The sequence below is a fragment of the Neorhizobium sp. 05N33 genome, from assembly GCF_056397445.1.
Genome location: NZ_JBFTNK010000002.1, coordinates 1 through 55,605, shown reverse-complemented (window position 1 = coordinate 55,605; position 55,605 = coordinate 1). Strand labels below are relative to the sequence as shown.

Annotated in this window: 55 protein-coding genes and 2 pseudogenes; 38 read left to right on the top strand and 19 right to left on the bottom strand. The window is 62.4% G+C overall.

Annotation, left to right across the window (positions count from 1 at the left end; genetic code table 11):
• The first annotated feature begins 47 nt into the window (after window positions 1-47).
• Both ileS and AC1DLT_RS04520 read left to right on the top strand, forming a co-directional pair.
• Window positions 48-3,026: an isoleucine--tRNA ligase gene (ileS, locus tag AC1DLT_RS04525; RefSeq protein ID WP_477486026.1), complete on the top strand. Its 2,979-nt coding sequence runs from the start codon at window positions 48-50 to the stop codon at window positions 3,024-3,026.
• A 134-nt stretch (window positions 3,027-3,160) separates the two neighbouring features.
• Window positions 3,161-3,790, top strand: coding sequence for a hypothetical protein (locus AC1DLT_RS04520; RefSeq protein ID WP_477486025.1), 630 nt, complete (start codon window positions 3,161-3,163; stop codon window positions 3,788-3,790).
• 7 nt (window positions 3,791-3,797) lie between these two features.
• Here the strand turns inward: AC1DLT_RS04520 and AC1DLT_RS04515 are convergent, their stop codons facing one another.
• On the bottom strand, window positions 3,798-4,253 hold the full coding sequence (locus tag AC1DLT_RS04515) for a nucleoside deaminase (protein WP_038540295.1): 456 nt from the start codon (window positions 4,251-4,253) through the stop codon (window positions 3,798-3,800).
• 147 nt (window positions 4,254-4,400) lie between these two features.
• Here AC1DLT_RS04515 and AC1DLT_RS04510 point away from each other — a divergent pair, with 147 nt between their 5' ends.
• The 3 genes from AC1DLT_RS04510 to AC1DLT_RS04500 are packed head-to-tail and all read left to right on the top strand — an operon-like array spanning window position 4,401 to window position 8,073.
• Complete coding sequence (locus AC1DLT_RS04510) at window positions 4,401-6,614, top strand: pseudouridine synthase (RefSeq protein ID WP_477486024.1); 2,214 nt, start codon at window positions 4,401-4,403, stop codon at window positions 6,612-6,614.
• A 6-nt stretch (window positions 6,615-6,620) separates the two neighbouring features.
• Window positions 6,621-7,181, top strand: a complete 561-nt coding sequence (rsmD, locus tag AC1DLT_RS04505; protein WP_038540301.1) for a 16S rRNA (guanine(966)-N(2))-methyltransferase RsmD — start codon at window positions 6,621-6,623, stop codon at window positions 7,179-7,181.
• Window positions 7,182-7,191: 10 nt separating this feature from the next.
• Window positions 7,192-8,073, top strand: a complete 882-nt coding sequence (locus AC1DLT_RS04500; RefSeq protein WP_038540304.1) for a patatin-like phospholipase family protein — start codon at window positions 7,192-7,194, stop codon at window positions 8,071-8,073.
• Window positions 8,074-8,085: 12 nt separating this feature from the next.
• Here AC1DLT_RS04500 and AC1DLT_RS04495 read toward each other — a convergent pair whose 3' ends face one another.
• Window positions 8,086-8,691: an NAD(P)H-dependent oxidoreductase gene (locus AC1DLT_RS04495; protein ID WP_038540307.1), complete on the bottom strand. Its 606-nt coding sequence runs from the start codon at window positions 8,689-8,691 to the stop codon at window positions 8,086-8,088.
• 79 nt (window positions 8,692-8,770) lie between these two features.
• On the opposite strand from AC1DLT_RS04495, the gene AC1DLT_RS04490 reads away from it, so the two are divergent.
• On the top strand, window positions 8,771-9,391 hold the full coding sequence (locus AC1DLT_RS04490; RefSeq protein ID WP_477486023.1) for a TetR/AcrR family transcriptional regulator: 621 nt from the start codon (window positions 8,771-8,773) through the stop codon (window positions 9,389-9,391).
• Here AC1DLT_RS04490 and AC1DLT_RS04485 read toward each other — a convergent pair.
• Window positions 9,388-11,199: a monovalent cation:proton antiporter-2 (CPA2) family protein gene (locus AC1DLT_RS04485; RefSeq protein WP_477486022.1), complete on the bottom strand. Its 1,812-nt coding sequence runs from the start codon at window positions 11,197-11,199 to the stop codon at window positions 9,388-9,390. The genes AC1DLT_RS04490 and AC1DLT_RS04485 overlap by 4 nt on opposite strands.
• Before the next feature lie 104 nt (window positions 11,200-11,303).
• On the opposite strand from AC1DLT_RS04485, the gene AC1DLT_RS04480 reads away from it, so the two are divergent.
• The 6 genes from AC1DLT_RS04480 to lpxK all read left to right on the top strand — a co-directional run bounded on the left by AC1DLT_RS04480 (window position 11,304) and on the right by lpxK (window position 17,114).
• On the top strand, window positions 11,304-12,650 hold the full coding sequence (locus AC1DLT_RS04480) for a TldD/PmbA family protein (protein WP_477486021.1): 1,347 nt from the start codon (window positions 11,304-11,306) through the stop codon (window positions 12,648-12,650).
• A 5-nt stretch (window positions 12,651-12,655) separates the two neighbouring features.
• Complete coding sequence (locus tag AC1DLT_RS04475; protein ID WP_477486020.1) at window positions 12,656-13,459, top strand: 3'(2'),5'-bisphosphate nucleotidase CysQ; 804 nt, start codon at window positions 12,656-12,658, stop codon at window positions 13,457-13,459.
• A gap of 61 nt (window positions 13,460-13,520) precedes the next feature.
• Window positions 13,521-13,763 (top strand): DUF4170 domain-containing protein, encoded by a 243-nt coding sequence (locus tag AC1DLT_RS04470; protein ID WP_007756862.1) that lies wholly within the window; start codon window positions 13,521-13,523, stop codon window positions 13,761-13,763.
• A 169-nt stretch (window positions 13,764-13,932) separates the two neighbouring features.
• Window positions 13,933-15,252 (top strand): lipid IV(A) 3-deoxy-D-manno-octulosonic acid transferase, encoded by a 1,320-nt coding sequence (gene waaA / locus AC1DLT_RS04465; RefSeq protein WP_038584121.1) that lies wholly within the window; start codon window positions 13,933-13,935, stop codon window positions 15,250-15,252.
• Window positions 15,249-15,977 (top strand): HAD family hydrolase, encoded by a 729-nt coding sequence (locus AC1DLT_RS04460; protein ID WP_477483848.1) that lies wholly within the window; start codon window positions 15,249-15,251, stop codon window positions 15,975-15,977. The genes waaA and AC1DLT_RS04460 overlap by 4 nt, the downstream gene beginning before the upstream one ends.
• Window positions 15,978-16,067: 90 nt before the next feature.
• Entirely contained in the window at window positions 16,068-17,114 is a 1,047-nt protein-coding gene (lpxK, locus tag AC1DLT_RS04455; protein WP_477486019.1) for a tetraacyldisaccharide 4'-kinase, read from the top strand.
• On the opposite strand, the gene AC1DLT_RS04450 is transcribed toward lpxK, so the two are convergent.
• Entirely contained in the window at window positions 17,111-17,344 is a 234-nt protein-coding gene (locus tag AC1DLT_RS04450; protein WP_038540327.1) for a DUF2093 domain-containing protein, read from the bottom strand. The two genes, lpxK and AC1DLT_RS04450, sit on opposite strands and share 4 nt — an antisense overlap.
• A 66-nt stretch (window positions 17,345-17,410) precedes the next feature.
• Window positions 17,411-19,225 carry a DNA mismatch repair endonuclease MutL gene (mutL, locus tag AC1DLT_RS04445; protein ID WP_477486018.1) on the bottom strand — a complete coding sequence of 605 codons (1,815 nt, stop codon included), beginning with the start codon at window positions 19,223-19,225 and terminating at the stop codon, window positions 17,411-17,413.
• A gap of 362 nt (window positions 19,226-19,587) precedes the next feature.
• On the opposite strand from mutL, the gene AC1DLT_RS04440 reads away from it, so the two are divergent.
• Window positions 19,588-21,255: a response regulator gene (locus tag AC1DLT_RS04440; protein WP_477486017.1), complete on the top strand. Its 1,668-nt coding sequence runs from the start codon at window positions 19,588-19,590 to the stop codon at window positions 21,253-21,255.
• A 100-nt stretch (window positions 21,256-21,355) separates the two neighbouring features.
• The gene (locus tag AC1DLT_RS04435; protein ID WP_038540336.1) at window positions 21,356-22,711 is read left to right on the top strand and encodes a putative bifunctional diguanylate cyclase/phosphodiesterase; all 1,356 of its coding nucleotides are present in this window, start codon (window positions 21,356-21,358) and stop codon (window positions 22,709-22,711) included.
• A 116-nt stretch (window positions 22,712-22,827) separates the two neighbouring features.
• Here the strand turns inward: AC1DLT_RS04435 and AC1DLT_RS04430 are convergent, their stop codons facing one another.
• Both AC1DLT_RS04430 and AC1DLT_RS04425 read right to left on the bottom strand, forming a co-directional pair.
• Entirely contained in the window at window positions 22,828-23,445 is a 618-nt protein-coding gene (locus AC1DLT_RS04430; protein WP_038540339.1) for a PRC-barrel domain-containing protein, read from the bottom strand.
• Window positions 23,446-23,637: 192 nt separating this feature from the next.
• Window positions 23,638-24,519 (bottom strand): SMP-30/gluconolactonase/LRE family protein, encoded by an 882-nt coding sequence (locus AC1DLT_RS04425; protein WP_038540342.1) that lies wholly within the window; start codon window positions 24,517-24,519, stop codon window positions 23,638-23,640.
• Window positions 24,520-24,931: 412 nt separating this feature from the next.
• Here AC1DLT_RS04425 and AC1DLT_RS04420 point away from each other — a divergent pair, with 412 nt between their 5' ends.
• Window positions 24,932-25,663 carry a helix-turn-helix transcriptional regulator gene (locus AC1DLT_RS04420; protein ID WP_051899651.1) on the top strand — a complete coding sequence of 244 codons (732 nt, stop codon included), beginning with the start codon at window positions 24,932-24,934 and terminating at the stop codon, window positions 25,661-25,663.
• Here the strand turns inward: AC1DLT_RS04420 and AC1DLT_RS04415 are convergent.
• Entirely contained in the window at window positions 25,656-25,820 is a 165-nt protein-coding gene (locus tag AC1DLT_RS04415; RefSeq protein ID WP_477486016.1) for a hypothetical protein, read from the bottom strand. The genes AC1DLT_RS04420 and AC1DLT_RS04415 overlap by 8 nt on opposite strands.
• 217 nt (window positions 25,821-26,037) lie before the next feature.
• On the opposite strand from AC1DLT_RS04415, the gene apbC reads away from it, so the two are divergent.
• The 9 genes from apbC to AC1DLT_RS04370 all read left to right on the top strand — a co-directional run bounded on the left by apbC (window position 26,038) and on the right by AC1DLT_RS04370 (window position 34,653).
• Complete coding sequence (apbC, locus tag AC1DLT_RS04410) at window positions 26,038-27,225, top strand: iron-sulfur cluster carrier protein ApbC (protein WP_477486015.1); 1,188 nt, start codon at window positions 26,038-26,040, stop codon at window positions 27,223-27,225.
• A 298-nt stretch (window positions 27,226-27,523) separates the two neighbouring features.
• On the top strand, window positions 27,524-28,495 hold the full coding sequence (locus tag AC1DLT_RS04405) for a magnesium transporter CorA family protein (protein WP_151041137.1): 972 nt from the start codon (window positions 27,524-27,526) through the stop codon (window positions 28,493-28,495).
• Window positions 28,496-28,507: 12 nt separating this feature from the next.
• Window positions 28,508-30,409 (top strand): potassium transporter Kup, encoded by a 1,902-nt coding sequence (locus AC1DLT_RS04400; protein ID WP_247138661.1) that lies wholly within the window; start codon window positions 28,508-28,510, stop codon window positions 30,407-30,409.
• A gap of 169 nt (window positions 30,410-30,578) precedes the next feature.
• On the top strand, window positions 30,579-31,733 hold the full coding sequence (locus AC1DLT_RS04395; protein ID WP_247138659.1) for a cell wall hydrolase: 1,155 nt from the start codon (window positions 30,579-30,581) through the stop codon (window positions 31,731-31,733).
• A gap of 268 nt (window positions 31,734-32,001) precedes the next feature.
• Window positions 32,002-32,367: an AtpZ/AtpI family protein gene (locus tag AC1DLT_RS04390; protein WP_477486014.1), complete on the top strand. Its 366-nt coding sequence runs from the start codon at window positions 32,002-32,004 to the stop codon at window positions 32,365-32,367.
• 61 nt (window positions 32,368-32,428) lie between these two features.
• On the top strand, window positions 32,429-33,181 hold the full coding sequence (locus AC1DLT_RS04385; RefSeq protein WP_038540360.1) for a F0F1 ATP synthase subunit A: 753 nt from the start codon (window positions 32,429-32,431) through the stop codon (window positions 33,179-33,181).
• A 68-nt stretch (window positions 33,182-33,249) separates the two neighbouring features.
• Entirely contained in the window at window positions 33,250-33,477 is a 228-nt protein-coding gene (locus tag AC1DLT_RS04380; protein WP_007774919.1) for a F0F1 ATP synthase subunit C, read from the top strand.
• Between the two features lie 86 nt (window positions 33,478-33,563).
• Entirely contained in the window at window positions 33,564-34,163 is a 600-nt protein-coding gene (locus AC1DLT_RS04375; RefSeq protein ID WP_080719266.1) for a F0F1 ATP synthase subunit B, read from the top strand.
• Window positions 34,164-34,167: 4 nt separating this feature from the next.
• Complete coding sequence (locus AC1DLT_RS04370) at window positions 34,168-34,653, top strand: F0F1 ATP synthase subunit B (RefSeq protein WP_038584139.1); 486 nt, start codon at window positions 34,168-34,170, stop codon at window positions 34,651-34,653.
• An 87-nt stretch (window positions 34,654-34,740) separates the two neighbouring features.
• Here AC1DLT_RS04370 and AC1DLT_RS04365 read toward each other — a convergent pair whose 3' ends face one another.
• The gene (locus tag AC1DLT_RS04365) at window positions 34,741-35,409 is read right to left on the bottom strand and encodes a ribonuclease HII (protein ID WP_477486013.1); all 669 of its coding nucleotides are present in this window, start codon (window positions 35,407-35,409) and stop codon (window positions 34,741-34,743) included.
• Window positions 35,410-35,578: 169 nt separating this feature from the next.
• A complete protein-coding gene (locus AC1DLT_RS04360) occupies window positions 35,579-36,736 on the bottom strand; it encodes a PA0069 family radical SAM protein (RefSeq protein ID WP_477486012.1) in 1,158 nt (385 codons plus the stop codon).
• A gap of 132 nt (window positions 36,737-36,868) precedes the next feature.
• Here AC1DLT_RS04360 and AC1DLT_RS04355 point away from each other — a divergent pair, with 132 nt between their 5' ends.
• Complete coding sequence (locus tag AC1DLT_RS04355) at window positions 36,869-37,387, top strand: glycosyl transferase (RefSeq protein ID WP_477486483.1); 519 nt, start codon at window positions 36,869-36,871, stop codon at window positions 37,385-37,387.
• A 3-nt stretch (window positions 37,388-37,390) separates the two neighbouring features.
• On the opposite strand, the gene moaB is transcribed toward AC1DLT_RS04355, so the two are convergent.
• The 4 genes from moaB to AC1DLT_RS04335 form a co-directional block, all read right to left on the bottom strand.
• The gene (gene moaB / locus AC1DLT_RS04350) at window positions 37,391-37,939 is read right to left on the bottom strand and encodes a molybdenum cofactor biosynthesis protein B (RefSeq protein ID WP_477486011.1); all 549 of its coding nucleotides are present in this window, start codon (window positions 37,937-37,939) and stop codon (window positions 37,391-37,393) included.
• Window positions 37,936-38,865, bottom strand: coding sequence for a 4-(cytidine 5'-diphospho)-2-C-methyl-D-erythritol kinase (locus tag AC1DLT_RS04345; protein ID WP_477483861.1), 930 nt, complete (start codon window positions 38,863-38,865; stop codon window positions 37,936-37,938). The genes moaB and AC1DLT_RS04345 overlap by 4 nt, the downstream gene beginning before the upstream one ends.
• 5 nt (window positions 38,866-38,870) lie before the next feature.
• The gene (locus AC1DLT_RS04340; RefSeq protein WP_477486010.1) at window positions 38,871-40,706 is read right to left on the bottom strand and encodes a tetratricopeptide repeat protein; all 1,836 of its coding nucleotides are present in this window, start codon (window positions 40,704-40,706) and stop codon (window positions 38,871-38,873) included.
• 163 nt (window positions 40,707-40,869) lie between these two features.
• A complete protein-coding gene (locus AC1DLT_RS04335; RefSeq protein ID WP_247138132.1) occupies window positions 40,870-41,886 on the bottom strand; it encodes a polyprenyl synthetase family protein in 1,017 nt (338 codons plus the stop codon).
• Between the two features lie 106 nt (window positions 41,887-41,992).
• On the opposite strand from AC1DLT_RS04335, the gene AC1DLT_RS04330 reads away from it, so the two are divergent.
• Both AC1DLT_RS04330 and AC1DLT_RS04325 read left to right on the top strand, forming a co-directional pair.
• Window positions 41,993-42,214: a putative signal transducing protein gene (locus tag AC1DLT_RS04330; protein ID WP_038584150.1), complete on the top strand. Its 222-nt coding sequence runs from the start codon at window positions 41,993-41,995 to the stop codon at window positions 42,212-42,214.
• A 324-nt stretch (window positions 42,215-42,538) separates the two neighbouring features.
• Window positions 42,539-43,339: a tRNA1(Val) (adenine(37)-N6)-methyltransferase gene (locus AC1DLT_RS04325; RefSeq protein WP_477486009.1), complete on the top strand. Its 801-nt coding sequence runs from the start codon at window positions 42,539-42,541 to the stop codon at window positions 43,337-43,339.
• Here the strand turns inward: AC1DLT_RS04325 and AC1DLT_RS04320 are convergent.
• A complete protein-coding gene (locus tag AC1DLT_RS04320) occupies window positions 43,308-44,648 on the bottom strand; it encodes an Nramp family divalent metal transporter (protein WP_477486008.1) in 1,341 nt (446 codons plus the stop codon). The genes AC1DLT_RS04325 and AC1DLT_RS04320 overlap by 32 nt on opposite strands.
• A gap of 167 nt (window positions 44,649-44,815) precedes the next feature.
• On the opposite strand from AC1DLT_RS04320, the gene AC1DLT_RS04315 reads away from it, so the two are divergent.
• The 3 genes from AC1DLT_RS04315 to AC1DLT_RS04305 are packed head-to-tail and all read left to right on the top strand — an operon-like array spanning window position 44,816 to window position 46,059.
• Complete coding sequence (locus AC1DLT_RS04315) at window positions 44,816-45,682, top strand: S49 family peptidase (protein ID WP_038540399.1); 867 nt, start codon at window positions 44,816-44,818, stop codon at window positions 45,680-45,682.
• 27 nt (window positions 45,683-45,709) lie between these two features.
• Window positions 45,710-45,901, top strand: coding sequence for a hypothetical protein (locus tag AC1DLT_RS04310; protein ID WP_247138128.1), 192 nt, complete (start codon window positions 45,710-45,712; stop codon window positions 45,899-45,901).
• Between the two features lie 5 nt (window positions 45,902-45,906).
• Complete coding sequence (locus AC1DLT_RS04305) at window positions 45,907-46,059, top strand: hypothetical protein (protein ID WP_247034483.1); 153 nt, start codon at window positions 45,907-45,909, stop codon at window positions 46,057-46,059.
• Here AC1DLT_RS04305 and AC1DLT_RS04300 read toward each other — a convergent pair.
• Both AC1DLT_RS04300 and AC1DLT_RS04295 read right to left on the bottom strand, forming a co-directional pair.
• Complete coding sequence (locus AC1DLT_RS04300; RefSeq protein ID WP_477486007.1) at window positions 46,056-46,373, bottom strand: type II toxin-antitoxin system RelE/ParE family toxin; 318 nt, start codon at window positions 46,371-46,373, stop codon at window positions 46,056-46,058. The two genes, AC1DLT_RS04305 and AC1DLT_RS04300, sit on opposite strands and share 4 nt — an antisense overlap.
• Entirely contained in the window at window positions 46,373-46,657 is a 285-nt protein-coding gene (locus AC1DLT_RS04295) for a hypothetical protein (protein WP_247034481.1), read from the bottom strand. The genes AC1DLT_RS04300 and AC1DLT_RS04295 overlap by 1 nt, the downstream gene beginning before the upstream one ends.
• 146 nt (window positions 46,658-46,803) lie before the next feature.
• On the opposite strand from AC1DLT_RS04295, the gene AC1DLT_RS04290 reads away from it, so the two are divergent.
• A complete protein-coding gene (locus AC1DLT_RS04290; RefSeq protein WP_037084957.1) occupies window positions 46,804-47,757 on the top strand; it encodes a glycine--tRNA ligase subunit alpha in 954 nt (317 codons plus the stop codon).
• A gap of 30 nt (window positions 47,758-47,787) precedes the next feature.
• Here AC1DLT_RS04290 and AC1DLT_RS04285 read toward each other — a convergent pair whose 3' ends face one another.
• Entirely contained in the window at window positions 47,788-47,985 is a 198-nt protein-coding gene (locus AC1DLT_RS04285) for a hypothetical protein (protein ID WP_038584162.1), read from the bottom strand.
• Window positions 47,986-48,185: 200 nt separating this feature from the next.
• Between AC1DLT_RS04285 and AC1DLT_RS04280 the strand changes: the two genes are divergently transcribed.
• The 7 genes and pseudogenes from AC1DLT_RS04280 (at window position 48,186) to AC1DLT_RS04250 (ending at window position 55,216) form a co-directional block, all read left to right on the top strand.
• Complete coding sequence (locus AC1DLT_RS04280) at window positions 48,186-48,737, top strand: LemA family protein (RefSeq protein WP_477486006.1); 552 nt, start codon at window positions 48,186-48,188, stop codon at window positions 48,735-48,737.
• 87 nt (window positions 48,738-48,824) lie between these two features.
• Complete coding sequence (gene aroA / locus AC1DLT_RS04275) at window positions 48,825-50,099, top strand: 3-phosphoshikimate 1-carboxyvinyltransferase (protein ID WP_477486482.1); 1,275 nt, start codon at window positions 48,825-48,827, stop codon at window positions 50,097-50,099.
• A gap of 33 nt (window positions 50,100-50,132) precedes the next feature.
• A complete protein-coding gene (locus AC1DLT_RS04270) occupies window positions 50,133-52,061 on the top strand; it encodes a DUF2207 domain-containing protein (protein WP_477486005.1) in 1,929 nt (642 codons plus the stop codon).
• Window positions 52,062-52,095: 34 nt separating this feature from the next.
• Window positions 52,096-52,212, top strand: a pseudogene (locus AC1DLT_RS04265) (type II toxin-antitoxin system RelE/ParE family toxin); the annotation flags it as partial.
• Window positions 52,213-52,223: 11 nt separating this feature from the next.
• A complete protein-coding gene (locus AC1DLT_RS04260; RefSeq protein ID WP_477486004.1) occupies window positions 52,224-52,520 on the top strand; it encodes a HigA family addiction module antitoxin in 297 nt (98 codons plus the stop codon).
• 92 nt (window positions 52,521-52,612) lie between these two features.
• Window positions 52,613-54,829 carry a glycine--tRNA ligase subunit beta gene (gene glyS / locus AC1DLT_RS04255; RefSeq protein WP_477486003.1) on the top strand — a complete coding sequence of 739 codons (2,217 nt, stop codon included), beginning with the start codon at window positions 52,613-52,615 and terminating at the stop codon, window positions 54,827-54,829.
• A gap of 72 nt (window positions 54,830-54,901) precedes the next feature.
• Window positions 54,902-55,216 carry a helix-turn-helix domain-containing transcriptional regulator gene (locus tag AC1DLT_RS04250; RefSeq protein ID WP_477486002.1) on the top strand — a complete coding sequence of 105 codons (315 nt, stop codon included), beginning with the start codon at window positions 54,902-54,904 and terminating at the stop codon, window positions 55,214-55,216.
• A gap of 86 nt (window positions 55,217-55,302) precedes the next feature.
• Here the strand turns inward: AC1DLT_RS04250 and AC1DLT_RS04245 are convergent.
• Window positions 55,303-55,605: pseudogene (locus tag AC1DLT_RS04245) on the bottom strand (methyl-accepting chemotaxis protein); the annotation flags it as partial.

The window sequence follows — 55,605 nt, the reverse complement described above, 5'->3', positions numbered from 1 at the left end:
ATTTTCATCGAGATGCGCCCCGTCGCGGCGCCAGGACGATTGCTCCCATGACCGATACCGCCGAAAAGCTCGACTATTCGAAAACCCTCTATCTGCCCGAAACCGATTTCCCGATGCGCGCCGGCCTGCCGCAGAAGGAACCGGAACTGGTTGCCCGCTGGCAGCAGATGGACCTCTACAAGCAGCTGCGCGCCTCCGCCGCGGGCCGGACAAAATTCGTGCTGCATGACGGCCCGCCCTATGCCAACGGCAATATCCATATCGGACACGCGCTGAACAAGATCCTGAAGGACGTCATCACCCGCTCGTTCCAGATGCGTGGGTATGACTCGAACTACGTTCCGGGCTGGGATTGCCACGGCCTGCCGATCGAATGGAAGATCGAGGAAGCCTACCGCGCCAAGGGCAAGAACAAGGACGAGGTTCCGATCAACGAATTTCGCCGCGAATGCCGCGAATTCGCCGCCGGCTGGATCAAGGTCCAGGGGGAAGAATTCAGGCGCCTCGGAATCGTCGGCGATTTCGAAAACCCGTACCTGACGATGAACTTTCACGCCGAGAGCCGCATCGCCGGCGAACTGCTGAAGATCGCGCAGAGCGGCCAGCTTTATCGCGGCTCGAAGCCGATCATGTGGTCGGTCGTCGAGCGCACCGCGCTGGCTGAGGCTGAGGTTGAGTACCACGATTACGAGAGCGACACGATCTGGGTGAAGTTCCCGGTCGTGAGAAGGCACGGTACCACGGGACTGCATGGAGTTGATCCAGCAGTAGGTTCCGGACATATCGCGGCTACGGCAATCGAATTTGCAAAGCAGTTTGATGAATTGCTAGGCGCCCACGTGGTCATCTGGACCACCACGCCCTGGACCATCCCCGGCAACCGGGCGATCTCCTATTCGCCAAAGATCTCCTATGGCCTCTACGAGGTGACCGAAGCCGCCAACGATTTCGGCCCGCGCCCCGGCGAAAAGCTGATCTTTGCTGACAAGCTGGCGGAAGAGAGCTTCGCCAAGGCCAAGCTCCAGTTCAAGCGCCTGCGCGATATCTCCGCCGATGAGCTTGGCGCCATCGTTGCTGCCCATCCCTTCAAGGGCCTCGGCGGCGGCTACGACTTCGCCGTCCCGCTCCTCGCTGGCGATCACGTCACTGATGATGCCGGCACCGGTTTCGTCCACACCGCCCCCGGCCACGGCCGTGAGGACTTTGACGCCTGGACATCCGCCGCTCGCGATCTCGAAGCCCGCGGCATCTCGTCGAAAATCCCCTTCACGGTCGACGATGGCGGTTTCTACACCGCCGACGCCCCCGGTTTCGAGGGCGCTCGCGTCATGGACGACAATGGCAAGAAGGGTGATGCCAACGATCGCGTCATCAAGGCGCTGATCGAGCGCAACGCGCTGTTCGCCCGCGGCCGGATGAAGCACCAGTATCCGCATTCCTGGCGGTCGAAGAAGCCGATCATCTTCCGCAACACGCCGCAGTGGTTCGTCTATATGGATAAGACGCTCGCCGACGGCACCACGCTGCGCTCACGCGCGCTGAAGGCTATCGACGACACCCGTTTCGTGCCATCAGCCGGCCAGAACCGCCTGCGCGCCATGATCGAACAGCGCCCGGACTGGGTACTTTCACGTCAGCGCGCCTGGGGCGTCCCGATCTGCGTCTTTGTCGACGAGCAGGGCGAAATCCTCCAGGACGAAGCCGTCAACCAGCGCATCCTCGAAGCCTTCGATCTCGAAGGTGCCGACGCCTGGTTTGCCGAAGGAGCGCGCGAGCGCTTCCTTGGGTCGCGCGCCAACGAAGGCTGGACCCAGGTAAGGGATATCCTCGATGTCTGGTTCGACTCGGGCTCGACGCACACGTTCACGCTGGAAGACCGACCGGACCTGAAGTGGCCGGCCGACGTCTATCTGGAAGGATCGGACCAGCATCGCGGCTGGTTCCATTCATCGCTTCTGGAATCCGCCGCCACCCGCGGCCGCGCACCTTATGACACGGTCGTCACCCATGGCTTCACCATGGATGAGAAGGGCCAGAAGATGTCGAAGTCGCTCGGCAATGTCGTGGCGCCGCAGGACGTCATGAAGGATGCCGGCGCCGATATCCTGCGCCTCTGGGTGATGACGACGGACTATTGGGAAGACCAGCGCCTCGGCAAGACGATCATCCAGACCAATGTCGACGCGTATCGCAAGCTGCGCAACACGATCCGCTGGATGCTCGGCACGCTCGCCCATGACGAGGGCGAGGAGATCGCCTATGCCGATCTGCCGGAACTCGAAAAGCTGATGCTGCATCGTCTCGCCGAGCTCGATAAGCTGGTGCGCGAAGGTTATGACGCTTTCGAGTTCAAGAAGATCGCCCGTGCGCTGATCGACTTTTCCAATATCGAACTGTCGGCCTTCTACTTCGACATCCGCAAGGATGCGCTTTATTGCGACGCCCCGTCGTCGCTGCGCCGCCGCGCGGCTCTCGCCGTCATCCGCAAGATCTTCGACTGCACGGTGACCTGGCTTGCGCCCATGCTGCCGTTCACCACCGAAGAATCGTGGCTGTCGCGCAACCCGAATGCGGTTTCGATCCATCTCGAACAGTTCCCCACGGTCCCGGCCGAGTGGAAGAACGAGGCGGTCGCCGAAAAGTGGGCGCAGATCCGCAAGGTGCGCTCGGTTGTCACAGGCGCGCTCGAAATCGAGCGCAAGGACAAGCGGATCGGTTCTTCGCTGGAGGCCGCACCGGTCGTTTATGTCAACGATCCGGAGCTGATGAAGGCGCTGGAAGGCCAGGAGTTCGAAGAGACCTGCATCACGTCGGGCATCGCGATCGTTGCGGGCGAGGGGCCGGAGAGCGCCTTCCGTCTGCCGGAAGTGCAGGGCGTCGCGGTCGAACCTAAACTTGCCGAAGGCACCAAATGTGCACGCTCGTGGCGGGTGACGACCGATGTCGGCTCCGATCCTGCCTATCCGGATGTATCGGCGCGCGACGCTGCCGCATTGCGCGAACTCGCTGCACTTGGTCGGCTTTGACGGCTTGAAATCACCGGATGATTGCGCTTTGGGCAATCATCCGGTAAAACCGCCTGAAATTGGCCGGATTTTCCGGCCATCAGGCGTTTGATTGTGTCTGAGGCGTCAGGACGGGCGCCGCTGGAAGGGTTTTGATGAAAGCGACATATGCGTTTCGTGTCGGCATGGGCTTGGCCGGTATCCTCGCCTCGACATTGACCCTTTCGGGCTGCATCGGCGGCCCGACCTACGGCACTGACAAGACCGCCATGGAACAGCTGACCGACGATCTCGGTCAGTCCGTCTCGCTGGGTGGCAAGAATACCGAAGCGAAAGCCGGCCTGAAATACAACCCGCGTCCTTCGCTGGTTGTCGCCAAGGGACAGGACCAGGCACTGCCGGCGCCGCAGCAGTCGCTGGCGAACCGCGAGAGCAACCCCAATTGGGTCGAATCTCCGGAAGAAACCCGCAAGCGTCTGCGTGCCGAGGCGGCGGCACACGAGAACGATCCCAACTATCGCTCACCACTGTTGGCGGGCAATGGCCAGGCCGGCCAGATGACCGAGACGGAAAAGTGGGAAGCCTTCCGCAAGGCCAAGGAAAACGCCGAGACCGTCAGCGTTACCGGACGCCGCCGTTCGCTTGCCGAGCCGCCGGCGGAATTCCGTTCGGCGGATGCGGCTGCTCTGTCGGATGTCGGCGAGCCCGAAAGCCAGAAGGAAAAGCGCCGCAAGGCGCAGGCCGCGGAAGCCAAGAAGGGCAGCGACTGGTGGAAGCTCTTCTAAGCCCGCTTTAGCTCTCTCTTTTCGATCTGAAGAAGCCGGTGAGCAGGATCGCGGCTTCGCTTTCGCCGAGGCCGGAATAGACCTCCGGCGCGTGATGGCAGGTCGGCTGGGCGAAGAAGCGCACGCCGTTGTCCACCGCTCCGCCTTTCGGGTCTTCCGCGCCGTAATAGAGCCGCCGGATGCGCGCAAACGAGATCGCTGCCGCGCACATGGTGCAGGGTTCGAGCGTCACGTAGAGGTCGGCACCTGATAGCCGCTCCTGTCCAAGCGCGGCCGCGGCATCCCGGATGACGGCGATCTCGGCATGGGCGGTAACGTCGTTTTCGGCGCGGGTCCGGTTTCCGGAGCGGGCGACGATGACGCCGTCGATGACCAGAACGGCGCCGATCGGAACCTCGCCGCGGGCGGCCGCGTCTTTGGCTTCCGCAAGGGCAGCATTCATGAACCCATCGGTATTAGGCATTTCGGCGATTTCCTCTTAACCCGGATCGCGCGAACTGGTAGGAAGCATCCAACTGGACGCCCGGCTGCGGGCACGAATCCATCTCAGTCAACACGAACAAGAATGTCCGGATCGCTCCGTAGACATCACGCTTCAGGCAAACAACAAATGAATTCCAAAGACAAGCCGAAGCGCGGCGAAGGCAAGACTTTCGTTCGCGAAACCAAACCGAGAGCTGCTCCGAAGGCCGGCGCTGGCGGCAAGGCGGGTTTCTCCGCCAAGGAAGGCCTCGGCCCCAGGAAGAGTTCCGCGGCCAAGAGCGGCGCTGAAAAGGCGGCAAAGCCCGTCCGCAAGCTGCCGCCGGCACCGGAAACCATGGAGGCCGAGGGCAAGCCCGAGCGCATCTCCAAGATCCTCGCCCGTGTCGGCGTCGCGTCGCGCCGCGATATCGAGCGGATGATCATGGAAGGTCGCGTCAGCCTGAACGGCAAGGTTCTCGATACGCCGGTCGTCAACGTGACGCTCGCCGACAGAATAGAAGTGGATGGCATGCCGATCCGCGGCATCGAGCGCACCCGCCTCTGGCTTTACCACAAGCCTGCCGGCCTGGTGACCACCAATTCCGATCCGGAAGGCCGCGCGACCGTCTTCGACAACCTGCCCGAAGGCCTGCCGCGGGTGCTCTCCATCGGCCGCCTCGACATCAATACCGAAGGCCTGCTGCTGCTGACCAACGATGGCGGCCTGTCACGCGTGCTGGAACTGCCGACCACCGGCTGGCTGCGCCGCTACCGCGTGCGTGCCCATGGCGAGATCAAGCAGGAGGAGTTGGACAAGCTGAAGGAGGGCATCGCCGTCGAAGGCGTGCTCTACGGCTCGATCGACGCAACGCTCGACCGCAGCCAGGGCAGCAATGTCTGGATCACCATGGGCCTTCGCGAAGGCAAGAACCGCGAGATCAAGAACGTGCTCGGCGCGCTCGGCCTCGAAGTCAACCGCCTGATCCGCATTTCCTACGGACCTTTCCAGCTCGGAGACCTGCCGGAAGGCGAGGTGGTGGAAGTGCGCGGCCGCATGCTGCGCGACCAGCTTGGGCCCCGCCTGATCGAGGAATCGAAGGCGAATTTCGACGCGCCGATCTATACCGAGACCGCCGGCGACGACGAAGAGAAACCCGTCCGCGCCGAACGTTCGGAATGGACTGCAAGGCCCGAGAGGACGGAACGTCCGCGCGCCGGCAAGCCGGAGGACCGGCGCGAAAAGGCGCTCGGCCGCCCCGACACCCAGCGCGACGACCGCAAGTTTGCCGACAAGCCGCGTGGTGCCAAGCCGTTTGGCAATCGCGCCGAGGACGAGGACGACCGTCCGAAGAAGCGTCCGCCGATGGGCACCAGCCGCACCGCCAATGTCTGGATGGCGCCGGGTGCCCGCCCGACCACCGAAAGCAAGACGCGCAAATCCTCCGCCCGTGCCGAGGCCGAGCAGCTTTTCAAGAAGCCCACGCCGCAGAACGACCGGCCGGTCATCGTCAATCGCGCTGAAGAAGACCACGACTGGATCCGCGCCGACGGGCCTGACAAGCCGGAAAAGGCCGATTTCGGCCGCAAGAAGTCCTTTGGCGATCGGCCGGATCGTGGCGAGCGTTCTTTCGGTGACAAGCCGAGGGGCGAACGTTCCTTCGGCGACAAACCCCGTGGCGACCGCAAACCGCGCGAAGGCGGCGACCGTCCGCGCACCAAATCCTTCTCGGGCGACGCCCGCTCGGAACGTCCCCGCGGCGAGCGGGCCTTTGGTGACCGCCCGCCCCGCGGCGACCGCCCGTTCGGCGACAAGCCGAGAGGCGACCGCCCGTTTTCTGACCGCAAGCCACGCGCAGATGGTGATCGCCCTGCACGCTCCTTTGGCGAAGGCCGCTCCGAGCGCCCGCGCGGCGATCGTCCTTCCGGTGACCGTCCGCCCCGTGGTGACCGCTCGTTCAGCGACAAGCCGAGGGGCGAACGCTCTTTCGGTGACAAGCCCAGAGGCGAACGTTCGTTCGGCGACCGCAAGCCGCGCGAGGATGGAGAGCGTCCCGCACGGTCCTTCTCCGCAGGCGAGGGCCGCTCCGAGCGTCCGCGCAGCGACCGGCCGTTCTCGGATCGGCCTCCGCGCGGAGATCGTCCCGCAGGTGATCGTCCCGCCGGTGACCGGCCGCGTGGTGGAAAGCCAGGCGGCAAGCCATTCGGCGCAAAGCCGGGCGGCGGCAAGAGCTTTGGCGGAAAACCTTCCGGCGGTCGCGGAAAACCGGCGGGTGCTGGTGGCAAGCCCGTGGGCAAGCCTGGTGGCCGGCCCGCGTCGGGCGGACGCCCGGCCGGCGGCAAGCCGCGCACGCCGAGAGGGTAACGCGCAGTGCGGATCGTCGGTGGTGAATTTCGCGGCCGGTCTCTGGCCACGCCCAAAACGAGCGATATCCGGCCGACCATCGACCGGACGCGCGAAAGCCTGTTCAACATCATCGGCCACGTCTATCCGCAGGCGCTGGACGGCGGCCGGGTGATCGACCTCTTCGCAGGTACCGGCGCCGTCGGGCTGGAGGCACTGTCGCGCGGCTGCAAGAGTGCGCTCTTCGTCGAGAACGGTGTCGAGGGCAGGGGTCTGTTGTGGGAGAATATCGACAGCCTCGGCCTGCACGGCCGGGCGCGCATCCTGCGCCGTGATGCCACCAAGCTCGGCACGGCCAACAATATCGAGCCGTTTCATTTCCTGTTCGCCGACCCGCCCTATGGCCAGGGCCTCGGCGAAGGCGCCATGCTTTCGGCCCATGTGGGCGGCTGGCTCGCACCCGGAGCCCTTGCCATTCTGGAGGAGCGGGCCGACATCAATCCTGCCGTCGATGCCGCGTTCAAGCTCCTGGAGAGCCGCACATTCGGTGATACCCGCATGGATTTTTTCCGCTACCAGCCGACCTGAGGTCAGAGGAATGAATACGAGGCTTGCAGTTCCCGATCTCGAAGCCGTTGGAGCCAAGGGTGGCCTGACGTTTGCCATCGCTCTCGGCGGCGGCGGGGCGCGGGGCATCTCGCATATCCAGGTCATCGAGGCGCTCGACGAACTCGGCATACGGCCGGTGGCGATTTCCGGCTCGTCGATCGGCGCGATCATCGGCGCCGGCATGGCGTCGGGCATGACCGGCCGCGAAATCCGCCAATACGCGCTGGAAACGGTCGGCCACCGCGGCACCCTTTTGAACAAGCTCTGGGGTCTCGGCCCGGCGACCATGCGCGACAAGCTCGGCGGTTTCCGTTTCGGCCAGTTCAATCTCGAACTGATCCTCGATGCCTTCCTGCCGCCGCAGGTGCCGGAGGATTTCGCCGATCTCGAAATCCCGATGAAGATCTCCGCCACGGACTATTACGGTCAGGCCGAGGTGATCCTCGAACAGGGCGAACTGCGTACCGCGATCGCCGCCTCGGCCGCCATTCCGGGTCTGTTCATGCCGGTCCGGGTCAACGGCCGGGTGATGATCGATGGTGGCGTCTTCAATCCCGTCCCCTATGAACAGCTTATGGACGTCGCCGACGTGGTGATCGGCGTCGATGTGGTCGGTGCGCCGGAAGGTGACGGCACCCATGCGCCCAGTCGCATCGACAGCCTGTTCGGCGCCAGCCAGCTGACGATGCAGGCAAGCATCGCGCTCAAGCTGAAGCTCAATCCGCCGCACATCTTCCTTCGGCCGTCGGTCAACCGTTTCCGGGTGCTGGATTTCCTGAAGGCCCGCGACATCCTCGACGAATCCGAACACGTCAAGGACGAGCTGAAGCGCGCCATCGACGCGCTTCATGCGGCAGCTGCCGAAGCCTGACGTTTGAGCCGGTTATGCGGCCTCGGTTTTCCGCGGCGCGCTGAAAACATTGCGGCCGATCCTGCGGGCGATCTCCGATGGGAAATCGGGTCTATCCAGCTCTTCTTCCAAGAGAAGCTCGGATGCCATGACCGGCGCCCCGCAATAATCGAATATCCCGTGATCGATCTGCGTTCTCATCGCGCCGAAATAACCGTGCCGCGCATAAGTCCGCATGTCGGCGCCGCCGATCGCGACCAGATGGATGGGAAGGTGGCGAAGTTTCTTCACCACTTTGGCGCCTTGTCCGTCGTCATAGGCCCAGCCGTTTGCGAAGACGCGATCGATCCATCCTTTCATGAGCCCCGGCATCGACCACCAGTAGACGGGATAGACGAGCACCAGCGCATCGGCACGATCGATCCTCGCCTGTTCGGCCACGACATCCGCCGATGGTGGTGCCTCCCTGCGATGAGCGGCGAGATCCGCCTGCGTAAATCTCGGATCGAAGCCCTCCGCCGCAAGGTCGGCAATCTCGAAAGAACCGCCGGACATGGTGACGCCCTCGGCCAGATGGGCGGCGACGTTATGGGTGAGCGATCCGGGTTCGGGATGCGAAACGACGATCAGCGCGTGCATGGCGATAACTCCTGCTGGCAGATTGAAACTGACGGGCAATGGCTATATACTTTTAGTAAGTTACTTTTGGTATATAGCGATGTCAAGCAGTGAAATGAAAGAGCCGGTACGTCTCCGGCAGCGCCTCTCGCGGCAGGGAAGGCGCCAGCAGCTGATGGAGGTTGCGTGGCGCATCGTCCGGGAAGAAGGCACCGATGCCCTGACGCTTCCCCGGCTGGCGCAGCAGGCGGGCGTCGCAAAGCCCGTCGTCTACGATCATTTCAGCACCCGGCCCGCTCTCCTGGCGGCACTTTACGAGGATTTCGACAGCCGCCAGACGGCCATCATGGACGCGGCCCTGCAGTCGAGCGGGCCGACGCTCGCCGACCGGGCCGCGGTCATCGCCTCCTCCTATGTGGATTGTGTTCTGTTGCAGGGCCGGGAGATACCCGGCGTCATCGCCGCCCTGGCGAGTTCCCCCGAGCTTGAACGGATCAAGCGCGACTACGAGGTTATTTTCATGGAAAAATGCCGGCTTGCGCTTGTCCCGTTCGCGGAAGCCGGCCACATAGCGCTGCCCGGTCTTTGGGCCATGCTCGGTGCAGCCGAAGCGCTGTCCAACGCCGCCGCGAGTGGGGATATCACGGCGGCAGAGGCCAAGGACGAGCTTTCCGGGACGATCGTCGCGATGGTCGCAAGAGGGAGCGCCCGCCGGCCCTAGCCGTTCTCCGCGGTCGCGGGCTCCGGGCTCAGTTCGTCGTCGACCACCATCGATCGCTTCGGCTTGATCAGCGGCTCCGGCCGGACCGGGCTGTTGAACAGCATTTCGCGGCCGGCGCCGAGCCCCTGGACGGCCTGGATCTGCAACCTTTCCTCGTCGCGCTGGCGGATGTCGTTGCCGATCTCCTCGGCGTCGATTTCGCCCATGCCGAGCGCTTCCAGCGTCTTCCTTCCGAACAGCAGGCCGGATTCCAATGTCTCGCGCAATTCATATTCGACGTTCCGGTCCCGCAGGGACAGGGAATGGATACGGTCGTAGGAGCGCACATAGAGACGCACGTCCGGAAATTCCGAGCGGATCAGATCGACGATCTGGTCGGTCGTCTCGCGCTTCTGGGTGGTGACGGCAACGACCTTCGCCTTTTCGATGCCGGATGCGATCAGCACGTCCCGGCGCGTTCCGTCGCCGAAATAGATGCGGAACCCGAAGGAGGCGGCCTGGCGGATACGGTCGGCGGAATCGTCGATGACGGTGACCTCGCGGCCGCCGGCCAGCAGGATCTGCGCGGCGATCTGGCCGAAACGCGAAAACCCGATCATCAGCACGTCCGCCCCGGCACCGTCGAAATCCTCCTCCAGTTCCTCGCGGCTCTCGCCATTGAGAAGACGCTTGGAAAGTGCTGCGCCGAAGGGGGTGAGCGCCATCGACAGCGTCACGCCGGCGATCAGCAACGAGGCGGTGGCCGACGAGAACAGGCCGCTGGCGGTAGCGGTGGTGAACAGCACGAAGCCGAATTCGCCGCCCTGCGGCAACAGGAAGGCGATCCGCACCGCATCGTTGTGCGGCGAACCCCAGAGCCGGGAAAGCCCGTAGACGATCAGCGCCTTGAGCGCCATGAAGATCGGCACCGCCGGCAGGATGAAGAAGATGTTGTCGAGGATGACATGGACTTCCAGCGACAGGCCGACAGCCATGAAGAACAGCGCCAGAAGCAGGCCGCGGAACGGTTCGATATCCGCCTCCAGCTCGTGCCGGTAGGAGGATTCGGCCAGCATCACGCCCGACAGGAAGGCGCCCATCGCCATCGACAGGCCGACCGCCTGCATCGCCGCCGCCGATCCCAGCACCACCAGCAGTGCTGCGGCGATCATCACCTCGCGTGCACCGGTGCGGGCGATGATCTGGAACATCGGCGTCAGGAGATAACGCCCGGCAATCACCATCGCACCCACGGCCCCGACCGCGATTGCGAAATCCAGAAGTGGCGAGGCTTCCGTCTCCGTGGTCCCCGGCGCCAGAATGGTGATCAGTGCCAGTAGCGGCACGATCGCGAGATCCTGGAACAGCAGTACCGAAAACGACCGCTGGCCGTGCCGGCTGTTCATCTCGCCGTCGTCGTTGAGGATCTGCAGGGCAAACGCCGTCGAGGACAGTGCCAGGCCGAAGCCGACGATCAGGCTGCCGCGCCAGTCCGCCATATTGCTGAGATACGCCAGCCCGGTGAGCGCGAACCCCGAGATTGCCACCTGTGCCGGACCAAGGCCGAACACGTCGCCGCGCATCTGCCAGAGACGCGAAGGCTTCAGTTCGAGCCCGATGATGAACAGCAGGAAAACAACGCCGAATTCCGCGAAATGCAGCACTTCTTCGGTCTCGACGATCTGCTGCATGATCGGTCCGATGACCACGCCGGCGGCAAGATAACCGAGCACCGTGCCAAGCCCCAGCTTCCTGAACACCGGGGCGGCGATCACCGCGCCGGCAAGCAGGAGAAGCATTTGGGAAAATAGCGAGCCGGGAGCGGTCATGCGGGATACTTTCAGTCTAAGGTGGGAAATCAAGAATCGGCGAGCCGCCCTTGATGCTTCTGACAGTGCACAATAAATGGGACGAGAATGAAAGGCTTGCAATCATGACCTCTGAAATCGATTCCGCCGACCTGCTTTCCCGCGCCAGCCAATTGATCGATCTAGCCAAGGCCGCGGGAGCGGATCAGGCGGATGCGGTCGTGGTTCGCTCCCGCTCCCGCTCCGTCAGCGTCCGCCTCGGCAAGGTCGAGGGCACGGAATCGTCCGAGAGCGACGATTTCTCGCTCCGCGTCTTCGTCGGCCGGCAGGTCGCCAGTGTCTCGGCCAATCCCGGCTTCGACATGAAGGTGCTTGCCGAGCGCGCCGTCGCCATGGCCAAGGTGTCTCCCGAAGATCCCTTCGCCTGCCTTGCGGACGAAGCGGATCTTGCCAGATCCTATCCCGACCTCGAGCTTTACGATCCGACCGACATCTCGACCGACGCGCTCCGTGAGGCATCGCTCGAAATGGAACAGGCGGCGCTCGATGTTCAGGGCGTCACCAATTCCTCCGGCGCCGGCGCATCGTCGGGCATGGGCGGCCTCGTGCTCGTCACCTCGCACGGCTTTTCCGGCAGCTATATGGCTTCCCGTTTCGGCCGCTCCGTCAGCGTCATTGCCGGCGAGGGCACCAAGATGGAGCGCGACTACGATTTCGACAGCCGCCTTTATGCCGCCGATCTCGACGATCCGAAGCTGATCGGCCGCCGCGCCGGCGAGCGCACCGTCAAGCGCGTCAATCCCCGCCAGGTCGATACCGGCAGCAACGTCACCGTCATCTTCGATCCGCGCATCGCCCGCGGTTTCGTCGGCCATATCGCCGGCGCCATCAACGGCGCGTCGGTCGCCCGCAAGACCAGCTTCCTGCGCGACAAGATGGGCCAGCAGGTGCTGAAAGCCGGGCTCAGCATCACCGACGACCCGCTGATCGTCCGCGGCTCCTCTTCGCGTCCTTTCGATGGCGAGGGTGTGTCCGGCGAACGCATGGTGATGATCGAGAACGGCGTCCTGAACCACTGGTTCCTGTCGACCTCGACGGCGCGCGAGCTCGGGCTTGTCACCAACGGCCGCGGCGTCCGCGGCGGCACGGCTGTCTCGCCCGCCTCCACCAATCTGGCGCTGGAGCCCGGCGACATCTCGCCCGAGGACCTGATCAAGTCGATCGGCAACGGCTTCTACATCACAGAACTGATCGGCCAGGGCGTCAACATGATCACCGGCGAATACTCGCGCGGCGCGACCGGCTTCTGGATCGAGAATGGCGAACTCGCCTATCCCGTTTCGGAAGTGACGATCGCCTCCAACCTCAAGGACATGTTCATGCGCCTGACGCCGGCCAACGACATCGACCGAAAGTTCGGCGTTGCGTCCCCGACCATTGCCATCGAGGGCATGACGCTGGCGGGACGCTGATCCCGGTGGCGGAAGTGCAGGACTGGGGCCAGGACCTCGAACTCATTCTCGACGCGGCGCGCCAGGCCGGCGAGATCGCCCACGGGTTTTTCGGCCGCTCGCCGGAAGTCTGGTGGAAGAACGAGGGCCGGTCTCCGGTCAGCGCCGCCGATTTCGCGGCCAACGACCGGCTGCTGAACCTGCTCCTGACGGCCCGGCCGAACTACGGCTGGCTCTCCGAGGAGACCGACGACGACGTCGGCCGGCTTGACCGCGACACGCTTTTCGTCGTCGATCCGATCGATGGCACCCGCGCCTTCATCAATGGCGAAAAGACCTGGTGCGTCTCGGTTGCCGTCGTGCATCGCGGCCAGCCGGTCGCCGGCGTCCTGGTCGCGCCGGCGCTCGACGAGGAATTCTGTGCGGTGAAAGATGGGCCGGCGCTGAAGAATGGGCGCCCGATTTCAGTCACCGGTGAGCGCGCCAACGGCGAACTGGTTATCGCGGCCGACGAAAACCTCGTCAAGAAATTCGAGCCGGAGTTTCGCGACGAAGTCCGCCGGGTGCGGCATGTGCCGTCGCTCGCCTACCGGCTCGCCATGATCGCCGACGGCAGTATTGACGGCACCGTCGTAAAACGTGCCTCCCACGACTGGGATCTGGCCGCCGCCGACCTTATCCTCGAACGGGCGGGCGGGCGCCTCATCGATCTTGCCGGCAACCGGCTCGTCTATAACCGCGAGAGTGTTGTCCACGAAATGCTGGCTGCCGGCGCCGAACATGCGCTCCGCAGCCTTTTGCCCCAGCTTGCCGGCCTTGCTCCGGGTTGACCTTTCCTTTGGAATGCAGCACAGGAAGAGCCGGGGGAGCTGGAACGGACGGATACGGACAATGACGGAAACGGGCGAAAAGAAACAACTTCTGCATCTGGTCTTCGGCGGCGAATTGCAGAGCTTGGAAGGTCTTCAATTCAAGGATCTTTCGGCGCTTGATATCGTCGGCATCTATCCCGACTACGCAAGCGCGCTCGTCGCCTGGCGGGGCAAGGCGCAGCAGACGGTCGACAACGCTCATATGCGTTATTTCATCGTCCATATGCACCGCCTGCTCGATCCTGATACTAAGTCGGCTTGAGATAAGCCTCGCGTTTTACAATGTGCTCGCAATGCTGGTCCCTCGCCTGGTATCGATCCCGGGGACCCTTTTTTGACGCATTTGTAAAACACAAAAAACTGGGCTACGGATGAGCAATCGGAGGGTCTATCACATTGATGGCGGCCATCACGCATCGGGGGCAAACACGGTGAGCAAGATTTCTGCGCGCCTCGCTCTCGCTGGCTACCGGGCGGCCGGTATTACGCTTTATCCGTTAGTCGGACCTTACCTTGCCTATCGGGCCATGAAGGGCAAGGAAGACAGGACCCGCAAGCTGGAACGGCTCGGTTATGCAAGCCTTGCCCGGCCCCGCGGGCCGCTGATCTGGGTGCACGCGGCAAGCGTCGGGGAAACCATCGCCATCATGCCGATGATCCGCGAACTGCGGCGCCGCGAAGTCCACATCCTTCTGACGACGGGCACCGTGACGTCGGCAAATCTCGTCCGGTCACGACTGGCGGACGAGGTGATCCATCAATATGTGCCGCTCGACCTGAAATTCCCGATCAAGCGCTTCATCGCCTATTGGAAGCCCGACGCCTGCATCACGGCGGAATCGGAAATCTGGCCGACGACGATCGCCGAACTCGCCCGCCGCCGCATTCCGCAGATCCGCGTCAATGCCCGCATCTCCGACCGGTCCTTCGATCGCTGGCGCAACCGCAGCTCGATCGCAGAGGCCATTTTCGGCAGGATGGCGCTGGTCATCGCCCAGTCGGATCTGGATGCGGAGCGCTTCCGCGATCTCGGCGCCTGGCCTGTCATCACATCCGGCAACCTGAAGAGCGATACGGACCCACCACCCTGCGACGAGGCGCTGCTTGCAAGTTATCGCAAGCAAATCGGCAGCCGCCGGACCTGGGCGGCGATTTCGACCTTCGACGGCGAGGAAAAGGCGGCGGCGACCGTGCACAAGGCGCTGAAGCCGAAAAACGGCCAGCTGACCATTCTCGTGCCGCGCCACCCGGATCGCGCTGACGCGGTCGAGGAGATGCTGAAGGAAGCGGGCCTCACGGTGGCGCGCCGCTCGCGCAACGACGTGGTGACGCCAGAGACCGACGTGTTTCTCGGCGACTCCATCGGCGAAATGGGGCTTTACCTGCGCTTGACCGAAATCGCCTTCGTCGGCAGGTCGCTGACCAACGAAGGCGGGCAGAACCCGCTCGAGCCGGCCATGCTTGGCTGCGCCGTGCTTTCCGGCCCACACGTCCAGAATTTCCGCGACGCCTATCAGCATCTGGTGCGCAAGGGTGCTGCCCGCATCGTCAAGGATGTCGAGATGCTGGCAAAGGCCGTCCATTACCTGATGATCAACGACCTTGCCCGCGTCAAGATGATCGATTCCGGCCATGACGCGATGGAGGAGATGCGCGGGGCGCTGTCGAAGACGATCAAGGCGCTGGAGCCCTATGTCAATCCGCTGACGGTGAGCGCAAGGCTGCAGCCAAAAGCCGCCGCCGTTCGATGACCCCGGAAAAGCTCGCACACATCGCCGGTATCCTGTTCGACAAGGACGGCACGTTGTTGCTCTATGACGAAAGCTGGGGACCGGTGAACCGCGAGGCTGCCCGGATCGCTTCCGCCGGCGATACCGAGCTCGAGCCGCAGCTTCTGTTTTCCGGCGGCATGGACCCGGTATCCGGCCACACCCGCCCGGACAGCCTGCTGGCCGCCGGCAATGCCGCGGAAATCGCTGCCGGCTTCGTCGCCGCCGGCTCACCGATTGACGTTGCCGAACTCACCCGGCTGCTCGACGACCTCTTCATCCGTTCGGCCGAATTTTCGGTGCCGGTCACCGATCTGGCGGCACTGTTTGCCAAGCTCAAGGCGCGGGGCTTCAAACTCGGCATCGCCTCCAGCGACAACGAACAGGCGATCCGCCAGACTGCCATCCGCTTCGGCATCATCGATCATGTGGATTTCATCGCCGGCTACGACAGCGGTCATGGAGTAAAACCGGGGCCTGGCATGGTGCTCGGCTTCTGCCGCGCCACCGGGCTCGATCCCGCCGAGGTGGCCATGGTCGGCGACAACAATCACGACATGCATATGGGCGCGAGCGCTGGCGTTGGCCTGAAGGTCGCGGTGCTGACCGGCACCGGCTCCCGCGAGACGCTGTCGGCCTCGGCGGATATCTGCCTTGCCGACATCACCGCGCTCATGGACCTTCTGCCGGAAAAGCTTCACGCCTGAAGCGGGCTTTGGTTTCAAGGACTTGCCTTTTTTCAAAAAGTGCCATTTTGTTCGCGGGCTGTTTCAGGATGGATCAGCCGGAGTTTGGGTATGGTATCGGAAGCACCGCCATTCTGGTGGACGAAAGCGGATTGGCGTGCCTGGGGCCTTGCCCCCGTTTCTTTTCTTTATGGCCGGATCGCCGGCCGGCGCATGGCTAAAGCCAAGCGCGCCAGCATTCCCGTGCCGGTTATCTGTGTCGGCAATTTTACGGTCGGCGGCGCCGGCAAGACCCCGACCGCCATCACCCTTGCCCGAGCGGCAAAAGAAAAGGGCCTGAAGCCCGGTTTCCTCAGCCGCGGTTACGGCGGTTCGCTTGACGTCACGACCGTTGTCGACCCTGAACACCACCGGGCCGAGGCGGTGGGCGACGAGGCGCTGCTGCTCTGCCGCGAGACGCTGACGGTGATTTCCCGCACCCGCGTCGAGGGCGCTCATCGACTGGTCGCCGAGGGCGCCGACCTGATCATCATGGACGATGGTTTTCAGAGCGCTCGCCTGGCGCTGGATTTCGCGCTCGTCGTCATCGATACGGTGCGCGGCATCGGCAACGGCCATCTCGTGCCGGGCGGCCCGGTGAGGGCGCCGATATCCGAGCAGATGCGCCAGCTCTCGGCCATCCTCAAGGTCGGCAACGGCGAGGCTGCCGACAAGCTGGTGCGCCAGGCGGCCCGCGCCGGCAAGCAGTTCTATGTCGCGACGCTGAAGCCGCGCGAAAATCGCGAGATCGCCGGCAAGGCGCTGTTCGCCTTCGCCGGCATCGCAGATCCGGAAAAGTTCTACCGCACCGTCAGAGAAGTCGGCGGATTGGTCGTGGAAAAACGCGCCTTCCCGGACCACCATTATTTCAGCGAGGACGAAATCTCGGACCTGCTGGACGATGCCGCGAAAGACAATCTGACGCTCGTCACCACAGCCAAGGATGCGGTGCGGCTGCAGGGCCATCACGGACGCATGGAGCAACTGGCGAAAAGGGCAAGTGTCGTCGAGGTCGACATGGCGTTCGACGATCCACAGGCGCCGGGCAAGATCATCGATACGGCGATCGCCAATTTCCGAGAGCGGCGCATCCGGGAAGGAAATGCGGTGAAAGCCTAGCCGCGGCTCTGGTTCGGCAGCATGCCGGCGCGTTTGTCGGCTTCCAGCGAGGAGGCGCAATCGACATAAGGCTCCTGCCGCGCGACGCTCCAGTAACGCAACTCGTCGATCGGGATCTGCGCGCCGGTCATGGCGCATATCACATAGGAGCCAGCGGTCAGGATCTGGTAGTCGCCGTCGAGATAGCGGATCTTCGCTTCGCGGAATCCGCTTCCCTCGAACCGGTTCATCTGTCGTCTCCTGCGGAAAAACATGGCGCCTGCTCTATCCCGATTGTCGCTGAATTGCCAGCTTTTTCAGCTTCGGCCGAAGAGCCGTTCGATGTCGGAAAGCTTGAGTTCGATATAGGTCGGACGTCCGTGGTTACAGGTGCCGGAGCCGGGCGTCGCTTCCATCTCCCGCAAAAGCGCGTTCATCTCCTCCGGCTTCAGCCGCCGGCCGGAACGCACCGAGCCGTGGCAGGCCATGGTGGCGGCGACATATTCGAGCTTGCCGCGCAGGCCCCCGGCGGTGTTCCATTCGGCGATCTCGTCGGCGAGGTCGCGGACCATCGAGGCCGCATCGACTTCGCCGAGCATGGCGGGCGTCTCGCGCACCGCGACGGCACCGGGGCCGAAACGCTCGATCGCCAGACCCAGCCGGTCGAGTTCCGTCGCATTCGCCATCAGCCGGTCGCAGTCTTCCTCGGGCAGGTCGACGATCTCGGGAATCAAGAGCACCTGGCTCGCCAGCCGCTTGTTGTCGAGCGCCTTGCGCATCGCCTCGAACACCAGCCGTTCATGCGCGGCGTGCTGGTCGACGATGACCAGCCCGTCTTCGGTCTGCGCCACGATATAGTTTTCGTGGACCTGCGCGCGGGCAGCACCCAGGCGATAACGCGGCGCGTCTTCGGCAGCGGTCCTTGGAGCGGCTTCCGCGATCACCGTATCGGCACGCGCGGCCGGCATGGTCAACACGTCGAAACCGGATTGCGCCGGTTCGGCAAAGCCGTTGGCCGGCTGCGGATGGAGCGGCCTGAACGGCGATGCCGTAGCCGCCCAAGGAGTGCGCGGGGCGGCATGAGCCGGCTGGAAGCCGGGGCGGAAGGCACGCATCATGCCCGATGTACCGGTCGTCGCCGCCCGGTCGCCCTCGCGATGCAGCGCCTCGCGGATCGCTCCGACGATGAGGCCCCGCACCAGGCCGGGATCGCGGAAGCGCACGTCCGACTTCGCCGGATGCACGTTGACGTCCACCAGCGCCGGATCGATCTTGATCGACAGGACTGCCACCGGATAACGGCCGGAGGGCACGCTTTCCGCATAGGCGCCGCGCAGGGCCGACAGGATCAGCTTGTCCTGCACCGGCCGCCCGTTGACGAAGGCATATTGATGCGCCGAGTTCCCACGATGGAAGGTCGGCACGCCGACGAAACCGGAAAGTCCGACATCTTCCCGCATCGCATCGATCTCGATCGCGTTGTCGCGGAAATCGGCGCCGAGGATCTGCGCCATGCGGGAAAGATGGTCGTCGCCGGTCGCCGGGAATTCCAGCGTCGTGCGGTCTGAGCCCGACAGCACGAAGCGGATATGCGGGAAGGCGATCGCCATGCGCTTGACCACTTCGGTGATCGCGCCGGCCTCGGCCTTTTCGGTTTTTAAAAATTTCAGCCGCGCCGGCGTCGCGAAGAAGATGTCGCGCACCTCGACCACCGTGCCGGTATTGGCGGGCGCCGGCTTCACGCCGGACATCTTTCCGCCGACGACTGCCACCTGTGATCCTTCAGAATGACCGTCCCGTCGGCTGGTGATGGTGAGTTTCGCCACCGATCCGATCGAGGGCAGGGCCTCGCCGCGGAAGCCGAGCGTGCGAATGTCGTCGAGCGTCTCGGAAATCTTCGAGGTGCAGTGCCGCCGCACCGCAAGATCGAGATCGGCCGCATCCATGCCGGAACCGTTATCGGTAATGCGGATCAGGCTCTTGCCGCCGCCAGCGGTGGCGATCTCGATGCGGGTCGCACCGGCATCGATGGCGTTTTCGATCAGTTCCTTGGCGGCGCTGGCGGGCCTTTCGATGACCTCGCCGGCAGCGATCTGGTTGATCAGGGTCTCGGGTAGCTGTTTGACGGACATGCGCCATTTTCCTGGATTCGGCGCTGGAAGGAAAGCCCGGATCGCGCCTTTCCTAACCGATTGAAATGAACTTTAAGGTTGATGCACGGCCGTTCATTAATCCGGCTTTAAGATAAAGGCGATAATTTGTTTCGTATTAAACTTGGATGAAACCGGGGAGGCGCCAGCTTCCCGCGAGTGACCGGGATGGCGGCCAGCTGGGCACCGTCATGCGAGCCCCGATTACCCGTTGAGGACTTGGAGCCAGCATGTTCCCACGCCGACAAGACGAAAACTAGAAGGAATAACGCCGAGAGGCGAATATCGGCATTACGGTCCGATTTTTCATTCGGTCCGAAAAAGCATACGGGGAGTTTCATCCTATGAATGATTTGGCGTCGGCGGACGCAAACATTCAAGCTGTCATGCTCGAAGTGATTTCCGAGGGCATTTCGGGCGGCGTATTTGTCTATGACAAGAATGACCTGATCGTCTTTGCGAGCCAGCAATTGCTGACCCTCCTGCCGGTTCCGAAGAGCTTTCTGACGCCCGGCACACGCCTTCGGGATTTCCTCGGGGCCGTCTATGATGGCGGCGGACGCTTCTTGACCGACGCTTCCGGTCCGCGCCGGATGCTGAGCCGTGAGGACTGGGTTGCCGAACAGATCGCCACTCTCTGGAAGGAACGGGCCGAGTCGCAGGAGCGCCGCGGCACCGACCGCTGGGTGAGCTTCACCAAGCGCCGCCTGTCGTCCGGTTACGGCGTCTGCGTCGTCAGGGATATCTCGGATCATAAGAAGCGCGAGGAACAGTGGCGCGCCGACATGGAGCGGGTACAGATCACCGAAGAGGTGCTCGACAACCTGCCGTTTCCGGTCACCGTCAAGGACAGCAACCTGACCTTCGTCGCCGTCAACAAGATGGCCGCAAGTTTCCTCGACCTGCCGCCCGAAGCGATTCTCGGTCGCAAGGGGTCCGATATCCATCCGCCGCAGGTGGAACAACGCCTCGACCGCGTCAATCGCGGGGTTCTCGATCTCGGCGAGCCCCAGCAGATGTCCGAACTGGTAACGCGGCCGGACGGTTCGCAGGTCGTCATCATCGCCAATAAATACCGTATCGGAAAACCCGGCCGTTATTACCTGGTCACCGCCATGGAAGACATTACCGGGCTGGTCGCAACCGAGGACGGGCAGATCACGCCGCGCATGAGCCGGGGCGGATTGATCGCCACCTCGCTGGCCCGGCATGAACGTGACCGGCCGGTGCAGGTCGCGGTCGAGCCCGAAAGGAGCCAGCTCTCCCACCGCAAGGTCCTGGTCGCGTCCTCCGACCCGAGGACGAGCGCCGAGGCGCTGGAAATTCTCGATGACTTGGGGTTCGATACCTCTTCGGTTTCAGACGGCGAGGAACTGGAACTCTTCCTGCAGCTGGCGAAGGAAGCCAGCATCGCGATCGATCTCGTCGTCGTCGACACGCTGGCGGACAAGGCTTGCCTCGAAATCGTCCAGCGACACCGCATTCCCGCCTTGGCGATCAACGGTGTCCGGGTGAAGCGGGATCTGGCCGCCGGCGTCGCTCGCCAGTTCAGCCAGCCTGCCGTAACTGAAGCCGGGCGCGAAGAGGACTGGCAGATTGCCTCGCGAGCCGGCGAAAACGCAGCCATCGACGTCCTGGTCGCCGAAGACAACGGAGTGAACCAGATCGTCTTTTCGCAGATACTCGAGGGCCTGGGTTATCGTTATGCGATCGCCGCCGATGGCGAAGAAGCGGTCAGGCTCTGGCAGGAGCGGTCGCCGCGGCTGATCCTGATGGACATCACCCTTCCAAAGCTCAGCGGCTTCGACGCGAGCGTGCGCATCCGCAATCTGGAGACGATCGACAACTCCATTCCGATCATCGGCGTCCTCCCCCAGGCCTTCGAACGTGACCGCGACCAGTGTTTCGCCTCGGGAATGAACGAGGTGATCCTCAAACCGATCAGCCCCGAGGCGCTGGAAGCTGTCTTCCAGACGTATCTCGGCATACCCGCAAAGCATTCGTATGCTTAACCGATTAATCAATCCGTTCATGTAAGTTAAGCCCGGGCCATCATTTTTTAATCTTTTTCCCGCATCCTTCGCCGGTCTGTGAAGCGCAACGGGATAATTCATGAAGTCGGCGGGAAACCCATTGCCGCAGGTCAGCCAGAATGAACTTCAGGCTATGGCCTACAGCGACGCCCTGACGGGGCTGGGAAATAGATATCGTTTGCGCGACAAGGTGCGCCTGCTGGCCGCCGAGCGGGCCCAGGATCCCGCACCCTTTACCATCTGCATTGCCAATCTCGACGGTTTCAAGCCGATCAACGATCTGTTCGGCGCCGAAGCGGGCGACGAGATCCTCTGCCAGGTCGCCCATCGGCTGAAAGCCTGCATTCCGGACGGCGCGACCGTGACCCGCCATGATGGCGACGAGTTCGCCTTCATCCTGCCTCTGGTCTTCGAGCGCATCGGCGCTGAGCGCATCGGCCAGATGATCAAGGACGTCCTGTCCGCGCCTTACGATCTCGGCGACCGCAACGTTCGCCTTTCGGCCTCCTTCGGCTTTGCGATTTATCCCTTTGCCGGCGAGGATTTCGAGGAACTGCTGAAAAGCGCCGAAACCGCGCTTTACCGCTCCAAACGCCGCGGCCGCGGGCAGATCACTGTCTATTCACGCGAGATCGCCCAGGAAATGAAGCGGGCGACACAGCTGGAGCAGGCGCTTCGCAACGCCATCATTGCCGATGCCGTGGACGTCCACTTCCAGCCGATCGTGCGCATCAGCGATGGCGGTGTGGTCGGTTTCGAGGCGCTCGCCCGCTGGATCGACGCCGATCTCGGCTTCGTCTCACCTGCGGTTTTTGTGCCCCTTGCCGAAGAGCGCGGTTTTATTGACGCACTTTCTGAAACGTTACTGCGCAAGGCTGCGGAGGCAGCACTCTCCTGGCCGCGCGAGCTTTTCCTCTCCTTCAATCTCTCTTCAGCACAGCTGATGGACCCCGGCACGACCGAGACCATCCTCGCGACGCTCGCACGCGTCGGGCTTGATCCCTATCGTCTGGAACTGGAGATTACCGAAACAGCGGTGATGACATCCGCCGATACGGCGCAGCGCATCATCACCGACCTGCGCCAGCAGGGCGTACGTATCTCGCTCGACGATTTCGGCACGGGCCAGTCGAGCCTCGGGCGGCTGCGGGACTTCACCTTCGACAAGGTGAAGATCGACCGCGCGTTCGTCTCGCGCATCACCACGGACCGGGCGTCGGAGCATATCGTCAAGGCGATCATCGCCATGTGTGACGGCCTTAACCTGGCCGTGGTAGCGGAAGGCATCGAGGAAAAGGCCGACGCGGACAAGCTCAACGAACTCGGCTGCGCGATGGGGCAGGGCTACTATTACGGCAGACCCGCCGACAGCGCCGCCACCCTGCGCTATCTCCAGGAACACTACCGCGATTTTATGACCATCGAACGGGCTTAACCCCCGAGATTTGGCTTTCGCGATCTGCGCCTGCAAAGAAGGGCGGCACCTGCGGTACCGCCCCGTTTCGTGGTGACGACGTGTCACCCGTTCCGGACCCTTAACCGACCGCGCGGTTACTTGCTCGGGGCAGCCGGGGTCGTCGACGGGTTGGTGGCGCCGCCTGCAGGCATCGAGGTGCCGGTGGAGGACGTGGTCGTCCGGTCGGTTTCCGCCTGCTTGTCTGCCAGGGTCTTGAATTCCGGAGCAGCCTGAAGAGCTTCTGCCGTTTCCGTCGTGGTCAGGCGCATCTCGTTGTTGTTGTTCACATCACGCGTCATGGTGATCTTGTTCATCGGCAGCCCGACTTCCTTTTCGCCGATGCCGAGGAAGCCGCCGACGCCGATCACGGCTGCAACGATGCCGCCGTTTTCTTCGAGAATGAGGTCGTTAACGTCGCCGATGCTCTTGTTTTGTGCGTTATAGACCGACTTGCCGATATAGTCGTTGGCGCTGATCTGGTTTTCGGCCTGTTCGGTCAGATAGCCGCCGGACGCGCTCGCCGTGTCGGTGCCAGTCTTCGGAGCTGGCGTTGCGGCGCTGCCAGCCGGTTTTGCAGCCGGAGCCGTCGGAGCGGCAGGAGCTGCCGGAGCCGGGGAGGCCGGCGGCGGAGGCTGGGTCTGCGCAAGCGCCGGTGCAATGGCGGTGGACGCCAAAAGAACTGCGGCTGCCATCATGCTGAGGGTCTTCTTCATAACGAACCTACCTTCCTCTGCTCAATTTATCTCTTCGAACACACGGCGCTGGGTTGCGGAGTTCTCCGCCGCGCCAGTTCGAGAGGAAAATGTTATGAAAGGCGATTAGTTCCGGGCAAGATTGCCGAAATTTTAGGCGATTAAGCGGGAACTTTTTTGCGTTTTGCTAGTTTGGTATGCCCTCTGCATTCTTTATAGGCGATAGACGGGCTCTGGATCGCATTCGATCGAGACCGCGATCTCGAAGAGCGAGCCGGCGAGGGGGTCCGCGGCGCGGGCAGCCTCGTCCAGTCCCTCCCAGGCGGACGTCACGGCCAGCCGATCCTTGCCGATGAAGACCGGGCAGGTGGTGCGCCGGGCCGGCACCAGGTAACGCGACAGATGCCGGCCGTCGGCCGAATAATGATCCAGGGCCCCCTGGCCCCATCGGGCGTTCCAGAGGGTTCCGTCGCTGGCGCAGATCGAGCCGTCGATGCCGCCCGGCTTGCCGTTCTCGTCGACCAGGACTTCGGCCTTGCCATTTGGCAGGCCTGTCGCGGGGTCGAGGGATATCCGCATCAGCCGGTTGGCGCGGGTATCGGCATAATAACCGATCGCGCCGTCAGGCGAAAAGCAGATCGAATTGGGAATGCTGATGTGGTCGACGAGTTTCGTCACCTCGCCCTGCCGGACATGATAGATCGCGCCGACGCCGTCCTCCCCCTTCCGGCCCATCGTTCCGATCCAGAAGCTGCCGGAAGGGTGCACCCTTCCGTCGTTCGAGCGGTTGCCCGGCTTTTCCGGCTCCAGTTCGCGATAGGGAGAAAGCTCGCCAGTGGCGCGGTCGCGGATGAAAAGCCCCTTGTCGCTCGCGATCAGCTGTCGGGCGGCATCGATTGACGCAAGCGCGCTGCCCATCACCGGCAATGCATGAACGATCTCCCGCCCGGTCGGCAGATGCAATTCATGCAGTCCCTTGCCGAGAATGTCGAACCACCAGAGCGTTTCCGTCTCCGATTCGAAGGACGGGCCTTCTCCAAGTTCGCAGAGGGAGGAGGAAAGGACACGGCCTTCGAAAGTGTATGTGGTCACCAAGTGAAATCTCCAATTGCATGCCGAGGTGATCAATTAGTATCATCGACGCGAGAGAGTCGGCAAACGCCCCGCATAAGTGATTTGATCCCCAATAAATATCTCCTGACAAGCATCTGGAGGCATGCAAGGGTTTGCAAATGCGAGCAGATGTCATCATTATCCGAAGTTGAGGACGTATGTCATCATTATCCGGAATTAATAATAGCCACGAATTCAGCAGCAAATTGAAATTTGAAATGGCAGTCCTCCGCCACGCGGACACGTTCAGCGGGATATGTCCGGGCAAATCCGGAGAGCCTCTTGTGTTCCAAGCGTCTGAGACGGGAACTGCGAATACGAAAGGCCGATTGGGCGGATGTATGGGAAATACCAGGGATCGTTCGACGCCACCGGGCGAGCAGAGAAGCAAGTGATGGCCAATACCGAGAAAGCAGAAGTCCCTCGGGTCTTTGACGGAAACGTCGAAGAAATCGCCGATCTCAAGACCCAGTTCGACGTCTTCCGGTTTATGAAGCGGATGGCGGAGCACTACGGTTGCCGCACGTTCATGGTTCTCAACCTGCCCCACGCCACGTCGCTCGAACTGTCCAACAATACGGTGATCACCAACTGGCCGGCGGAACTGATGTCCCTTTTCGATCGGGAAGGCATGATGCAGACGAGCCCCGTGCTCCGGCGGCTGCGCACCTCGACCATCCCGTTCACCTTCGATCTGGACACGGTGCCACCCGAGCGCCAAGGACCGGCCATCCGCGGCATTTTTGGAAAATTCGGTGTCGTTCGGGGGGCTTATTTTCCGGTCCATGACATGTCCGGCAGCCGTGGCGCCGTTTCCTTCGCAGGCGACGGCCTGACATTCACGCACCAGCAGATGATGGAGCTGATGTATATCTCCATCCATGTCTTCGAGCGGCTGGCGGAAATCCGCAACCTCGATGTGCGCCCGACCGATACGCTGACTGACCGCGAGATCGACTGCCTCAACTGGACCGCTGCCGGCAAGACAAGCGCCGAGATCGCCGAAATTCTCGGCCTGTCGGAACATACGGTCAATCATTACCTCAATCGCGCAGCAAAGAAGCTCGATACGGTCAACCGCACCCAGGCGGTCGCCAAGGCGCTGAGAATCGGTTTGATCAAATAACTAAAACGGATGCTGCGGTGCACAAAATTTCATCGCTGCTCAAGCCTTGATCGGCGCCGAACGCGGCTTCCGCCAAGGAATATTGCGACGCAGCAGGCGTTTTGGCCGGAAGTGGCTGAAAAAGCTCATCAATAGGAAGTATCTTCCCGTCTGGCATGTTTCGTGCTTCTGTAGCGTCAGGTCCAGAGGGGACTGCAAGCGCCCCAAGAGGCGTGACAAGAAAAGCTGCCGTTCGATCAGTGCGCCACATGGCTGCCGATCGAACGGCGGTTTATCTTGCTTGCTCCCGGCAATGCCCAACTCCTATATATCTGCGAACGCGGCATCCCGTCTTGAGGGAGGGGACCGTATAGGCATTCGGGAGTTTTGACATCATGGCTGAAGTGACGAAAGAGGAAGTTCTGGCGGTTCTTGCGAAAGTGCGCGGACCGGACCTCGAAGGCGATATCGTCTCGCGCGGCATGGTCTCGGACGTCTTTATCTCTGACAGCAAGGTTTACTTCTCGATCACCGTGCCGGCGGCGCGGGCGAATGAGCTGGAACCGCTGCGCATGGCGGCCGAGCGCACGGTCAAGGCGATGCCGGGCGTAAAGGGCGCTCTGGTGACGTTGACGGCGGACCGCAAGGCCGGCTCGGCCCCGCCGCCGCGTCCACAGCCCGCCGCTCCGGCAGCCCATTCGCATTCCGGTCACGGCCATGACCACGGGCATTCCCATCCGCCCCAGGGCCAGCAGCCGGGCCAGCCGCCGCAGCGGGAAAAGCCCGGCGTGCCGGGCGTGGGCGCCATCATCGCCGTGGCATCCGGCAAGGGCGGCGTCGGCAAGTCGACCACGGCGGTCAATCTCGCGCTTGGGCTTCAGGCGAATGGCCTGCGCGTCGGCATTCTCGATGCCGATATCTATGGTCCTTCCGTGCCGCGCCTCCTGAAGATCACCGGCCGGCCGCAGCAGATCGAAAACCGCATCATCAAGCCGATGGAGAATTACGGGCTGAAAGCCATGTCGATGGGCTTCCTCGTCGACGAGGAGACGGCGATGATCTGGCGCGGGCCGATGGTTCAGTCGGCGCTGCTGCAGATGCTGCGCGAAGTTGCCTGGGGCGACCTCGACGTGCTCGTCGTCGACATGCCGCCGGGCACCGGCGACGTGCAGCTCACCATGGCCCAGCAGGTGCCGCTGGCCGGCGCGGTGATCGTTTCGACGCCGCAGGATCTGGCGCTCCTCGACGCACGCAAGGGCATCGCCATGTTCCGCAAGGTCGAGGTGCCGCTGCTCGGCATCGTCGAGAACATGAGCTATTTCCTCGCACCGGATACCGGCAAGCGTTACGACATCTTCGGTCATGGCGGGGCCAAGGCCGAGGCAGAGCGGATCGGCGTGCCCTTCCTTGGCGAGGTTCCGCTGACGATCGACATCCGGGAACGCTCCGACGCCGGCACTCCGGTCGTGGCCTCCGATCCGCAAGGTGCCTCGGCCAAGATCTACCGGGAGATTGCCGCCAGGGTATGGGCCGAACTCGGCGGCCTCACTCCCCGACAGGCGCCGGCAATCGTTTTCGAATAAATATGCCGCGGCATTTTGGAATACCTCCCTGCCGCTGGTGGGGAGGTACTTTCGTGGACGTTTCCGGTCAAGGCTTTGATGTAGGCCGCGAATCGTCTTGTTACTGAAGGCCCCTTGAACATATTCGGCCGGAGAGTCATGTTGCGGCGCCCACTGCGGGATTTGTACGGCTCTTGATTTTGACGGCGGCTGTCTCTATAGGCCCGTCCCGCCGGGGGCCGGCTGGCGGTCCCGGAACCAGGGAACCGGCAAGCCCGCTTCTCGTTCAAGGCCGACGAACTTCGGCCGGAGACCACGATTGATCAATGCCTATAGCGCCACTGGCTCGATGAAGACGCTTGCACCGGCCGAGGCGTTGCGACAGCTTGCCGACGATATCGTCTGGATCGATCTGATCGAACCGACACCGCAGGAAGACGCCTATGTCGAAAGTCTCCTCGGAATTCAGGTTCCGACCCGCGACGACCTGAAGGACATCGAACCCTCGAGCCGCCTTTATATCGAGAAGGATTCCGTGTTCATGACCGCGTCGCTCGTCTGGCGCGCCGACGGCAAGGATCCGCAGCTCACCGACATCGCCTTCATCCTGTCCGGCAACCGGTTGATCACCGTGCGTTATGCCGAGCCGAAAAGCTTCCAGCTGTTCATCGCCGGCCTCAGCCGCCTCCCGGAGGCCGGGCGCGATGGTGCCACGCTTTTGGCAAAACTTCTCGAAACCATTGCCGATCGCACCGCGGAAATTCTCGAGCAGACGGTCGATCGCGTCGATGCACTGTCGACGGATATCTTCCGTGATCGCGGCAAGCGCCGGCCGCCGCAATTCCTGGAGCGTAAGCTTGCCGACATCGCCGAATACCATCGGCTGATCAGCAAGGTGCGCGACAGCCTCGGCTCGCTTGCCAGGCTATTGACCTTCCTGATGAACGTGCCATTGATCAGCCAGGACAAGAGCGACGACAATCTCTGTCGCACGGTGGCGCGGGATGTCGATTCGCTTTCGGAACATGCCTCTTATATCGCCGGCAACATCGCCTTTCTGCTGGATGCCTCGCTCGGCCTCATCAATGTCGAGCAGAATTCCATCATCAAGATATTCTCCATCGCGTCGGTCGTGTTCTTGCCGCCGACGCTCGTCGCCTCCATCTATGGCATGAACTTTCATTTCATGCCGGAACTCGACTGGCATCTCGGATATCCGCTCGCGATCCTCGCGATGCTCATGTCCGCCATCATCCCCTTTTTCTTCTTTCGCTGGAAAGGCTGGCTTTAGGCCGGATATCCCATGGGTCACCCCGCTGAACATCACGCTGCCGAGAAAACCAAGGTCCAGGGCCTTTTTGCGCTCGCACTCGGCTCCGTCGGCGTCGTCTACGGCGACATCGGCACGAGCCCGCTTTATGCCTTTCGCGAAGCTCTGAAGCCGATTGCCCAAGACGGCGTTACCGAGCTTGAGGTCATCGGCCTCATCTCGCTGATGATCTGGACGCTGACGATCATCGTCACGTTCAAATACGTGCTCTTCCTGCTGCGCGCCGACAACGACGGCGAAGGCGGCACCCTTTCGCTGCTGGCACTTCTGACCAAGTCCGCCAACGGTCACAGGGCGCTGCTGATGCTGCTCGGCCTGATCGGCGCAGCACTCTTCCTCGGCGACGCGATGATCACCCCGGCGCTGTCAGTTCTGTCGGCGGTCGAAGGCCTGAAGCTGGTGGCACCGTCGATGAGCCGTGCCGTGCTGCCGATCTCGGTCGGCATCCTGATCGGGCTTTTCGCCATCCAGTCGAAGGGGACAGGTCTGGTCTCCCGTTTCTTCGGGCCGATCACCGCCGTCTGGTTCATCGTCATCGGTGCCGGCGGCATCGCCCATATTTCGGATGACTATAGCATTCTGGCGGCTTTCAATCCGCTCTATGCGGTCGAATTCATGCTCAACGAGAACTTCGTCGGCATCGTCGTTCTCGGCGCCGTCTTCCTGACGGTGACGGGCGCCGAAGCGCTTTATGCCGATCTTGGCCATTTCGGCCGCCGGCCGATCCAGTGGGCCTGGTTCACGCTTGTCTTCCCGGCGCTGACCTTGAACTATCTGGGGCAGGGCGCTCTGGTGCTGAAGCATCCGGAGGCGATGTCCGACCCGTTCTACCTGATGTTCCCGCAATGGGCGCTGCTGCCGGTCGTCATTCTGGCGACCGCCGCAACCATCATCGCCAGCCAGGCGGTGATCACCGGCGCCTTCTCGCTGGTGCGCCAGGGTATCCATCTCGGTTACCTGCCGCGCATGCAGATCCAGTTCACCTCCGAGACCAATACCGGGCAGATCTTCCTGCCGTCGGTCAATACCCTGCTTCTGGTCGGCGTCATCGCGCTGGTTCTGGGTTTCGAAAGCTCGGATTCGCTCGCCACCGCCTACGGTATCTCGGTGACCGGCGCCATGGTCGTCACCACCCTGATGGCGTTCGAGTTCGTACGGATAAAGTGGAAATGGCCGCAGACCTTTGCGATCTGTATTCTGGCCCCGCTTCTTGCCCTGGAACTGGTCTTCCTCGGCGCCAACCTGTTGAAGATCCACGACGGCGGCTGGGTGCCGGTGATGATGGCGATCATCTTCACGATCGTCATGTGGACCTGGAAGCGCGGCACCGCGATCCTGTTCGAAAAGACCCGTCGCATCGACGTGCCGCTCGAGACCTTCATTCCGATGGTCGAAAAGAAGAGCGATCATGCGCCGGTCTCCGTGCCCGGCGTCGCGATCTTTCTGACCAGCGACCCGGAAACCGCGCCGGCCGCCCTGCTGCACAACATCAAGCACAACCACGTCCTGCATGAAAAGAACGTGGTGCTTACCATCATCACGGTCAACAAGCCGCGTGTCTCGCTCGAGGAGCGGTTCAAGATCGAAAAGCTGTCGGACCGCTTCACGCTGATCGAACTGCGCTTCGGCTTCATGCAGTCCCATAATGTCTCGCAGGCGCTTGCCTATCTGCGCAAGACCGGCTTCAAGTTCGACATCATGTCGACCTCCTTCTATCTCGGCCGCCGCAAGCTGGTGCCGGATGCCGCTTCCGGCATGCCCATGTGGCAGGACCGGTTGTTCATCGCCATGGCCAATACCGCGACCGACCCGTCCGACTATTTCCATCTGCCCGCCAACCGCGTCGTCGAACTCGGCTCGCATGTGATCATCTGAGGCGCGGCATTTGGCGTGCCCTTCGCTGACATTGATGTGAATGTGCTAATTCAGGCCGGGTACCGGGCTTTTCGGCTGCCGGCGTTAACCGCTCATCAAGGTTAATGATTGATCTTCATCGGGTTCTTGTTGCCCTGTGGAGTTTAAGGTTTTGCGTTCGAAGAGCGTTTTGCGTCGCAGGTCCTCATCCGGACTGAGTGGATGGACTTCCCCGGCCGTCTTCGGCCTTGCCTGCTGGCTGATCTTTCCGTCCGCCCCGGCTCACGGCGATCTCGCCGATCTTCTGACCGGTTTCGATGGCGCCGAACAATGGCGCATGGTGCTGACCGATTCGCCGGCGGGCTCCATCCATCAGGCCTCGCTCGCTTTTCCCGGCGTCAAGAATGCCGTCTCCGGCAATGCCGGCCTCGAACTTCCCGATGGCCGCAAGATAGCTCTTGTTGACGAAAAGCAGTCCTCCGATCCGCGCCCGGATGAAGACCGCGTCAACCGTGCCGCCAAGAAGGGCCGCATCGTCAGCGTCGAGCCCATGCAGCCGCCTAGGGCCTTTTCGGCCGGCTCCGTGCTGCAGCGTTCGAGTGCGCTCACTTCGCCCATCGAAGAGAAAGATGCGATGACAGCCTTCTTGAAGGCCGGCAAGAATGACGCTCCGGTAGAGCTCGCGTCCTTCTATTTCCGCAAGGATGAACCGAGGCGGGCAGAAGACGAGCTCATGCCGATGATCGCCAGCCTCATCAACAATCCGAATGCTGACGTGCTGGCCGCCGCCTATGCGCCGGCGGAACCCGATTTCGCCAAACAGTCACCGTTCGACGCCATTCTGACTGACAAGAAAAAGCCCGGCCGGTTCATCCCGCCGATCAGCGCCGATGACCATGCCTGGGCCGCAACCCCGCTGCCGCCCGATTCTTTCTCGGCCAAGCAGCAGCAATGCCTCTCATCCGGTATCTATTTCGAGTCGCGCGGCGAATCCGCCCGCGGCCAGGCCGCCGTCGCGCAGGTCATCCTCAACCGGGTGCGCAATCCGGCCTATCCGAAGACGATCTGCGACGTCGTCTACCAGAACGAGGACTGGCGCAACCGCTGCCAGTTCTCCTTTGCCTGCGACAATATCAAGGATCGTATCCGCTCCGAATATCATTGGACGATGGCCCGTGAAGTGGCGATGGCCGTGACCGCCGGCAAGATCTGGCTGCCGGAAGTCGGTTCCGCCACCCATTATCATGCGGTCTATGTCCACCCGGACTGGGCGCGCACGATGAAGAAGGTCGGCCGCATCGGCCTGCACGTCTTCTATCGTACCTATGGCGGCGGCTGGAGCTGAGCCGCTCCCCTATCGCCGCAACAGGCAGCGATTCCCGCGGCAGTTTTACCCGACTTCGGTTGTATCGGTTTTAAGCGGTTGAATTTGCTCGGTTAATTTACCTAGAACGAAGAACCTTGGACGCCTTGACTATAGGGACGGGCAAAACTATGTTGCGCGCGACTTGAAAACGGGCCGGATGGCGCGAAATCCCTCGCTAACTGCAGTTTTTTGCGGTTGGAAAGCATAAAACCGGTTGTGCCGGAAGCAGAAATAGGGGAGGACGCACATGACGGATCACCGCGACGATGGTCTGGAAGAGCGCCGGAAGCGCTTGTCCGCGGAACTTGCGGACAGGAAGGCTGACAACGCGGCAGAGGCGAAGAGGGACGCGCAATCCGAGGAGAGCCGAAAAGGCATGGCCTTGGGCTTCAAGCTTTCCTCCGAGTTCATCTCCGCAGTCGCGGTGGGGGCTATTCTGGGCTTTATGCTCGACCGTTTTGCCGGCACTGCGCCGTGGGGGATGATTGTTCTTCTTCTCCTCGGGTTCTGTGCCGGTGTGTTGAATGTGCTTCGCTCCGTGGGAAAGGTGGCTCCGTCGCCGCTTATCACCGGGCAAAACGGCAAGGATGAGAAGGGAAACGGTGGCCGCTGAGGCTCTGCTTCCTGAATGAAAATTGGGCCGACCTGGCGCGGCTAAGGACAAGAGGTAGACGGTGGCAAACGATCCGATCCATCAGTTCCAGATCAGCAAGATCGTTCCGATCCAGATCGGCGGCATCGATTTCTCCTTTACCAATGCATCTCTGTTCATGGTCGCCACCGTCGCCTGCGCCGCCGGCTTCCTGTATTTCGCCACCTCGCAGCGCGGCCTGATCCCCGGCCGGGCGCAGTCGGTCGCGGAAATGTCCTACGAATTCATCGCCGGCATGCTGCGCGAAGGCGCCGGCAGCAGCGGCATGAAGTTCTTCCCGCTGGTCTTCTCGCTGTTCATGTTCGTGCTGACCGCCAACCTGCTCGGCATGTTCCCGTATTTCTACACCATCACCAGCCAGATCATCGTCACCTTTGCGCTGGCGCTGCTGGTCATCGGCACCGTCATCGTCTACGGCTTCTACAAGCACGGACTGCACTTCCTGCAGCTCTTCGTGCCGAGCGGCATTCCCGGCCTGCTGATCCCGCTGGTCGTCGCCATCGAAGTCATTTCGTTCCTGTCCCGTCCGATCTCGCTGTCCGTTCGTTTGTTTGCGAACATGCTGGCCGGCCATATCACGCTCAAAGTGTTCGCGGGCTTCGTCGCCTCGCTCGGAACCATGGGCGCACTGGGCGTCGGCGGCGCAGTCCTGCCTCTCATCATGACGGTCGCCCTGACCGGTCTCGAATTCCTCGTCGCCTTCCTCCAGGCTTACGTCTTTGCGGTGCTGACTTGCATGTACCTCAACGATGCGATCCATCCCGGCGGGCACTAAGGATAACCGACATTGGCGTCCTGAGGCGTCAGTCATCAGCCGCAACAACCATTTCGAAGGAGTTTCTCATGGAAGCGGAAGCAGCAAAGTTCATCGGTGCAGGCCTGGCTTGCTTTGGCATGGCCGGCACGGCTCTTGGCCTTGGCAACATCTTCGGCAGCTACCTGTCGGGCGCTCTGCGCAACCCGTCCGCCGCTGACAGCCAGTTCGGCCGTCTGGTATTCGGCTTCGCCGTTACGGAAGCTCTGGGCATCTTCTCGCTGCTCATCGCTCTCCTGCTCCTGTACGCAGTCTAAGATCTGTCCAGGAAATATCGGATCGCGGCCGCTTCTCAAACAGCGCGCCGTGATCCTTCGCATTTGGAATACACCTGGAGGTGATGATGTTCGTGACCTCGGCATATGCGCAAACCGCGCCGGCCGCTACTGATCCGCATGCCGCGCCTGCTGGCGAAGCGCATACCGAAACCGGCGCTGCCCATGGCGGCGGCGTCTTTCCGCCGTTCGACGCGACCCATTTTTCGTCGCAGCTGCTCTGGCTCGTCATCACCTTCGGCCTCTTCTATCTTTTGATGAAGAAGGTCATCGTTCCCCGCGTCGGCGGCATTCTCGAACACCGCCACGACCGGATCGCTCAGGACCTCGACGAGGCCGCCCGCCTGAAGGCGGAAGCGGACGCTGCCGTCGAGACCTATGAAAAGGAACTGGCAGCTGCCCGTTCCAAGGGACACAAGATTGCCGAAACCGCTCGCGAGGCCGCCAAGACCAAGGCCGCCGCCGATCGCACCGCAATCGAAGCAGAACTTGCCGGCAAGCTCGCTGCTGCCGAAACCCGCATCGGCGAAATCAAGGCAAAAGCTTTTGCCGAAGTCGGCCAGATTGCCGAAGACACCGCCACCGCCATCGTCGATCAGCTGATCGGCGCCAAGGCGAGCGGCGACGACATCAAGGCTGCAGTCGCAGCCGCGAAGACGGAGGCCTGATCCTATGGCATTCGATGCAACATTTTTCGCATTCGTCGGCCTCGTTCTCTTCCTGGCCCTGGTCGTTTACCTGAAAGTGCCGGGCATGATGGCGAAGTCGCTCGACGAGCGCGCCGCCAACATCAGCAAGGAACTCGACGAAGCCAAGCGTCTGCGCGAGGAAGCGCAAACCCTGCTCGCCGAATACCAGCGCAAGCGCAAGGAAGCCGAAGCGGAAGCCGCACAGATCGTGGCTGTCGCCGAGCGCGAAGCGGCGGCCCTGACCGAGGAAGCTCGCCAGAAGACCGACGAATTCGTCACTCGCCGCAACGCGCTTTCCGAACAGAAGATCAAGCAGGCGGAAGCCGAAGCGATCGGCGCCGTACGCGCTGCCGCAGTCGACCTCGCCATCGCCGCTGCCCAGAGCGTTATCGCCCGCAAGGCCGACGCCTCCACCCAGGACACGCTCTTCAAGGACGCCGTTGGCAAGGTGCAGTCGCGATTGAACTGATTTCAGTCACATAAGACTTCCAAAAGGCCGGGCGAAAAACCCGGCCTTTTTTTGTTTTTGGAGAATGAACGAAGGGCCTGCCGCGCATCAAGTCTCCGGCAGCTCATCCTTCTTCAGCGGCCGAAAGCTCATCCGGTGCAGCGAGCAGGGGCCGTGCGCCTCTATGCCGGCGCGGTGCTGCGCCGTCCCGTAACCGACGTGATTGGCAAACCCGTAAGCCGGGAAAACCAGGTGGGCGCGGGTCATCATCCGGTCGCGGGTGACCTTTGCGATGATCGAGGCCGCGGCAATCGACACGGAGCGGGCATCGCCCTTGATGACCGCCTTGCCGGGGCAGCAGAGGCCCTGCGGCACATCGCGGCCGTCGGCGAGCACATAGGCCGGGGTGACGGCAAGCCCCGCCACGGCGCGGCGCATGGCATCGAGGCTGGCGCGCAGGATGTTGCGTTCGTCGATATGGCGTGGGCTGGAGGCGGCGATCGAAACTTCGGCGGTCGCCATGATCGCCTCGAACAGCACTTCCCGCTGGGCTGCGGTGAGCTGCTTGGAATCGTTGAGGCCGTTCGGGATATTGTCGGGGTCGAGGATGACTGCCGCGGCAACGACCGGGCCTGCCAGCGGCCCGCGTCCCGCCTCGTCGGTGCCAGCGACCGGCCAGTGGCCGGCCTGGCGTGCTACGAGTTCCAGACTGAAATCCGGAACCAGCGGAATGTCTTCGAAAAGCATCGGAGAATCGGGCGACGTGCGAGGTAACATGGCGGCAACCTCGCACGTCGTCCCGACCTCCTGCAACCCCCGGCCAAGCGATTGCGGCGTCGCTATCCACCGAGGGGCGGCGGTGGAACCCGGGGTATTTTTCCGACGCGGGGACAGGGCGGGTCGCGTCGGAAATGGGAATTTGAAATCGAACCTGAATAAGGTCCGGTCAGAGCAGCGAGAGCTGGATGCCGCCGCCATCGGGGCGCAGGAAGATGTCGTCGCGCAGCGGCAGGCCGCGCCGGACCATGCCGAGCCGTTTGGTCGCCATTTCGAAACGGCGGCCGATCTGCCAGGCATAGGGACCGGCGCCCTTCATCCGCTTGCCCCATTCGGCGTCGTAATCCTTACCGCCGCGCATCGAGCGGACGAGAGACATCACATGCCGGTAGCGGTCCGGGTAGTTCTGCAGCAGCCAGTCGCGGAAGAGGGGGCTCACTTCCAGCGGCAGCCGCAGTAGCACATAGCTTGCTTCCGTCGCCCCGGCCGCATGGCCGGCCTCCAGGATACGCTCGATCTCGTGATCGTTGAGTGCCGGAATGACGGGTGCCACCATGACCGCAGTCGGAATGCCGGCATCGGTCAACGCCTTGATGGCAGTGAGGCGCTTGGGAGGGGTCGAGGCGCGCGGCTCCATGGTGCGGGCAAGCTTGCGGTCGAGTGTGGTCACCGAAATCCCGACCTTCGCGAGCCCCTTGGATGCCATGTCGGCAAGAATGTCGATGTCGCGGGTGATCAGCGCCGACTTGGTGACGATCGCGACGGGATGATTGGCCTTCTGCAGCACTTCGAGAATCTGCCGCATGATCCGCCATTCCCGCTCGATCGGCTGATAGGGATCGGTATTGGTGCCGATCGCGATTGCCCGCACCTTGTAGTCCGGGCGGCTCAGCTCCCGTTCGAGCAGTTTTGGCACGTCAGGCTTGGCGAACAGCTTCGATTCGAAATCAAGGCCCGGGGAAAGCCCCATGAAACTGTGCGTCGGCCGGGCAAAGCAGTAGATGCAGCCATGCTCGCAGCCGCGATAGGGATTGATCGAGCGGTCGAACGAAAGGTCCGGCGATTCGTTGCGGGTGATCGCGGTGCGCGGCTTTTCCACCTGCACCTCGGTCCTGAACGGTTCGAGCTCCTCCAGCGTCTGCCAGCCGTCGTCGAAGGCCTCGCGGCGCTCTTCCTCGAAACGGCCGCTCGGATTGAGCCCCGCGCCGCGTCCGCGACGCCGGTCGATCTCCACCCGAAGACCGGAGGATTTGACCAACGCATCGGCAATATCGGCCGTATGGGCAGGCGCGAAAGCGTCCTGCCGCAATTGATGCAGCTCGTTCATGGGTTAGCTCCTGAAGGGGAAATCCCCGTTCCTGATGATTAAATTCCTAGCGCTGAAATGAGAACATTGCAAGAACAAAATTCGCGGCCCGCGTTTCTGGCGTTCCGTGTTGCGATGCGTTACATGTCAGGAATGCTGACTGTCATCATGGAATGCCGCGATCAGGAATCCGAGCTGGCGCAGACGCTCTCGGTGCTCGTTCCCGCTGCGGTAGAGGGGCTTGTGAGCGATGTCGTGGTGCTCGATCACGGTTCGCGGGATGGTTCCTCCCGCGTCGCCGATGCGGCCGGCTGCCGTTTTTATGGCCATTGGGATATCAAGGATATTTTGCGCGGCGCCCGGGGAGAATGGTTGTTGCTGGTCGAGCCCGGCTCCCGGCCGCAGGGCGGCTGGATCGATGAGGTGATGGAATATATCGCGCTCAACAAGCAGCCGGCCCGCTTCGCGCCGGCCCGCAATTACCGGCGGCCGTTCTTCAAACGCATCGGTCGTGCCGTACCGCCGCTGGACTACGGCATGCTGCTGCCGAAGCGGCAGGCGATCGCGCTGGCAAAATCGGGAATGGACCTGGAAACGCTGGCGCGCGGCCAGAAGGTGTCGAAGCTTTCGAGCGAGATGATCCCGGCCTGGGTGGCGGCTGCGGTCAGGTAGCGCCTATTTGCCGCCGCGCTTCAGGTGCTCGTCGAGCCGCGGCATGATCTCGATAAAATTGCAGGGCATGTGGCGGTAGTCGAGCTGCGCCTTCAGAATGCCGTCCCAGGCGTCCTTGCAGGCGCCGGGCGAACCCGGCAGCACGAAGATGAAGGTGGCGTTCGCGACCCCGCCGGTCGCCCGCGACTGGATCGTCGACGTGCCGATCTTGTCGTAGGAAATCCGGTGGAACACTTCAGAAAAGCCGTCCATGCGCTTTTCGAACAGCGGCTCCAGCGCCTCCGGCGTCACGTCCCGGCCGGTAAAGCCCGTGCCGCCCGTGGTAATCACCACGTCGATATCCGGATCGAGCGTCCATTCCCGCACCTGGCCGGCAATCCGGTCCTTGTCGTCAGGCACGATCGCGCGCGCCTTCAGTTCATGGCCGGCTTCCGTAATCCGCGCTACCAGCGTGTCGCCGGACTTGTCGTCGGCCGCCGTGCGCGTGTCGGAGACGGTCAGCACGGCGATGCCGACGGGGATGAAGGAACGGGTGTCGTCGATCCGGTTCATGGGGTTTTCTCAGGGCTTTGGCCAACGGTTCTCACCGCCTGAAAATACCATTCCGGCTTCTGGCCGTTAAGGTTCTCCATCGCCTTTTCCGCCGCTTCGAAGGAAGGAAATATCCCGAAACAGGTGGCGCCCGAACCGGACATCCGCGTCAGCATCGTGCCTTCCGCGCCGATCAGGCTGGAAATCTGGTCGATTTCGCGCACCAGCGAGCGCGCCGGCGGCTCAAGGTCGTTGCGCAGCATCTTCAGAAAGCTGATCCAGTCGCCGTCGAGCGCGCCGATCGGCGAATTGTCCTTCTGGGTCAGGCGACGGAAGATACCCGGCGTCGAGACCCCGACCAGCGGATTGCCGAGCACCAGCGACAACGAGGGCATGTCGGGAAGGGCAGTCAGCTCTTCGCCGATCCCCCTGGCCATCAGCGGTTCGCCCTTCAGGCACATCGGCACGTCGGCGCCGAGCGAAAGACCAAGCACTGCCAGTTCCTCCGCCGGCAGCCGGGCGTTCCAGAAGCGCATCAGGCCGCGCAGCGTTGCCGCCGCATCCGCCGAACCGCCACCGATGCCGGCTGCAACCGGCAGGTTCTTTTCAAGATGAATGGCAACCGGCGGCGCCGAAACGCCTTTATTCTGCAGCGCCTTGCGCAAGAGATCGCGGGCTTTCAGCACGAGATTGCCATGCTTGCCCTCGACGGATGTCGGCAGCAGCGAAGCGAACCGGCCGGAAAAGGAAAGACCGTCTGCGTCAGCATCGCTGAAGCTGAGCCGATCCCCCGTGTCGGCAAAGGTCACGATACTTTCGAGCAGGTGATAACCGTCGGCCCGCTGGCCGGTCACGTGCAGGGCAAGATTGATCTTGGCGGGCGCGAGTTCGAAAAGGTTCGCCTCGTCGGCGAACCGGCTGTCGGATGACAAATTGCCCAGAAACATGGGCGTCAGGATTTCTTGTCAGGATTGGCCGGCGCCGGCGGAGCGGGCGCTACGGGTTCGGACGGACTGCGGTCGGCAGTCGTCGCGTTCGGATCGAGCGGGGGCAGGCCCTTCTCGATCTTCTCCTTGATCTGCTCGCGGTTGATGTCCTCGCCTTCCGAGATCAGCGCCCGATTCCACTGATAGACGGCTTCGAGCTTGCGCCCGACACGCCAGTAGGAATCGCCCAGATGATCGTTGATCGTCGAATCGCCGGCGCGCAGCTGCACGGCACGTTCGAGCTCGGTCACGGCATCGTCGAACTTGCCCATGCGGAAATAGGCCCAGCCGAGCGAATCGACGATGTAGCCGTCATCCGGTCGCGCATCGACGGCCCGCTTGATCATGCCGAGACCCTCGTCGAGGTTCTTGTTCATGTCGACCAGCGAATATCCGAGATAGTTGAGCACCTGCGGCTGTTCAGGGTTGAGCTCGAGCGCCTTACGGAAGCTCGGCTCGGCCTTCTCCCAGTTTTTCAGCCGCTCGTAGGCGATGCCGCGCTGGAAGAAGATGGTCCAGTCGCCCGGCTTCGGCACCGGCCCGATGACCTCGGCCGCCTTGTCGTAGGTCTCGGCCATGGTCTTGTAGTCCTTGGCGTCGGAAAGCACGCTGCCATAGGCGATATAGCTGCGGATGTCCGACGGATCGGATTCGATCAGCGATTTCAGGTGCTGCTTGGCCTCATTCACCTTGCCGGTGTCGGAAAGCGTCACGCCGAGCTGCAGTTCGGAAATGCGGCGCATCGGCGAATCGGCCGGAACGCTCGCATAGAATTTGATGGCGCGATCGGGCTGCTTGAGCTTCTCGGCGATGCCACCGAGCAGGATCAGCGTGTCGGCGCTCTTGGCGTCGAGCGCGTGGGAGATCTGCAGGTAGAGCGAGACCATGTCTTCGGCGCCCTGGCGGTTCAGCGCGCCGCCGATCGAAAACAGTACGCCGGCTGCACCTTCGGCGGCATTGCTCACCTGCTGCTGGGGCTTCTCGCCCTTTTCGATGCTCTGGCGCAGCGCCTTCAGCGGCGCATAATTGGAGACCATGCCGTCACCGACGGAGATCGCATCGAGCGCCTTCTGCTTGTTGCCGGCAGCCGCTTCAAGACGCGCAAGCGCCATGACGGCGCGCATAAACGTGTCCGGCGCGGTGGCGACGGCTTCCTTGTTGGTGACGGCGGTGTTGAGATGCTGCCGTGCGGTGCCGATATCCCCGGTCACCAGCGCCATGGCGCCGAGATGGTAGTCGGTGAATACCTTGTACCAGGGCGGTCCCTTGAGGTTGTTGATGCTGGCCATCGCCTGCTTGCCCTTGCCGGCGCCGACATCCGCCCAGGCGGAAAGGAGTTGGTGGGTCAGCCGGTCGAGATCGTTCGGCCCCTCATAGGCAAGCACTTTCTTGGCGGTGTCGAACTTCTTGTCGCGCAAGGCATCGAGCCCGCGGACGATCTTGGTGATCCGCTCGACGGCGTTGTCATCCTTCAGCGCATTGGCCTCGGCGAGACCCTGGTCGAAATCGCCGTTGAGCAGCAGCGAGATCATCAGCCTCTCGCGGATTTCCAGGTTGGCGGGATCGAAAGCCAGCGCCTTGCGGTAAAGCGCGATCGCGGTGTCGTAGTCGTGGTCGACGTCGGCGGTGCGGGCCGCCAGAAAGGCGCCGGAAAACGTCTTCACGTTGCCGGGACCGAACGTCACCGTGTCTTTCACCGCTGGCTTCGCTTCCGCCGTCGCCGCATTGGCCACCGTTCCGAACATGAGGACGGTTGCGAGCGCCGCGCTGGAGAGCAGAAGAAGGCTGGATTTCCGCCGCATAAAGATGCCTTTCGTAAGAGCATGGCGATTCGGTGAGATACCGCCGCCAATTCCGCCCTATTGATTCACGATAGAATGGCTTTTTTGAAGCAGGTCCGCAAGGAAATCCCCAGCGCCGCATAGGCGCAGCGCCGGTCACACCTTCGTCAACGGACGCCGTATGTCAGTTGACACGCTGGATCGAGAAGTCGATGACTTCGAGAAGAGCGGCCTTGAGCGGCGAGGCGGGAAGCGGCGCCAGCGCATCGCGGGCGATCGTGCCGTAATGCAGGGCGCGGCCAATCGTGTCGTTCAGGGCACCGTATTTGTTGATCAATCCGAGCGCCTTTTCGAGGTTTTCATCGCTGCTTTCGCCCTTCTCGATCGCCTGGCGCCAGAAGGCGCGCTCGGCCTCGGTGCCGCGGCGATAGGAGAGGATGACGGGCAGCGTGATCTTGCCCTCGCGAAAGTCGTCGCCGACATTCTTGCCGAGATCGGCCGCCTTGCCGCCGTAATCCAGCGCGTCGTCGACGAGCTGGAAGGCAAGGCCGAGGTTCATGCCGTAGGATTTCAGCGCGCCACGGCCGGCCTTGTCGGCATTGGCGATGATCGGCCCGACTTCGGCGGCGGCGGCAAACAGGGCCGCCGTCTTGGCGCGGATGACCGAAAGATAATCGTCCTCGGTCGTTTCCATGTTCTTGGCGACGGAAAGCTGCAGCACTTCGCCCTCGGCGATCACAGAGGCTGCGGCAGACAGTACGTCGAGCGCTTCGAGCGAGCCGACATCCACCATCATCCGGAACGCCTGGCCGAGCAGGAAGTCTCCGACCAGAACGCTGGCCTGGTTGCCCCAGATCATCCGGGCGGTCGAGCGCCCGCGGCGCAGATCGCTTTCGTCCACCACGTCGTCGTGGAGCAGCGTTGCGGTGTGCATGAACTCGACGCTGGTCGCGAGCTTCACATGGCCTTCACCCTGGTAGCCGAACAGCGCCGCAGAGGCGAGCGTCAGCATCGGCCGCAGCCGCTTGCCGCCCGACGAGATCAGGTGATTGGCGACTTCCGGGATCATCTGCACGTCGGAGCCGGCCTTGGACAGGATCAAATGATTGACCCGATCCATGTCCGCCTTGGTCAGATCCACCAGCGGTTTGACGGATGCCAGTTTGTTTTTGCCTTCTTCAAGCGGTATGACGACGCCCAATGTCAGGCCTCCCTATCGAAATCTTTCAAACGACAATAGAAAGAGGCTGATAGTGCGGCAAGCGCAAATCGCATCCCGCCGGATATAATGGGGTAACAAACAAGCCATGCTGGAGATCATCCGCACCAACGACATCGTGATCCTGTCGCTGGCCCAGAGTCTGATGAAGGATGCGGGCATCCATTTCATGGTCGCCGACCAGTCGATGAGTGTGCTCGAAGGCTCGCTCGGGCTTTTGGCACGCCGGCTGATGGTGGATAGCGAACGGGCCGACGAAGCGCGGCGGATATTGAAGGATGCGGGGCTGGAAGCGGAGCTGCGGCCTTGATGCTTGTGAATCCTCGGTCTTCAGTTTTTCCGGAGCTTTAGCATTGAGCGTTCTCGCGGATCGCCCCCCTCTGCCCTGCCGGGCATCTCCCCCTCAAGGGGGGAGATCGGCTGGGCGCACGCTCGCCGCTTCAAATTTGACGTCTCATTCTGCGCACCAACGTGCGGCGTATCTTCTCGCGCATTTTTATCTGGCCTCTCTTCCGGCACGCCGTATTTGGAAGGGCGATGATCACGCCGCTTGTGATCTCCCCACCTGTGGGGGAGATGCCCGGCAGGGCAGAGGGGGGCTACCGACTACCAGCGCTCAATGGTGTCGCGAAGGATGACCACTCCAACCCATACCATCGACGCCTTCCATCGCGGCCGTTTCCACGTCATGCAGCCGAAGGGGGGCGGGCATCGGTCCGGCGTCGATGCGATGCTGCTTGCCTCGCTGGTCGCCGCCGACAAGCCGGTTAATGTTGCCGATCTCGGCTCCGGCGCCGGCGCTGCGGGCCTTGCGGTCGCCTCGCGGCTGGAACGGGCAAATGTTCTGCTGATCGAGAAATCGCCGCTGATGGCCGATTACGCTCGCAAGACCCTGGAGCTTCCGGAGAATGCCTTCCTTGCCGATCGCGTCGAGGTCCTGGAGGCGGACGTGACGCTCACCGGCAAACCCCGTCTTGCCGCCGGCCTCGTGGACGAGATCCACGACCACGTCATCATGAACCCGCCCTTCAACGACGCCAGCGACCGCAAGACGCCCGATGCCCTGAAGGCCGAGGCGCATGCGATGACCGAAGACCTGTTCGAAGCCTGGATCCGCACAGCCGGCGCGATCATGAAGCCTGGCGGGCAGTTGTCGCTGATCGCCCGGCCGCAATCGATCGCCGAGATCATCGCGGCCTGCGGCAGGCGTTTCGGCGGGCTGGAAATCACCGCCCTTCATCCCCGGCCCGACGAAAGCGCCACGCGCATCCTCGTCACCGCCGTCAAGGGATCGCGCGCCCGGCTGACATTCCGGGCGCCGCTTTTCGTGCATGGCGCGGACGGCCATGCCTTCTCACCGTTCGTGGACGACCTGAACAATGGCCGGGCCGCCTATGCCCGCCTCAGCCCGAAACGAAATCCACGAGCAGCTTGACGTTGAGGCCGGCGATCACGACGGCGATCAGCCAGGCAAGGCCGGAGAGCCAGATCGGCGCCACGAGTTCGCCCATCTTGGCCTTGCTGGCGGTGAACATGACGAGCGGGAAGACAGCGAAGGAAAGCTGCAGGCTGAGCACGACCTGGGTCAGGATCAGCAGCTCGGCCGTGCCCGCATCGCCATACCAGATGGTCACGAACGCGGCCGGGATGATGGCTATCCCCCGCGTGATCAGCCGGCGGATCCATGGCTGCAGCTTCATCTTGAGGAAGCCTTCCATGACGATCTGACCGGCAAGCGTCGCCGTCACCGTCGAATTCAGGCCGCAGCAGAGCAGAGCGATACCAAATAGCGTCGGCGCGATGGCAAGGCCGAGCAGCGGAGCCAGCAGCGAATGGGCTTCGCCGAGCTCGGCTACCTCCGTCCGGCCAGTGCTGTTGAAGGCGGCTGCCGCGAGGATCAGGATCGAGGCATTGATCAAGAGGGCGAAGCAGAGTGCGACGGTGGAGTCGATCGTCGCAAAGGTCAGCGCTTCCTTCTTTTCAGGCAGGGTGTGGCCATAGTTGCGGGTCTGCACGATGCCGGAATGCAGGTAGAGGTTATGCGGCATGACGGTCGCGCCGAGAATGCCGAGTGCCAGATAGAGCATTTCCGGATTGGTGACGATCTCGGTCGTCGGGAAGAAGCCGCGGATGACACCGCCCCATTGCGGATCGGCAAGGAAGATCTGGATCGCGAAGCACACGGCGATGACGCCGAGCAGGGTGATGATGAAGGCCTCGACCCAGCGGAAACCCATCTTCTGCAGGTAAAGGATGATGAAGACGTCGAGCGCCGTAATGAGTACGCCGAGCTCGAGCGGGATGCCGAAGATCAGGTTGAGGCCGATCGCAGTGCCGATCACCTCGGCGATGTCGGTGGCGATGATGGCGATTTCGGCAAGCGCCCAGAGCGGAATGGAAATCCATTTCGGAAACGCGTCGCGGCAGGCTTGCGCCAGATCTCGGCCCGAAGCGATGGCAAGACGGGCACAGAGCGACTGCAGCACGATCGCCATCACGTTGGATAGTAGCGCGACCGCCAGCAGCGCATAACCGAATTTCGAACCGCCGGCGAGCGAGGTCGCCCAGTTGCCGGGGTCCATGTAGCCGACTGCAACCAGGTAACCCGGGCCGGCGAAGGCAGCCATCCGTCGCCACCGAGATCCGGAGCGCGAGATGTTGACGCTTCGATAGACGTCGGAAAGCGATGCTTCCCCCCGTTTGTTCCGCCAGCCGCTGTCCTGCTTTGAACTTAAGACGTCCATCTTCACCCTATCTCCGTTCGTGGGGGAGATAATGCCTTATTGGAATGATAATGCAAGTCATTCGCAACTAGAAAATCAAAATCCTGCTTTCGGGGGCGCAGCCATTGTGTTTGAAATTCCGTCACATACATGCTCTGGCAGAGCCGAACGCGACAGAAGGAAAAGAAATGGCCGGGTTTTTGAAGAGGTTGATGCCGAAACGGTTCCGTAAGAAGGGGCTGACGATTCCCGTCGTCCGGCTTCACGGAGCGATCATGGCCGGCGGCGGCCAGTTCAAGCAGAGCCTCAACCTGGCCGGCGTGGCGCCGATGCTCGACAAGGCTTTCGCCAAGAAGGATGCCCCGGTCGTCGCGATCTCGATCAATTCGCCGGGCGGCTCACCCGTCCAGTCACGTCTGATCTTCCAGCGCATCCGTTCGCTGGCGGAAGAGAAAGACAAGAAGGTGCTGGTCTTCGTCGAGGATGTCGCGGCCTCGGGCGGCTATATGATCGCGCTTGCTGGCGACGAGATCTTTGCCGATCCGACCTCCATCGTCGGCTCGATCGGTGTCGTTTCCGGCGGGTTCGGCTTTCCGGAACTGCTGCGCAAGATCGGCATCGAGCGCCGCGTCTATACCGCCGGCGAGAACAAGGTGATCCTCGATCCCTTCCAGCCGGAAAAGGAAGGCGACATCGAATACCTGAAGGCGCTGCAGCTCGAAATCCACAAGGTCTTCATCGAGATGGTCAAGATGCGCCGTGGAGAGCGGCTGGCGGACGATGCGACGATTTTTTCCGGCCTGTTCTGGAGCGGGTTGCGTGGCCTCGAGCTCGGCCTGATCGACAGCCTCGGCGACATGCGCGAAGTCCTCAAGCGCCGTTACGGCAAAGATACCAGGCTGGAACTGATCGGCAGCGCCCGCACCCTGTTCGGCCGACGCGTGCCCGGCGTCGTTTTCGGGGAGGGTAAGGCCGGAGAAATCGCCGCGGGCGCAGTCACGGGACTTGCGGCGAGCCTGGAAGAAAAGGCAATGTGGAGCCGCTACGGCCTTTGAGGTCGTCAGGATAGCGCGAGAGGGGAAATGGCGCAGCTTTTATTTCTGATCATCGTCATCGGCGGCGGCTGGATGCTCTACAAGAAGTTCATCAAGGACGCCGAAAAACTGTCATCGCGCACCCGCCGCGAAGAAAAGGAACGCCAGACCGGCGCGATCGGCACCCTGGAAAGAGACCCGGCGACGGGAGAGTATAGGGTGAAGCGGGATGAGGAATAGGCCTCATGCCCGAGGAGAAGAAGTCTGCCGTGGCAGAGACTGATGCCGACAAAAGACGCGTGGCACTGGAAAAGATTCGTGCTTTCAAGTGGAAGCTTCCGGACGGCTGGAAATTCGATCGCGAGGAAGCCAACAGCCGTGATCCGAACAACGATTAAAGCCGTTCCCTCACCCGTGAAATCCAGTCGGACCCTGCGTAACTCACACAGAGGATGAAGACCGTTCGAGTCTCGTCATCGATGGTGACGCATATGACAGCCTTTTCCGCCGCAGGAATTGCCCGTAATCCTAGCAACAAGTCATCTCGAATCGAGCCCATTTTGGGTAAATCGGCCAGCCGGTAGGTCGCCGTTTCGATTTCCGCCAGCTTGCGGTCCGCGGTGATGCGCCCGGCATATTCTTCGATGAAACTATGAATATCGATGAGGTCTTGTACGGCCGCGGAGTGGTATTCCAGCCGGTAGATCGACATCACTTAGCCTTGTACTTTTCGTCAAGCCGTGCGCGGACGCGATCGAACATATTGTCCTTGTCCATGGATATCCACTGATCTCGCGGCAGCTCTGCGCGGCGGCGGATTTCGTCCTTCATGCCGATCAATGGGTCGTCATGGGCGGAACTTTCCTCGTCCCGCAGCAAGCTGTCGATGCCGGCTTCCAGCACTTTTTCGACCGAAGGGAACTGGCCGTCCTCAACGAGCTTTTCAGCAAGCCGCAGGGAGCGCTCGGACAAGGTGAAGCTGTTCTTGACGTTCATGGTCTTTCTCCGGAAGAACGGGCGGACCTTAACATGGATCGTGCCGTTTCGGCAGACCCCGCAACCGCCCCAAACGCATAAATCCTTGACCCGCGCCCCTGATGCGTGGCACTCGTCCGCATCCTCGAACCGACACAGATATGGCCATGACCGAGCTGCCCGACCACATGTCTCCGACCCGCTCCTTTCAGGGGCTGATCCTCGCGCTCCAGAATTACTGGGCGGACAAGGGCTGCGCGATCCTGCAGCCCTACGATATGGAAGTCGGTGCCGGTACCTTCCATCCGGCCACGACGCTGCGTGCGCTCGGACCGAAGCCTTGGAAGGCCGCCTATGTGCAGCCGTCGCGTCGTCCGTCCGACGGCCGTTATGGCGAGAACCCCAACCGGCTTCAGCATTATTACCAGTTCCAGGTCATCCTGAAGCCGAACCCGCCGAACCTGCAGGAACTCTATCTCGGTTCGCTTGCGGCAATCGGCCTTGATCCGCTGCTGCACGATGTGCGTTTCGTCGAGGACGACTGGGAAAGCCCGACCCTCGGCGCCTGGGGCCTCGGCTGGGAATGCTGGTGCGACGGCATGGAAGTCTCGCAGTTCACGTACTTCCAGCAGGTCTGCGGCATCGAATGCGCGCCGGTTGCCGGCGAATTGACCTATGGCCTCGAACGCCTCGCCACCTATCTGCAGGGCGTCGACAGCATCTACGAGCTCAATTTCAACGGCCGCGAGGGCGAGGAAAAGATCTCCTATGGCGATGTCTTTCTGCAGGCCGAGCAGGAATATTCCCGCCATAATTTCGAATTCGCCGATACCGCAATGCTGCACCGGCATTTCATCGACGCCGAGAAGGAATGTCAGGCGCTGCTCGCGGCTGGCGCTCCGGGGGCGAACGCCAACCAGATGCTGCACAAATGCGTCTTCCCCGCCTATGACCAGTGCATCAAGGCGTCCCACGTCTTCAACCTGCTCGATGCCCGCGGGGTGATCTCGGTCACCGAACGCCAGAGCTATATCCTGCGGGTGCGCACGCTCGCAAAGGCCTGCGGCGAGGCCTTCCTGATGACCGATGCCGGTGGTGTGAATTTCGGCAAGGCTGCCTGAGTTCGGACCTGGTCGCGTGTGGCGAACCGTTCAAACGGTTCCCGCCCATTGCGTGCCCAGCTGCCAGACGGGTTTGATCGTCGGGTAGGCGCCGGTCGGAAGCTGCCCCGCATAGATCTGCAGAAACCGGCGTGTGCCGGCCGGGGCCGGGGGCTTCATCATGACCCCGTACTGAAAAAACAGCACGGCAAACGCCAGCACATTGGCGGTTCGCGCTAGGCACGCCATGGCAATTCCATCCAGATTGTTTTGAGGTAGGGCCGAATCTTTGGAATCGCCCGTTTTCTGTAAGAGAATCTAGGGCATCCGGGCGATCGGAACTTTGCGGTAAGTCAAAAAATTGACCGCGAAAAATAATCGATGACTTCAACCACTTTTTTATACCACGCCTCTACTGTCCCATCGCAAGGCCAAGTCGGGAGACTCAGATGTACATTTTGATCGGCATAATTGTTCTCGTCGCACTCTACGTTGTTATGATCTACAACGGCCTCGTCAAAGCCCGCCAGATGGCGGAGGAGGCGTGGTCCGGTATCGACGTTCAGTTGAAGCGCCGCGCCGACCTGATCCCGAACCTGATAGAGACGGTCAAAGGATACGCGGCCCACGAAAAGGGTACGTTCGAGGAAGTCRTCAAGCTGCGCAACCAGGCGCAGGCGGTGCCGGCAGGCGATGTCGCCGGCCGCGCCCAGGCGGAAGGCCTGCTCGGCCAGGCACTTGGCAAGATCATCGCGCTTGCCGAAGCCTATCCGGACCTGAAGGCAAACCAGAACTTCTCCGAGTTGCAGGCCTCGCTCGAAACCATCGAGAGCGAGATCCAGATGTCGCGGCGGTATTACAATGGCGCTGCCCGCGACCTGAACGTCAAGGTCGAGAGCTTCCCCAACAACCTGGTCGCCGGCCAGTTCGGTTTCTCGAAGCGCGAATATTTCGAGATCGAGAACGCGGCCGACCGGGCGGTCCCGACCGTCAAGTTCTGAAATCCGTCATTGGACCTTCGTGCCGCAACGGTTTAAGAGCGCGGTCGGCCGCTCGTTGCGGCATTCCATTGGCGTTAAGAGACGAATATCATGGGTAGAGCCAAACTCACCATCCTGCCGCCGGGCAAGCCGCTTTCCGGGCGTGCCATGCCGCCGGGTTCCAAGTCGATCACCAACCGCGCGCTGCTTCTGGCGGGCCTTGCCAGCGGCACCAGCCGGTTGACCGGCGCGCTGCGAAGCGACGATACGCGCTACATGGCCGACGCTTTGCGGGCCATGGGTGTTTCGGTCGATGAACCGGACGAGACCACCTTCGTTGTGACGGGCAGTGGCAAGCTCCTGCCGCCGTCCGCCCCGCTGTTCCTCGGCAATGCCGGCACCGCGACCCGTTTCCTGACCGCAGCCGTCGCTTCGGTCGATGGCACCGTCGTCGTTGATGGCGACGAACACATGCGCAAGCGGCCGATCGGCCCGCTGGTCGCCGCCCTGAAGTCGCTCGGCATCGATGCCGAGGCGCCGACCGGCTGCCCGCCGGTGACGGTGCGCGGCAACGGTCATTTCGCCTCCGGCCGCGTCGAGATCGACGCCGGTCTCTCCAGCCAATACGTCTCGGCGCTGCTGATGGCGGGGCCGCTTGTCAGCCAGGGCGCCAACGCCCCATTGACGGTTGCACTGGCCGGCGCGGAAATCGGTGCAAGGGGCTATGTGGACCTGACGCTCGCCGCCATGCAGGCCTTCGGCGCCAAGGTCGATCAGATCGATGCGGCGACCTGGAAGGTCGAGCCGACCGGATATCGGGCGGCGGATTTCGTCATCGAACCGGACGCGTCGGCCGCCACCTATCTCTGGGCTGCGGAAGTCTTGACCGGCGGTGCCATCGATCTCGGCGTGGCGGCCACCGCCTTTACCCAACCGGATGCCAAGGCCTATGAGGTGATCGCGCAGTTCCCGCACCTGCCGGCCGAAATCGACGGTTCGCAGATGCAGGATGCGGTGCCGACGCTCGCGGTGCTCGCCGCCTTCAACGAAACGCCGGTGCGTTTCACCGGCATCGCCAACCTGCGCGTCAAGGAATGCGACCGGGTGAGGGCGCTCTCGCTCGGCCTCAACGCCATTCGTGAAGGCCTTGCGACGGAAGAGGGCGACGACCTGATCGTCGCCTCCGACCCGTTGCTTGCCGGCCAGACCCTGCCGGCCGAGATCAATACCTTTGCCGACCACCGCATCGCCATGAGCTTTGCGCTGGCCGGGCTGATGATCGGCGGCGTCACCATTCTCGATCCCGATTGCGTCGCCAAGACCTTCCCCAGCTATTGGGACGTGCTGGCCTCGCTCGGCGTCGAATATACGGACATAGTTTAAGCGGAAAACCCGCCGAAGAGGAGGAATGTCGTGATGCGGTGGTTCTCCGGCTTTTGCCTGGCTCTGCTTTTCTCGCTGTCGGCGGCGCTGCCCGCCGCGGCGGAAGAATATATCCGCTCCTATCATTCCGACATCCAGGTCGCCGACAATGGCGACCTGACGGTGACCGAAACCATCATCGCCAATTCCGAAGGCGACAGGATCAAGCGCGGTCTGTTTCGCGACTTCCCGCTAACCATGACGGACGCCAACGGCCGCACCGTGCGGGTCGGCTTCGAGGTCGTTTCCGTCATCCGCGACGGTCAGGCCGAACCCTTCCATACGGAAAGTGTTACCGGCGGCATCCGCATCTATTCCGGCGACAAGGACGTGTTCCTCCGCGATGGCGAGCACACTTTCGTCTTCACCTACAAGACCGACCGGCAGATCCGTTATTTCGACGATCACGACGAACTTTACTGGAACGCCACCGGCAATGGCTGGGAATTCCGCATCGCCCAGGCCTCGGCGCGGGTGACTCTGCCGGCCGCCACGCGGATCACCCAGACCGCCGCCTATACCGGCCCGCTCGGCTCCACCGCTCGCAATGCCCGCATGCAGGCGAATGGCAATCAGGCGGTGTTCTCGACCACGAGGCCGCTCGGCGCGCAGGAGGGCCTGACGATCGTCGCGAGCTTTCCCAAGGGGGTTGTAGCCCCTCCGTCCAGGGATCAGCAAAGCGAATGGTGGTGGCGCGACAATATCGGGACGATCATCTCGATCGTCGGCCTCGTCCTTGTCATCGGGTATTATGCGCTTTTCTGGGTCCGCGTCGGCCGCGATCCGGATCGAGGCGTCGTGGTGCCCCGCTGGGATGCACCTGATGGACTGTCGCCGGCCCTCGTCAACTATATCGACAACAAGGGCTTTTCCGGCGGCGGCTGGACGGCGTTTGCCGCAAGCGCGCTTGATCTTGCGGTCAAGGGTTACGTGACGCTGGAGGATCTCGCGGAAAAGATCGTCATCCGGCGCACCGGCAAGGCCGCGCCGAGGGACGTGCCGATCGGCCAGGCCTCCATCCTCGGCTCCATCGACGCCAAGGGGCAGGAACTGATCATCGACGAGGCGCACGGCACCTCCGTCCAGTCGATCGGCGCAAGCTTCCGCCAGGCAATCGAAAAGGAACACCGTGGCAGGTATTACAACGGCAACAAGGGTTATGTGATCGGCGGCGTCGTGCTGAGCGTGCTTTCCATCGTCTCTCTGATCGTTTTCGGCAATCTCGAACCGGATATGATCGCGACGCTGATCATCCCGGCTTTTTTTGCCGTGGTCTTCGGAGTGCTTGCAGCCGCCTTCGGCAAGGGCCTGCGCCGCGGTTCGTCGCTGATTTCGAAAATCGTCTCGGTCGTCATCCTCGGTTTTATCGGCTTGGTGGCCCTGTCGATCGGCTCGGCGGTCCTGGTGGGGATCATGTCGGAAATGACCGGCGACGAGCACTGGCCGATCATGGTCTCGGTCGGCGGCATCGTGCTCGCCAACGTCATCTTCTTCTTCCTGATGGGCGCCCCGACGCCGCTCGGCCGCAAGCTGATGGACGGTATCGAGGGCCTGCGCATCTACCTGACGCTCGCCGAAAAGGACCGCATGAACACCGCCGGCGCACCCACCATGTCGCCGCAGCATTTCGAAAAGCTGCTGCCCTATGCGGTGGCCCTCGGCGTCGAAAAGCCCTGGAGCAGCACCTTCGAGGTCTGGCTTGCGAGCGCCGCCGCGGGCGCTGCCGTCGGCGCCTATGCGCCAGGCTGGTATAGCGGCAATTACGGCTCCAATTTCGGCGACCGCATCGGCAGCTTCTCCTCCTCGATGGCCTCCACCATCGCCTCGACCATCCCAGCGCCAAAATCCTCCTCGTCCTCCTCCGGCTTTTCCAGCGGTTCGTCCGGCGGCGGCGGAGGCGGTGGCGGCGGAGGCGGCTGGTGAGATTGAAAGATGTATCGTCTCGTGATACATAGGAGCGAGGCATGGCGACCGCGCAGGGCAGCACTCCATCCGCATCAATGATCAGTGGCGCATCTGCTTCGTCTGGACGACGGCCGGTGCCGAACAGGTTGAAATTGTCGATTATCATTGAAAGAGACGAGCATGGCGAGCCTTCTTCCTCCCGTTCATCCCGGTGAAATCCTTCGTGAAGAATACCTGGGCCCGCTCCATCTCAGCGCCGGCGCGCTGGCGAAGAAGCTGAATGTCCCGCGCACGCGCATCGAGCGGCTGGTTGCAGAGCAGACGTCGGTCACCACCGATACCGCTCTCCGCCTCGGCCGGTTTTTCGACACCACGCCGGAATTCTGGATGAATCTCCAGACGAGTTACGACCTGAAGGTCGAAAGTGCCGCAAAGCGCGAAGAAATCGCCGCGATCCCGGTCATCCACGCCGCCTGATTGCCCGACTTTCCCCAATCCGCTGATGACTTTTGGCGACGGGCTTGCTAAGGCCACGCCCTGTTGAACAATCATCAAAAAGTTGATTATCGATGCCCGATCTGCTTCTCGAACTCCGCTCGGAGGAAATTCCCGCCCGCATGCAGCGCAAGGCGGCGGGAGACCTGAAAAAGCTCGTCACCGACGCGCTGGTGGAAGCGGGCCTGACCTATGAGGGCGCGCGCGAATACTGGACGCCGCGCCGCCTGACGCTGGATATCCGCGGCTTGACGGCGCGCTCGGCAGATCAGCGCGAGGAGCGCAAGGGGCCGCGCACCGACGCGCCGGAAGGCGCCATCGCCGGCTTTTTGCGCGGCGCAGGCCTGTCGTCGGTCTCAGAGGCGCAGGTCGTCAACGATCCCAAGAAGGGCGATTTCTACGTCGCGGTCATCTCCAAGCCCGGCCGCCCGGCGGAAGACATCATCGCCGAGGTGATGCCCGGCATCATCCGCAATTTCCCCTGGCCGAAATCGATGCGCTGGGGTGCCGCCTCCATGCCGAAGGGCGCCCGTTTCGCCGGCATCGACGGCAAGGGTCCGGAAAGCCTGCGCTGGGTGCGCCCGCTGCAGTCGATCGTCTGCGTCTTCGGCCCGGAACATGAAGAAACCCAGGTCATCCCCTTCGAGATCGACGGCCTGACGGCCAGCAACATTACCTACGGCCATCGTTTCCACGCGCCTGACGCCATCACCGTGCGGCGTTTCGACGACTACGTGACGAGCCTCGAAAAGGCGAAGGTCATGCTCGATGCGGACCGCCGCAAGGACGTCATCCTGCACGATGCCCGCGACCTCGCCTTCGCCAACGGCCTCGAACTGGTCGAGGACGAAGGCCTGCTGGAAGAAGTCTCCGGCCTCGTCGAATGGCCGCATGTGCTGATGGGCGAGTTCGAAGAGGACTATCTCGAAATCCCGGCCGAAATCATCCGCCTGACCATCAAGACCAACCAGAAGTGCTTCGTCACTCGCCCGCAGGCCGGCGGAGAGGGGCTCTCCAACCGCTTCATCCTGATCTCCAACATCGAGGCGAAGGACGGCGGCAAGGAAATCATGCACGGCAACGGCAAGGTCGTGCGTGCCCGTCTCTCCGACGCCAAGCATTTCTGGACCCGCGACCAGGGCGACATGCCCGATCTCGGCACGCTGGAAGAATCTGCGGCGAAGTTCGACCTCGACCTCAGGAAGCCGCTCGACCAGCGGATGGCAAAGCTCGACGCGCTGAACGTGACCTTCCACGCCAAGCTCGGCACGCAGGGCGAACGCGTCACCCGCATCCGCGCTTTGGCTCAGGAGCTGGCAAAAGTCACCGATGCCGATCCAGCCCTCGTGGATCGCGCCGCCGTGCTGGCGAAGGCCGATCTTCGCACCGAAGCCGTTGGCGAATTTCCCGAACTGCAGGGCCTGATGGGCCGCAAATACGCGATGCTTCAGGGTGAGGACGCCTCGGTTGCTGCCGCCATCGAGGATCACTGGAAGCCGAATGGCCCGTCTGATCGTCTTCCGGAAGACAAGGTCGGCCTAACGGTCGCCCTTGCCGATAAACTCGACACTCTGGTCGGCTTCTGGGCGATCGACGAAAAGCCAACCGGCTCTAAGGACCCGTTTGCGCTCCGCCGCGCCGCGCTTGGCGTTGTGCGTATCCTGCTGGAGCGGAAGGTGAGGCTCCCGCTGAATTCGGTCTTGCGCGTAGCAATGCTGCCAGTCGAAGACATCAAGCCATTTGTTACTGACGTGTCAAAGGATGTCTGCGTCACGGATCTCCTGTCCTTCTTCCATGACCGCCTGAAGGTCTACCTGCGCGATATGGGCGCGCGACACGACATTATCGATGCCGTGCTGACGTTTGGAGCCGACGACCTCCTGATGGTGGCCCGCCGCGTCGAGGCGCTGACGGCGTTCATCACTTCGGAAGACGGCAAGAACCTGCTCGCCGGCACCAAACGCGCCGTGCAGCTGCTCGCCGCGGAAGAGAAGAAGGGCACCGTCGTCGCCGATGGCGTTTCGGAAGAACTGCTGAGGCTCGATGCCGAAAAGGCGCTCTGGGCGGCGATCGTCGTCGCCTCGAAGGAAGCGGCCGAGGCCGTCGCCAAGGAAGACTTCCGCTCGGCCATGGAAGCCCTGTCGAAACTCCGCGCCCCCGTCGACAAATTCTTCGAGGACGTGCTCGTCAACGACGAGGACGCCGCCATCCGCGCCAACCGCCTGGCCCTCCTGAAGGCCATCCGCGAAGCGACCGCGACCGTCGCGGACTTTTCCAAGATCAGCGGCTGAACGTCCTGGCGCTATTGGATGGTGGTGACGCATATGTTACCATCATCCAATAATCCAGGAAGGGAAGCTGAGATGGCCCTGACACGCGAATTCAAGGAAACGGTGATGGCCCGGCTGGATCAGGATCCGGCGTTTCGCGCCGCGTTGCTTTCGGATGCGGTCGAATTTCTTCTGGAAGGCGATCTCGAAACCGGTAAGAGCGTGCTGCGCGATTTCATCAACGCCACGATCGGTTTCGAGACATTGGCCGAAAAGGTCGATATACCAGCCAAGAGCCTGATGCGAATGTTCGGGCCAAAAGGCAATCCGCGCGCCGATAATCTGTTCAATGTCATACGGCAATTGCAGGAAAGCTCGGGCATCCACCTGGCAGTGGCCGCCGCCTGATCTTAACCCCCCAAACAAAAAACCGCCGGATCCTTCGACCCGGCGGTTCCTCCGTCCCCTGTATGGGCCCACGTCTGGGATTGGCGTCAGCTGGCGCGGCGCATCTTCTGTGCGACGCGGTTGAGGCTGCCGGCGCCGGCATTGTAGCCGGTGTCCTGGTTGGCGTTGATGCGGAAGCTGCTGATCAGGTTCAAGAGTTCGTCGGTATCGGCGGCAAGCGCCTCGGCCGAGGCGGTCGTTTCTTCCGCCATCGCCGCATTGTGCTGGGTCGCCGCGTCGAGCTGGTTCAGCGACGACGAGATCGAGCGCAGCGTGGTGTCCTGTTCGGAGGCCGAATGGGCGATCTTGCCGACGATGTCGCTCGCCGCCTTCACCTGGTTGGAGATCCG

Coding starts and splice junctions, on each gene's coding strand:
- ileS (WP_477486026.1), top strand. CDS start 48: ATGACCGATACCGCCGAAAAGCTCGACTATTCGAAAACCCTCTATCTG.
- AC1DLT_RS04520 (WP_477486025.1), top strand. CDS start 3,161: ATGAAAGCGACATATGCGTTTCGTGTCGGCATGGGCTTGGCCGGTATC.
- AC1DLT_RS04515 (WP_038540295.1), bottom strand. CDS start 4,253: ATGCCTAATACCGATGGGTTCATGAATGCTGCCCTTGCGGAAGCCAAA.
- AC1DLT_RS04510 (WP_477486024.1), top strand. CDS start 4,401: ATGAATTCCAAAGACAAGCCGAAGCGCGGCGAAGGCAAGACTTTCGTT.
- AC1DLT_RS04500 (WP_038540304.1), top strand. CDS start 7,192: ATGAATACGAGGCTTGCAGTTCCCGATCTCGAAGCCGTTGGAGCCAAG.
- AC1DLT_RS04495 (WP_038540307.1), bottom strand. CDS start 8,691: ATGCACGCGCTGATCGTCGTTTCGCATCCCGAACCCGGATCGCTCACC.
- AC1DLT_RS04490 (WP_477486023.1), top strand. CDS start 8,771: ATGTCAAGCAGTGAAATGAAAGAGCCGGTACGTCTCCGGCAGCGCCTC.
- AC1DLT_RS04485 (WP_477486022.1), bottom strand. CDS start 11,199: ATGACCGCTCCCGGCTCGCTATTTTCCCAAATGCTTCTCCTGCTTGCC.
- AC1DLT_RS04480 (WP_477486021.1), top strand. CDS start 11,304: ATGACCTCTGAAATCGATTCCGCCGACCTGCTTTCCCGCGCCAGCCAA.
- AC1DLT_RS04470 (WP_007756862.1), top strand. CDS start 13,521: ATGACGGAAACGGGCGAAAAGAAACAACTTCTGCATCTGGTCTTCGGC.
- AC1DLT_RS04460 (WP_477483848.1), top strand. CDS start 15,249: ATGACCCCGGAAAAGCTCGCACACATCGCCGGTATCCTGTTCGACAAG.
- lpxK (WP_477486019.1), top strand. CDS start 16,068: ATGGTATCGGAAGCACCGCCATTCTGGTGGACGAAAGCGGATTGGCGT.
- AC1DLT_RS04450 (WP_038540327.1), bottom strand. CDS start 17,344: ATGAACCGGTTCGAGGGAAGCGGATTCCGCGAAGCGAAGATCCGCTAT.
- mutL (WP_477486018.1), bottom strand. CDS start 19,225: ATGTCCGTCAAACAGCTACCCGAGACCCTGATCAACCAGATCGCTGCC.
- AC1DLT_RS04440 (WP_477486017.1), top strand. CDS start 19,588: ATGAATGATTTGGCGTCGGCGGACGCAAACATTCAAGCTGTCATGCTC.
- AC1DLT_RS04435 (WP_038540336.1), top strand. CDS start 21,356: ATGAAGTCGGCGGGAAACCCATTGCCGCAGGTCAGCCAGAATGAACTT.
- AC1DLT_RS04430 (WP_038540339.1), bottom strand. CDS start 23,445: ATGAAGAAGACCCTCAGCATGATGGCAGCCGCAGTTCTTTTGGCGTCC.
- AC1DLT_RS04420 (WP_051899651.1), top strand. CDS start 24,932: ATGGCCAATACCGAGAAAGCAGAAGTCCCTCGGGTCTTTGACGGAAAC.
- AC1DLT_RS04415 (WP_477486016.1), bottom strand. CDS start 25,820: ATGCCAGACGGGAAGATACTTCCTATTGATGAGCTTTTTCAGCCACTT.
- apbC (WP_477486015.1), top strand. CDS start 26,038: ATGGCTGAAGTGACGAAAGAGGAAGTTCTGGCGGTTCTTGCGAAAGTG.
- AC1DLT_RS04400 (WP_247138661.1), top strand. CDS start 28,508: ATGGGTCACCCCGCTGAACATCACGCTGCCGAGAAAACCAAGGTCCAG.
- AC1DLT_RS04390 (WP_477486014.1), top strand. CDS start 32,002: ATGACGGATCACCGCGACGATGGTCTGGAAGAGCGCCGGAAGCGCTTG.
- AC1DLT_RS04380 (WP_007774919.1), top strand. CDS start 33,250: ATGGAAGCGGAAGCAGCAAAGTTCATCGGTGCAGGCCTGGCTTGCTTT.
- AC1DLT_RS04375 (WP_080719266.1), top strand. CDS start 33,564: ATGTTCGTGACCTCGGCATATGCGCAAACCGCGCCGGCCGCTACTGAT.
- AC1DLT_RS04370 (WP_038584139.1), top strand. CDS start 34,168: ATGGCATTCGATGCAACATTTTTCGCATTCGTCGGCCTCGTTCTCTTC.
- AC1DLT_RS04365 (WP_477486013.1), bottom strand. CDS start 35,409: ATGTTACCTCGCACGTCGCCCGATTCTCCGATGCTTTTCGAAGACATT.
- AC1DLT_RS04360 (WP_477486012.1), bottom strand. CDS start 36,736: ATGAACGAGCTGCATCAATTGCGGCAGGACGCTTTCGCGCCTGCCCAT.
- AC1DLT_RS04355 (WP_477486483.1), top strand. CDS start 36,869: ATGCTGACTGTCATCATGGAATGCCGCGATCAGGAATCCGAGCTGGCG.
- moaB (WP_477486011.1), bottom strand. CDS start 37,939: ATGAACCGGATCGACGACACCCGTTCCTTCATCCCCGTCGGCATCGCC.
- AC1DLT_RS04345 (WP_477483861.1), bottom strand. CDS start 38,865: ATGTTTCTGGGCAATTTGTCATCCGACAGCCGGTTCGCCGACGAGGCG.
- AC1DLT_RS04340 (WP_477486010.1), bottom strand. CDS start 40,706: ATGCGGCGGAAATCCAGCCTTCTTCTGCTCTCCAGCGCGGCGCTCGCA.
- AC1DLT_RS04330 (WP_038584150.1), top strand. CDS start 41,993: ATGCTGGAGATCATCCGCACCAACGACATCGTGATCCTGTCGCTGGCC.
- AC1DLT_RS04325 (WP_477486009.1), top strand. CDS start 42,539: ATGACCACTCCAACCCATACCATCGACGCCTTCCATCGCGGCCGTTTC.
- AC1DLT_RS04320 (WP_477486008.1), bottom strand. CDS start 44,648: ATGGACGTCTTAAGTTCAAAGCAGGACAGCGGCTGGCGGAACAAACGG.
- AC1DLT_RS04315 (WP_038540399.1), top strand. CDS start 44,816: ATGGCCGGGTTTTTGAAGAGGTTGATGCCGAAACGGTTCCGTAAGAAG.
- AC1DLT_RS04310 (WP_247138128.1), top strand. CDS start 45,710: ATGGCGCAGCTTTTATTTCTGATCATCGTCATCGGCGGCGGCTGGATG.
- AC1DLT_RS04305 (WP_247034483.1), top strand. CDS start 45,907: ATGCCCGAGGAGAAGAAGTCTGCCGTGGCAGAGACTGATGCCGACAAA.
- AC1DLT_RS04300 (WP_477486007.1), bottom strand. CDS start 46,373: ATGTCGATCTACCGGCTGGAATACCACTCCGCGGCCGTACAAGACCTC.
- AC1DLT_RS04295 (WP_247034481.1), bottom strand. CDS start 46,657: ATGAACGTCAAGAACAGCTTCACCTTGTCCGAGCGCTCCCTGCGGCTT.
- AC1DLT_RS04290 (WP_037084957.1), top strand. CDS start 46,804: ATGACCGAGCTGCCCGACCACATGTCTCCGACCCGCTCCTTTCAGGGG.
- AC1DLT_RS04285 (WP_038584162.1), bottom strand. CDS start 47,985: ATGGCGTGCCTAGCGCGAACCGCCAATGTGCTGGCGTTTGCCGTGCTG.
- AC1DLT_RS04270 (WP_477486005.1), top strand. CDS start 50,133: ATGCGGTGGTTCTCCGGCTTTTGCCTGGCTCTGCTTTTCTCGCTGTCG.
- AC1DLT_RS04260 (WP_477486004.1), top strand. CDS start 52,224: ATGGCGAGCCTTCTTCCTCCCGTTCATCCCGGTGAAATCCTTCGTGAA.
- glyS (WP_477486003.1), top strand. CDS start 52,613: ATGCCCGATCTGCTTCTCGAACTCCGCTCGGAGGAAATTCCCGCCCGC.
- AC1DLT_RS04250 (WP_477486002.1), top strand. CDS start 54,902: ATGGCCCTGACACGCGAATTCAAGGAAACGGTGATGGCCCGGCTGGAT.